Origin of the sequence: Streptomyces sp., assembly GCF_036566765.1 — a bacterium.
Classification (GTDB): Bacteria; Actinomycetota; Actinomycetes; order Streptomycetales; family Streptomycetaceae; genus Streptomyces.
The window spans coordinates 1-42,702 of sequence record NZ_DATCVQ010000371.1 but is presented as its reverse complement, the minus strand read 5'-3'; the positions used below and the strand labels follow the sequence as shown (position 1 = coordinate 42,702).

Genomic DNA, 42,702 nt, shown 5'->3' with positions numbered 1-42,702 from the left:
GCTGGCGTCGGTAAAGGGACACGCGGGCGGCCACCCCCAACCCGTTGATCAACTAGTGGAGGTCGTGAGTGGAGTGGGCGCAAATCCCCGTCGTGCAGCTAGGGGCCCTGGGCGTCCTGCTCGCTGTCCTCTGGCTGGTGTTCCGAGGCAACCTCGCCCCCTCAACGCTGGTGCCGCGCTCCACCCTGGACGACGTCAGAGCCGACCGTGACGCCCGCATCGCCCAGGTCATCGCCGACCGGGATGAACGCGTCATGGAGGCGGCCGAGGACGCCTCGGAGTGGCGGCAACTGTATGTGCGTGAGTGTGAGGCACACGACCTGACGCGCCGCGCGCACGCCGAAGAGATCCGGGCGGCGCTGCTGGCCAGCACAGAAGGAGCCCAGGTGGCGGCTGCGCTGCTGGCGGAGATGCGGTCACGGCAAATCGGGGCGGCGGGCTCATGACCGAACGCGACGACGGAAGGCTGCCCGACATCGACGAGGCTAGACAAGCAGCGGAGGAGTCTCAGCGGCGCGCCGAGGAGGACATGCAGCGGGCCCGTGAACGCGCCCGCAAATCCCTGTCCCTCGCTGACCGGCTGCGCCGGCTGCGGGAGCAGAACGGCTTCGACCGGCTGTTCGACGACGCGTTCGGGGGTGTCGGATGACGTCCGGCCCGCTGTTCCTGATCGGGAACGTGCTCCTGATCGTGACCGCTCTGCTGGCGCTCGCGTGCGTGGCCGCGCAGGCGCTGCTGGCCCGCTGGTGGGAGACGCCGGGCGGCCGGCATGTGATGGCGTTCCAGAGCGTCCTGGCGGCCGTCTTGTGCCTGTGGGCGCTGCGGGTGTGGGTGCCCGACAGCCCGCTCGTGCTGCTGATGCGGTTCGCCGCGTTCGCCTGCCTGCCCCCGGTGCTCGGGTGGCGGCTGGCCATCATCCTGCGGACCTGGCGCGCTAAGCGCCGCGAGCACACGAAGGAGCGTTGATGCCGTACCTGACGCAGCTTGCCGCGGTGGCCCGGCGTACCGGCCACAAGGTGGTCGAGGTGTCCGGCTGGAAGACGCGCGGGCATGGGCCTCAGCCCGAAGTCCGCGGCGTCGTCTGCCACCACACCGCGGGCCCGGCGGGCGGCGGCAACTATCCGTCGCTCGCGGTGGTGCGGGACGGCAGGCCGGGGCTGGACGGGCCACTGTCGCAGTTCGGGCTCGGCCGCGACGGCACCATCTACGTGATCGCGGCCGGGCGATGCTGGCACAACGCCCCCTCGACGTCGGCGAACCACACCAACTCCCGGTCGCTCGGTATCGAGGCGGAGAACAACGGCAAGCAGCCGTGGCCCGACATCCAGCTCGACGCATACCGGAAACTGTGCGCGGAGTTGTGCCGCGAGTTCGGGCTGACCGCCTCCCGCGTGAAGGGCCACAAGGAGGTCAACACGCAGAAGCCGGACCCGCACGGCGTCAACATGAACCACTTCCGGGAAGACGTGGCCGCCCTCCTCAAGGGCAAGCCCGCGCCGGCCGACCCGAGCCCCGCCAAGACCTCATGGACGGAGACCCTGTTGAAGGACCTGCCCCTGCTGCGGCCGGGCGACGACAACTACGACGTGAAGACCGCCCGGAGCCTGCTGTTCGCCCGCGGCTACGTGCCGGAAAGCCTGTACGCCACGGCGGGTCTGAAGGCGTGGCTGGAGCGGACGAAGTACGACGACGAGTTCGCCGGGCTGGTCCGCGGCTTCCAGAAGCTGAAGAAGCTCGACGTGGACGCGCTGGTCGGGCCCCTGACGTGGGGCGCGCTCGTACGCGTGTCCTGACTTCCATTTCCTTATGCGTCCCGCCATCCCTTAGGCGGGCTGTCCCATGGAGGGGCGAATGATCAGAGTAGGTAGCGCCGCGAAGTCCATCGTCGCGGCTGCGTCCGCTGGGGCGGCTGCGCTCGTCACCGCGATGGACGACAGCGTCATCGTGACTGGCGAGTGGGTGACGATCGCCCTTGCCGTTCTCGGCGCGCTGGGCATCGTGTACGCAGTACCGAACGCGGAGCGCTCGGAGCCGCGCCAGCGGTAGGCTGGCGGCAGACTTCAACCAGCCCCGATTGAGTGCGCCTTAGGCGCTGGCTCCGGCCATGGGGCACCACATGAGCCCGCCTCTCCACCTTCGGGTGGGGAGGCGGGCGTCTTTCGTGTTGCAGGAGTCAGGACGGTACGAGGCTGAGCGCGGTCTCGACTCGGTCGCGCCAGTCGGCGCGCTCCAGGTCCAGCAGGGATAGCCTGTGGCCGAATCGGTAGTCGCGCCAGTCGTCAGGTCGCAGTTCGAGTCTCATGGTCTGGGATCGCTCGCGCAGCCAGTCCATGCCGCGCGCCCACTGCTCTTGCTCGGGCAGGTTGCCGAACGTGTCGATCCTGCACTCGTCCCGGTAGTCGTCTCGGGCGTCTTCGTCGAGGTCGGCCCACTCCTGTTCGGTCCAGCCGTCCGGCCTCCAGTCCTCCGGAGGCAGGGGCATCACGACGTGCGCGGCGTACGGGAAGCTGTCGCACACCGAGTACGACAGCACCACAGGCTCGTCGTCGCGGGAGCGCAGCAGAGGGATCACGCCAGGACCTCTCGCATGGCATGCTTCAGGTGGGGACTCCCATCCCATGCCGGGCCGCAACATCTCGTAATCCAGCGCGTCCTGGATGCGATCTGCGAGCCACGCCCGGTTCTTGCCCTCGACGTAGGAGTGGATCTCGCACTGGCCGTCCAGGCGGGCGACGAGGCGCATGCTTTCGCCGCTCCAATCGATGGCGGTGTTCAGCGCCAGCGCGAAGGCGTCGAGCGCATGCCCGCGCCAGGCGAGCAGGCTTCCGTCCCCACGCACCCGGAAGGAGAGGATGAAGTCCTGGAGAAACTGCTGGTCGATCATCCGGCTCTGCGGCTTCAGATGGCTGTCGCGGGTGAGTTCACGCAGGGGCTCCCTGTAGGAGTTCGGGTGCCGGGTGATCCGCTCTGCGCTCGTGTCGTTGACCAGGAGGTGCACATGCGAGCGTTCCGCGCCGAGCACTTCGGCCTCGCCGCTGGGTGAGTGGAAGTAGATGCGGCTCATCGGTGGCTCCTTGAGGGGTTGATTGCTCGCCTTCCCATTGTGAGGTGCGGGCGAGGTTCACGGAGGCCGATCAGGCGGCGTCGGCCCACACGATGACATTCGCCGTGTAGTGCGAGGTTGCCTTGTCGAACGCGCCTCCGCAGGTGATGAGCCGCAGGGCGGGCCCGTCCGTCTCTCCCCAGATCTGCTTGGCGGGCAGCGCCGTCTTGGCGGTCTGCTGCTTCCGCCCGGCCACGAACTCGAACGTCTTGCCCGCCTTGTCGGTGACCTTGATGGCCGCGCCCTTCTTGAGGGCCTTGAGGCGGGCGAACACGTCGGGCCCGGTGCGGCTGTCTACGTGGGCGACGACGACAGCGGGCCCGTCCTCGCCCGGGCGCGGTCCTTTCTCGTACCAGCCGGCGCGGCCGAACGAGGGCGTCTCCATGTCGCCGTTCCTCTTGAGCCCGACGCGGACGATGCGGGCGTCCACTCCGATGGACGGGATACGGATACGCACGGGGACGGCGACGTCCACCCGGGCGGGCGTGGACGGTGTGGCTGGCGGGGGCGGCTGGACCGCGAGACGGGGGCGCTCAGACGGCGCTGGGGGCGATTCCGCGCCACACCCGGACACGAGGACCAGACAGGCGGCTACGGCGGCGAGACGACGCATAGGGGGCTCCAGACGAGAGAAGGGCTGGACTGCCGCGAGTGCAGTCCAGCCCTGGAGGGGTTAGCGACGGGCGAGGCCGCCGAGTCCGGTGTCCACCCTGCTGGGCACCGGGATGTTGTTGACGACGACCACGCGGGTGTTCGTCTGGGTGACGGTCGGGACCGGCTCCGGCTCGGGCTCCTCGGTGGCGTCCGGGTCGGTCGGGTCAGGCGTCGGAGTCGGCGTGGGCGTCGGCTCCACGGTCACCGTGGGGGTGGGCGTCGGGGTCGGGCAGGGCTCGGCCTCGTTCACCGTCTTCTGCCACGTCCGGTCGCCGATCAGCCGGTAGCCGGGCAAGGCGTACGCCCTCACCCGGTAGACGGCCGGGCGGACGTCGTACGAACCGGCCCGGAGGGTGAGGTAGCGGCCGTTGTCGCGGGACGCCCGGTAGGTGACGCCACGGTCGGAAGGGATGACCAGTTTGCCCCGGGTGGTGCCGCACTCGGGCTGGACCACGGTGGGCTCGTCAGCGTGAACCGTACGGTCGCACCGCTTGCCGGTGATGTCGCCGGAGTTGCCCGCCGATCCGTTCACCCATCGCTCGGCGCAGGTGCGGTACTCCCACCGCCACGCGCCCGCACTCACCTGCGCGCCGGCGGGGAAGTACAGGGCGGGCCAGTTGCCGGTCGGCTGCGGCATGCCGGGACAGCGGCCACGGTTGGGGACCGTTCCGTCGCACGCGAAGTTGTAGTAGCTGCGCACGAGCGCGTCCGTCGGCGCCGCCTCCGAGGTGACGGTGAAGTCGAACGTGCCGGAGAACGTGCCGCGGACCGGGCTCCCGAGCGTCACGCCCGCCTGCGGGGACTTGGCGCCGGGGATCGTGGTGAAGGTGCCGGCGTCGCGCAGGGCGACGTTCCACACGTTCGTGGCGGACGACGGGGTGATGGTGACGGTCCGGCTGTAGGTCGGGCGGGCCCAGTAGCCGTGCTCGCCGTTGTCGAAGTTTCCGGCGATGCGGACCGTGTCCGTGAATGGGGCGGCGGCGGTTGCGCTGGTGGCCAGTCCAGTCGCTACCAGCACGCCAGCGGCGAGAGTCGCCGCGAGTCTGCTGATCATTGAGGTGTGCACCCTCTCGGGATTGCCAGCCCTCGGGTAGGGCCGGTCTGTGGCGCGGCATGTCTCACGCCTCTCTGGCGAATCAGGACATGCCAGCCGCAAACCATTGTGCACCTTGTATAGGTTCTTCCGCTTGAGCGCTCCATTTTGTACAAGTCGGCGGCGTACGATGAGCCTGTGGCCTCGCCCCGGAATGCCGGGTGCCGGGGCTGCCCCACCCGGACGACGGCAATGTCCCGAGTCCGGTGTCTAGCAAGGCCGGTGAGAGGTCCAGGGGACCTCAACACCCGGCAAGGTCCGCCTCTGCTGCGGGACGCCGTAGCACCCGCCCTGACGGCGGTAGAGCGGCGGGACTACGGGGCCGGGTTGCTTTCGGGCCGCCCGGCCCCTTTTTAACCTGAAAGAGATGCTTTCCAGTTCGGAGACGCGATGCGGTTCGACCACGACCTCGACGCTGACGCCCTATACGTGACGATCACCAGCGAACCCGTCACGGCTACCCACTCCATCGAAGACCTGACCACGGTGGACGTGGACGCTCAGGGCCAGCTGGTCGGTATCGAGGTGATCGCTCCCGACCGGGCGTGGGCGATAGACCGAGTCATGGCCCGATATCCGCTCTCGGACGAGGACACACGCCTGCTGCTGTCGATGTACATCCGGTCCGGCAAGCAGGGAGCGTGGACGTGAAGCAGATCATCCTGTTCAAGCGGCTGATGTGGTGGTCGCCGACCCAGCTCACCCGCTGGTGGCTGCCTCGCGTGTTCCGTGGCACTGACGAGTACTGCAACCCGTCGATCGCTGCGGTCATCCCGCCCCTGGGCGCGTTCATCGTGTTCTGGAAGCCGGGGCCGCTCCGTATGGAGCCGTGCGACGAGTGCGCCGCGATGGACGAGGTTGAGGTGATCGAACTCTCCGCCGAGGAGTGGGAGGCAGCCAAGAACCGTGCGCTCGCCTCCATCGGTCTCACCTACGAGGAGTTGGAGCAGCAGGCTAGGTCCGGCGACTTCGAGTCGTTCAAGCACCGCAAGGTGTGGCACGTCGTCCGGGAGGCGTGATGCGGGTACGGATCGACCTGAACATCCGGGTGCGCGGCAACCGGACGCTCGCAGACTTCGACGACGTGGACGGCGACGCGGCCGACCTCCACATCGGCCAGGCAGTCACCGTGTACGAGCCGGAGTCCGGGCTACGAGGAGAAGGGTCCGTCGTCGAGGTGGATCCAACCAAGCAGGTAGTGATCCTGGCGGTGGATTGGCCGTCGCTGCGCCCCGAGGAGGCGTGGGCGGAATGGGACGCCGGAGTCGCCGCCATGCTGGCCGGCGCGGAGGAGCGCCGCAAACAGCCAGCCAAGGTGGACGACCTCGACGAGCTACGGGCCCGACTGGAGCGGCTCAAGGCAGAGCGGGAGGCGTGATGACGCGCATGCTCGGCCGTCAGGTGTGGGACCGCGTCCCCTGCTCCTGCTGCAACGGCCCGAGGGCGGCGAAGGTGGAACGAACGCGAGAGAAGCGAGACGTGGAGCGGGAAGCAGGCGAGTGGCGGTTCTCCCGCGCATGGGAAGACTGGAACTCACCGGAGGACTCGCTGTACGACCTGGACGACTGCGTCCACGGCTGTAACGGGCAGTGCGTGTACGGCGGATCCGACGCGTGCAACTTCACCTGCCACGAGCTGACGCCCGAGATTGTGGCTCTGTTCGAGCGGCTCGACAGGCGGGCCATGGAACTGATGGGCGAGGAGCTGATCTCGTGGAAGCAGGCGTGACCCGCAAAGATCAAATAGCCATCAAAATGCTTGACCAGCGGACTTGAGCAGTCAGCGCGTCACCGAAGCGAACTCATCAAAGACGAGCGCCCCCGTCCTGGTCCTCACGGACTGGGGCGGGGGCGTCTTCGTCGTTGCTGACCCTAAGCGGCGGGGTTGCGGCGACCCGCGAGGATCGCGTTGACGATGCTCTTGGGGTGTGCGCCTCTGGAGAGCATGCCGTCTACGGTCGATGACTCCATCGGATCTAAGTCCGGTACGTGGTCGTACACGTAGTCGAAGCAGTCCTCGTCGTCGTTGAAGTCATATTGCCGCGATGCGCCAGCATCGTGCCGATCGTGTCGATCGGAATGATGTGATGAGTTGTTGGAATGTGTAGTTGTTGTCAACTGAGACAACCACCAGAGGTCAACTGAGTTAACCACCCTGGTTGCCTCAGTTGACCACCCAAGGCGCTTCGCTACACCGATTCGGATGGCGATCTGTTGAGCGACGGGGTTCAGCGAGTCGAACGCGGGCTCCTTGCCGGCGTCGAGCATGGGCACGTGGTTCAGCGTCCGCGGCGTACACAACTGGTACTTATCCGCCAGGTGGCTGTCGGCTCCTCGGTTGGACTCAACCCGCCAGATGAATCCGAGGTGGCGCATGGTTGCGAGGGCTTCGACGACGCAGGGCTTGCTGTAGCCCGTGATGGCCATCAGGAGCTTCACGCCGGGGTACACGTTGTGCCCGCGCCTGTTGCTGAAGGTGGCGGCGGAGAAGCCAACCAGTTTCACGGAGGGCGGTGCAACGACGTTCCGCCATGTGCGCAGCCAGACGTACGAGTGCTGGATTGCGAATAACGCCGACGCTGGCGGGTCTTGCGGTCGGGGCTTGGGCAACGAACCTTTCCGATCTCTCTGTAGGGATCCGAGAGGTCAGAAGGTTTCCGCCAAGGGGGGTCGGCGCAGCGCACATGCGGGATGTACGATGTGTGTTGGACAAGACGTTCTGATCTCTCGGAACTTCCGACAGGCCCCGGTTACCGCCGGGGCTTTCGTCGTTTCCAAGCCTACTCCGACCCGAACGTCTGTACGGGCGCGAAGGATCTCGCCGTTAGTCCGTGTCTTGACCGGGCGATCAGTCGACGGTCGATGGTGAAGATTCCGCTTGGGGGGACTTCGGCATCTGAGGGACGACGATGTTGCCGACGGTGGGCTCTCTGACGATCAGACCCCGCCTGCGCAGTTCATGGAGTACGCGACGAGCTGTGTTGAAGTCGACGCGGTAATCGAACGCTATCTGCCTATCGGTGAGAAACGGCTCGCCCGCCGTGAAGTCTCCGGAGGAGATCGCCGCTTCCAGGCGGTCCGCGACCTCCTTCCATGGGTACGAGCTCAGCCGCGTTTCTTCCAGATATCGGCCGAGGACGTCTTCGACGGAAGAGCGCACCTTCGGTGCGTCGCTGGACCTGTCAACTTGCACACTGGGAGGGATGTCAGGAGCGGCCCTACCCAGATGCCAACCGAACTCCGTCGCACGTTCAACCAGTTCGTCTACGTCGCGCTCAGGTTTGGCGAGCTCTTGCTCAACGTCTTCGCGGGCTTGCTCAACCGCTTCTAGTTCGGCGGACACACCCAACGCCTCGACCTTACGGAGCCGAGCGAAAGCGGCGGTGAGGGGTTTGCGCAATATGAACACCGCTGCGACAAGCGCGACGGGCCACGCAAGCGAGGACACGAGAGAAGCGACGAATTGGAAGGTCGACACCTTGCTGCATCGGTGAACAGCAAGGTGTCGTTACCTTCCTACTTGCAGTTTGTCCAGACTCCGCGACTCCACGAGCACACGTCGATGCGCTTCAGGTCGGAGCCCCGGTAGATGCCTGCCGTGTCGCCGGTGTTGTTCCACACGTACCACTTGCGCTGCCAGAACAGCGTGGTCGAGGAGTCCTTGCCCTGCCCGGACCGTACGGTGACCTGCTTGCCCGGCTTCAGCGTGAAGCGCGGGAAGCGGTACTTGAAGCCGTTCTTGTCCCGTAGGACCCACTGCTCCATCTGGATCGCCTTGCGCGTGGTGTTCTTCACCACCACGTACTCGCCGTTCAGGCTGGTGTTACCGCCACGGTCGGAGCCCGGCGAGTCGTAGTACACCTTCGTGAACATGACGGCCGGTGTGGCGGCCTGCGCCGGCGAGGCGACGAGAGCGGTAGCGACAACCCCGGCAGCGGCGGCGGGGACGAGACGTGTGAGCAACGGATCTCCTCGGGGGATGGAACGTGACAAGAGTGAGACGACGCAACGGGTGATCAGGTTGTCACTCAGTGCTGTCCGGATCCGGACAGGCCCGCTCCGGGAACAACTTCCGCACCGCCGCACTCACCTCAGGCGGCACCTCCTCCGTCTCCTCTATGTACTCCTCCAGGGCGGCCCGTAGCCGTACCTGAGCCATGGCCTCGTCCATCTCCTCCGCGTCCATGACGCACATGGTGGACCTGCTGCGTGATCGCTTGCAGGCGAGTCCGTAGGATCCCCTCGAACTACGAACGGGGAGAACAGCCATGGCCGACACAACTCCACCGCCACCAGAAGCGATCGCAGCCCAGCAGGCATTCGACCGAACTGACGCCGAATGCCAGCGCATCGCCGACGCGCTGCCGTCCAGCGTCGCCGTCGCAGCCGGTGAGGCGGAGATCAGCGACGAGCAGAGAGCCGAGCTGCAGGAGGCGAGGCGGGCCCGCATGGAGGCCCTGTGGGTGCTCCTGGCGGCCAAACGGTGGGACGGAGACGGTGGGCCCAGAGCAGCCGAGGCGGCGCTACGGGAAGCCGCCCGGGGCGGCGCCCCTCAGGATGCCGTCTGACGGCCAGGGAACGCGAGCACCTCGACCAGGTCCGCGAGGTCCACATGCTCGGCTACGCCCGCCACATCGTGCTCGTAGGCGAGGTGGTAGCGGCGGCCGTTCACGAACTGGCTGACGCGGTAGAGCGGGGAGCGGTCGAGGACGATCACCTCTATGAGGAGTCCCCGAGGTCCGCGCCACACTGCCACGCGCACAGGATACGAAATACGGACAAAACGTCTCACGGTGGACATGAGGAAGCCCCGGCCCGCAGAGAAGCGGGACCGGGGCTCTCGTGTGTGGTGGCGGTCACGCCGCCAAGCCGACCCGCTTGACTCGCCGCCGCTCCCGCAGTGTCAGCCCGCCCCAGATGCCCGCCTGCATGTCGTTGTCGAGCGCGTACTCCAGGCACTCCTCCCGGACCGGGCAGTCGCCGCAGATCTTCCTGGCGGGACGCAAGGGCTCGCCCACCTTGGGGAACCACAACTCCGGGTCGGCCTCGGCGCACAGGCCCCACGACATCCATGAGGTCTCGGTGGCCATGTCGACGAGGTCGGACAGCAGCGTCTCTAGCATGATCGACATCCCCTCTCGACGGTCACGCTCCGTAGATCATTGCGAGGTGCACGGGAGGTGCACGAGCCCCTCCCGGGAAGGTGTACGGAAGGTGCACGGAGCCTCGCGCACGCACGCCTACACGCGTACAGGGGCCCATAAGTGCACGGAGATGATCTTCGAGCACGTCGATCACCGACAGTGAGTGACGTCATGATCCGACCATCTCCCTGGCCTGAGCCTCCAGCTTGCGGCGGTCGCTTCTGATCTCCTCCAACGCCTCGTGGAGATCCATCCCAGGGACCGCTTCGTACGGCTGACGCGGACCCTCCTGCTTGACCGCCCCGTAGTCGGCGAGGCGCGGCAGGATGTGCCGCACCCACGACACGCTCATGCCGGAGGCGGCGGCCAGCTCTTTGGGGGAGCGGGGTCCGCGAAGCAACTCCTCCACGAAACGATCTTGACTGTTCTGGTGGGCCCTCTCGGCCGAGAGGGGAGGCAGGCCCTCGTCGGCCCGAGCCTCATCCAGCGCCCTCATGTCGGCGACGCTCACGAACGCCGGCAGCTCCGCCTCGATCGCGGCTGCCATCTCTTGCGGGCTGGACACGGTGGGCTCCTTCACGGTAGGGGAGGACGGCCTGGCAGCCGCCTTGCGGTCATGGCGGGTCAAATACGCCTCGCCGGCATGCAGAGCCAGCGCCTCCGGCAGCACCGGGCGGCGGTCTGCGTACATGCGGGCCAGGCGGGCGCGCTGCGGGCGCGAGAGCCAGAAGCCGCGGCCCAGCACGCTGTCCTTCTCGTTGTCCTTGAAATAGAACATGCCGGGCTCGTCGAGGCGGGAGGCGTTCAGCTTGGCCCAGTCCTGCAGCGCGTACTGGGCGTGCTCGTCTTTCTCCGGCCGGAACGCCATCGACTTGCCCATGTTGCCGCGGATGCGTTCGTCGCCCATCGACGACAGGCCGCCGATCTGCGTTGCCGCGACCAGGTGAACGGACATGCCGGCGCCGAGCGAAGCGACGGACACGCCCAGGCTGACGAGCCTGGACGTTCCAGTCCCTTGCCCCCACGCCTCGTTGGCCTCGTCGACCACGATGATGATCGCGGGATCCTCGGGGGACGGCTCGTGGTCGTCGGTGACGGCGTTGCGCGCCTTGATGATGCGGACCGCGGCGGACAGCATCGCCTCGGCCTCGTCCTGCGTGGTGGCCTCCCAGTCGACGATGCGCCGCCACGGCGCGACGGTGCCGCCGCCCTTGAGGTCGATGAACCAGATGATCGTGTCGTCGCACGCGCCGAGTTGCGCCATCAACTGGCCCAGCCACGAGCTCTTGCCCCACTGCGTCATCCCGATGATGAACCAGTGGGCCTTCCGCATCAGTGTCTTGATCAGGGCGCCCTCGGGCGTGAACCCCACCACGAACTCGTCAAGGAAGGAGCGGGGGGCGAGGTCCTCGTCCCACTCGCGGCGCTCTGCCAAAGGGTTGGCGTGCTGGATGCGGAACCAGGCCAGGTTGCGGTTGCCGCCGCCGTGCTTGGACACCCGGAACGTGGTCTCCTCCGGGCACTCCCACGCCGACAGGATGCTATTGCCGGCGGCGCGCAGGTCGCCGATGTCCTGCCGTCCCCGGTCGAGCTGGACGAGTAGCGCGTCCACGTTCTCGTCCGACAGGTCGACGTCGATGACGTGGCTGTTGGTGAGGGGCTTGGGCCGCATCCGGTGGATGATCATTTGCCATTGCAGGTCCCACTCGGCGAGAGCCTTGTCCTGCTTGCGGGGCCGCTTGTGCCACCACCAGATGCCCGTCCACAGCGTCCACAGCCCGCCGAGCGTGTACGTCATGAACGCGTTCCAGGCACCCCACAGCGTCCCGGCGATCAGCCAGGAGGCGATCCCGACCGCGGTCGCCCGGGCGAACCGCACCTCCGAGACGCGGTCCCACCGGTCCGGGGCACCCATCACGATGGCGGAGGAGACGAGCAGCACGGCTGGGATGAACCACCACCACCACGACCCTGTGTGAGCTTTCTGCGCCATCACAGACAGGCCCGGCGGCACCGACAGCGGGATCAGCCACAGGCGGTTGCGGTGCAGCCACCGGCCCGCCCGGACAGGCCACGCCCGCCGCTTCGGCGGCTGCTGCTGTTGCTGGGGCGTGAACGTGACCGTGTAGCCGACAGGCTGCTGCTGCTTGGTTCTCTTCATCGACGCCTACCTGCTCTTGGCGTTCGGGATCCACAGGCCGCGCTCCGTCAACTCGGCCAGCGTCATGTTCAGCAGCGCCGTCATGGCCGCGTCCGCCTCGACCAGCTCCAGCACCATCGCCTGGCCGAGCGCCGCAGCGCGCACGACGTGATCGGACACGAACGGGTCGATGCGCATGTCTCCCGGGTCGCTCATGCGCTGGTGCATGCCGATGAGCCCGTTGTTCCACTGCCGGCCGCCCTCGGCGAGGGCCTTCAACTGGCGAAGCGCATCGTTAGGGCCCTCGTAGGGGGCGCTGATGAGGGTGAGGATTCCCTGGAAGAAGTCGACCGTGACATTGCCGGACGCGGAGCTCACCGTGGCGGAGGGCGCGTCCTCGGGCCTGGCGGGTGGCGGGTCGTAGGCGATCGCAGCACGCCGATCCCGGCGCCGGTCCCGGTCGGGCAGTTCCGGTCGTGACGCCGGCCGCTCGTTCCGCGGAAGGTCCCGGCTGACCGGCCTCCCGTTCCGTGGGCCTCTTCCCCACGCGGCCCGGCCCACGTCGATGGTCCGCCGCCGCCCGCCCTGGTAGATGCGGCTGTCACGCACCCGGGCGAACGGCTTCCTCTCGGATTTCTCGGTTGCGGCGATCAGTACCAGCAGCACGGTGAGAGCGATGATCCAACTCATGCCGGCCGCCCTCAGTTCGCCCACGCGGTGACCGCAGCCCAAAACTCGGCTACCGCTCCGCTGTACCAGGCGACCGTGGACAGAACGCCGAAGCCAGTGAGGAGGATCAGCTCCCACCAGGAGGTGATCCGGTACTTCATCATCGCGCCAACCACACCAGCGAGGCAGGCGACGACCACGAGAAGAGCCATGAGGGATTCCAATCAGGAGAAGGTTGGGGGCCGGTTCAGGACGCGGGTCCCGAACCGTTCCGGGAGGACTGCGCGGACGGGCGGGCGCCGTTGAGGGCGGGCAGTCGGCGGCGCTCGGAGATGGCCGCGGCGATAGCGCGGTCGAAGGGCTTCAAGCTGTCGTCGTGCGACGGTCGCGTGAGCGTTTCGGGACCCGTCACAGACTGCTCGGCGGACGGCTCCCGGAAGAGGGGTGCGAGCGGTGTGAGCGCGATGCGGCGTGCCGGGGCGGCGACCGCCTCGGCGGGCTGCTCGTCGTCCGTCGCGGGCTGCTCGTCGGCGGCGTCCTCACGACTCTCCTGGGCGGGCGTTTCGGGCGGGGTGGTGTGACGGTCGTTGGCGGCCTCCTCGGGGGCGGCGATGAACGTCACAGCCGCAGGTCGCGGCGTGTCCTCGGCGGTCGCGGCGGACTCGGCGGCGGGCATCTCGGCGGAGGTGCTGTGACGGTGGGCGGCGGCCTCTTGGCGGTCGCCCGTGCCCGTCGCGAACAGCCACGCCGTCAACACCTCATCGGGAGTTGGCGGGGAGTCCTCGGCCGAATCGCTGTGACGGTTCTGCGCAGCCTCTTCGGCGGGGTCCGCCTCCGCCACGGCGAGGTCCATCTGCGGGTCCTCGGCCGGCGTCTCGCCGCGGGCTTCCTGCGACGTCTTGATAATCTCTTCGGCGGTGCGGTGTTCGATGCCGAACCGCTTCGCAAGGGCGCGCTGCCCGAGGGGCCGGCCGGGGCCGGTGAGGCTGTGCTCGTATGCGATGCGAGCGGCGTCGAGCGCATCGATGGGCACGACCGGCGTGGGGACCTCGACGAGCTTCTCCACCGTCACCGGCACGGGCACTTCAACGACGCGCTCGACCTCGACGGGCTTCTCTACCACGGTCTCAACGAGGCGCTCGACCTCGACCGTGACCGGCTTCTCCACGATCGTCTCGACGGGCTTCTCCACGACCCGCCGGAGAGTGACGGGCACCTTGACGACCTTGGCGGGGCAGATGTGCGGGTCAGATGCGGCGGCATCGATTTCGGCCGGCTTGTCGGGGGCGTCCGGGTCGGCCCACTGGGCGACCCTGCCCCGGCGCGCCAACTCGCCCGTGCTGTTGAGCGCGTCGATCTGGGCGAGCAGAGCCGCCTGCCGGGTCTCGTCGTCCGCTAGGCCGGTGTGTTCGACGGCCTGATCCATGACCTTGTCGAGCCGGGCGAAGGCTGCGCGCAGTTTGCGTTCGGGGGCGCCGTTCTCCCGTAGCGCCTTGACCCGCTTGGCGGACAGGGCGACCTTGGTGAGCCTGCGGTGGGCATCCACGTCGGCGGCGGTGCGGTCACGAGCTTCGGCCAGGCCGATCCTCACCATCACGCGTTCGGGGGTGAGCCGCCAGTGGATGCCCTTGGTGCCGCGGATGCGGTGGCGTTCGATGGCCATGCCGCGCTCCCACAGCCAGGCCGCCACCAGCGGGGCGGCCAGGCGGAACAGCGCCTCGGGCAGGCTGCGCGCGTCCATGCTGGACAGCACGGCCGTCAAGGCGGTGAGGGCCCACACGGCGATGCCGTCGATGCCGGCGCTGAAGTTCTCCCGCATGTTGCGGCGGGCGCGCACAGCGGAGGTGATGATCGCGACCTCGATGAACGCGAACAGCAGCACCCGCAGCGCGAACGGCAGGTGGAGCACGTCTTCGGTGAAGCGCCACATGCCGGTCGCGGAGACGCCGGTCGCGATGGAGGCGGCCACGATCGTCAGCACGTCCTCTGTGGGGCGGCTGCTCAGGTACGCCTTCAGGGTCGCCCATCCGCTTCGGCAGGCGCGGAGGGTGGCGCGCCCGAACACGATGGTGAGGGCGACGGCGCACAGCACGCCGACGATCCACCGCATGTCGGGCGGCGGGATGAACGGTTCGATATGGGTCCAGATCCACGCCCACCAGTCGGGGCCCTCGCCATGCATGCCGTCTCCTCCGTTGCGTGGTGTATCCACACCGGGTACGTTGACACGGTAGCCCCGGTGTATCCACACCGCAACCCCGAGGAGGCACCACATTGCTGACCGTGAGCGCACGCCGTTATGGTGATCCCGTGCCAGACCATCCGAGGACCAAGGGCCGCAACATGCGGATCGTCCGCTGGAACGCCCTCGGCAAGGCGGCACAGAAGCGCGACACCAACCGGACCGAAGTCGTGAACCGCCTCATCGAATGGTGGCTCGGCAACCCGGACGCATCGCTCCCCGAGCGGCTCAACCCCGAGGAATGGCGAGAGCTTCTTTCGATCAAGGAAGATCTCGCCGAACCCAAGAAGCGCCGGAAGCCCCCCGGCCACTGAACAACAAAGCCCCCGCCCGGAGGTTCGTCGGGCGGGGGCTTCGGCTCTGGGGGGCTCGTCAGCCGCCCATCGTGGTCATGCCACAGGCCCGGCACGTCCGGTTCCCCGTGCCCGGGTCGGTAGTGAACGGCCCGCGGTGGCCGCCGGCGCACGGGTTGGGTGTCGGCTGGGGCTTCTTCGGCATCCGTGCTCCTCGCGTCTCGTGGGGGACCGTCCCCGGAGGGCGAACCGGCCAGGCTCTACTCCGGCGTCATCCCGGGCGGTGTGGGACTGCGACGCGGGAGCGCCCTTCGGGGACGGTGTATTGCGGGGTGGCCCCCGACGTTCGTTTCCCCTCGAAACGGCTTCCAGAAGGGGACCACCCGGCCCGACCCCCGTACTCGGGAGCCGGGCTGCTTGTGGGACTGGGGGCCTCCACCCCCGGTTCGATCAGGCGGAGGCCCCCGCGCCGGGCCCTACGGAGGTAGGTCCGGCGGAACCCGGGAGCCGCGGAAGGGTGGTGGGGCCGACGCGGCTGCCGGGGTGTGGCCTAGGAGGGTTCGTCGCGCTTCCAGATCAGCGAAGTCCAGCGACTCTTCTCCCGCTTGAACTGGTCGGCTGGGCTGGGCGGGGCCGCCGCCACGATGGACGTGCACTCGGGGCAGGCCATATCGTCGCCGATCGGGCCGGGGTAGGGGATGGCGGCGCCCGCCGCCACGTGCACCCAAACACGCTGCTGCAATGAACAGGACGACCGGCCCCACTCTCCCGGGATGGCGTCGGCCACAGCATGCCGCGTCGCGGGCTCGTCGGGTTTCTGCACTTCGCCGAGCGCGTAGGCCACGGTCGTCATGCCAGGTCTCCCGTCCGGAACCCGCACGGGCACTCCATCACGGCCTGCACGGGGACACGCTCCGTGAGGCAGGCCGGCTCGTGACGTCCGGTCGGACTGTCCGGGCAGGGGACACGGTCTTTGGTCAGGTCGCGTGAAGCGGACCGCCAGCCGACCTGTTCTTTGACGATGTCTGTGCAGCAGTGGACGCAGCGGGCGTGGGCCGTAGACTCTGGCATATCGCACCTCCATCGTGCGGCAGGCCCTGGGGATCACCGGTGTTCGAGCACCGGCCCGGGGCCGTCTTCTTTAGGGACCCGTTCGCAGTGTGCCACGTCAAGGTGTTGTAAACCATACCTCGCCGTATTACAGGGCGTCATGGTGTACCTATGTTTGCCCAGGTACAGCACACAATGCTGATCACGTGGTGCATCCGAGTCGATCGAAGTGGCGGCAGGCGTTCCGTGCCATCTGCGAGCAGATACGGACCGGCGAGCTGCAGCCCGGCGACCGGGTGCCGACCGTGCACGAGCTGATGACCGAGTACGAGATGTCGAACACGGTCGCCCAGAAGGTTCATCGCGCGTTGCGCGAGGCGGGCCTGGTGGAGACCGAGCGGGGCACCGGCTCTTACGTGCTCGAAGGCGCGGCCGAGAAGCTCCAGACCGAGCAGGAGAGCGACGGCGACCGGTAGTCGGGGCCGTCTAGCTAGAAGCGGCGGGAGGCCGTCTCGATCTGCCACGTCAGAGCCGTCATGAGCTCGATCGGGTCGCCGCGCTGCACTCTGCGCTCGACGCCGGCCGTCGCCAGTTCGAGCGACGGCGCATCGCGTAGTTCGGCGATCCAGGTCAGGCCGCCGAAGAGGTCGGTGCCGTAGGTGATCGTCCAGGCGGGGAACGTGGCGGTGAGTACGGCGCGCTGGCGTTCCCGGATGTCGGCGACGGCGTCGAGTGGCGGCGCAGTGCTGATCGCGCGGGGTCCGCGGGTGGCGTTGAAGCGGGCTGCTGTTTCGGCTCGCGCCGCGGCGGCGGTGTCCAGGGTGGGCGGTGCGTCGGGCCGGATGGGCATGGCGAATCCTCACGGCGGTCGGTGGTGGGTCCGCTGCAGGCTGGGGCGGGTGGCGCGGTCCCCGATGCCCTGGCCTGCGAGAAGGTGGTTCGCCGATGACGCTAGAGAGTTACGTCGTCACAGCTCAACGAAGTTTCGCGAAGTTTCTTAAAGATCTGCTGCGGCCTGGATGAGAGCCCGCGCAGCCTCCCCGTACACGCACACCTCGGCCAGGGCCGTGAACGCCTTCTCGTAGACGCCGATGTCGTCCGGCTTCTTGATCCGGAACTGGGCCGCGACCCCGTCCACTCGCACTTCGCTGGTGTCGTACAGCCAGAAGTTCTCGGGCGGCATCACCGGAGGGCGGACCGTGGACGGCAGGATGCCGAGGCTGACGTTGGCGTGGTCGTGCGTGAAGCCGGCCAGCTTGTCGAGCTGCTCGCGCATGCCGGCGCCGTCCACCATCGGCGTACGCAGCGCTGCTTCCCCGAGCAGGAACATGAACCGCCGCACCCCGCCGAGCGTCTCCTGCTGCGCCATGCGGGCCGCCACCGCCCGGTCGACATCATCCGGGATGCCGCGGAACGCGATGATCGCCGACATGTGGGCGCGGGCGTACTCCTCCGTCTGGAGCAGGCCGGGAACCGCCGAGTGCTGCCACACGCGGAGCTGGGTAGTGCGCTCGTAGAGGGAGACGAACGCCTGCTGGATGTCGCCGAGCCCAGTCTTTTCCAGGCGGCGCCACTCCGTGTACATGCTGTCGATGTTGCGTACCTGCGCTATCAGGTCGGGGATCTCGTCTTGGGCGCCGCATGCCACAGCCCACGCTTCAATGTCCTCGACGCTGGGGAGCTGGACGCCGTTCTCGATCTTGCTGATGCGTGCCTTTCGACCCGGCCAGCCGATTCTTTCGGCGAGCTGGTCGCCGGTGAGGGGCTTGCCGTGGGCGGGATGCTGGCGGAGCTCGCGGAGCCGGTCAGCGAGTACCTTCCGCGCCTCGTTGATTTTCTCGGTGCTGGCCACGGGCGTGTTCCTCCTGTCGGGCGGAGTTGCCGTACGTGTCCGACGCTACGCCGGGAGTAGGCGATAGTCAGGAGGTTTCGCCAAGATCTTCAAGAAACTCAGTGCTGATCCCTGAAAAGATCAGGTTGTGATGCTGAAGTGCATAAATGGCGGCCCGTACTCCCATCTGCCGAATAACGTGCGGCGCATCAGAGATTCGTCCGCTAGTCTGACGGTGGCTCAGGTGCGAACGGGGACCGGCTACTTCTTTGGGTGAAACTACGCCGGACCCCTCTCCCGACCTCTGAGCCTCACAACTTGATATGCACCTTCCCGGTGCGCAGGTGACGGGTTCTTCTCCTGCAAAGAGTGGGACGCGGGTTCGAATCCCGCCGCTGGCTCCGGTCAGTGTGGACGAGCGGCCTAAGTCACATACGGTCTCCGTCGCCGCCTTGATCTCGGGAGGGATACAACTTCAGAGCGCGTGCCCGGTGCGACAGATGAGGGCTACTTCCACTGTTAATGGGGTTGTTACTGGTTCGAGTCCAGTAGGAGCTTCGGCTCCTTAGCTCAATCGGCAGAGCACCTACGTACCTTCGTCGACTCTTGACCTCGGGCGCGATCTCTTGAACGAACCCCTCTCGATCCACTTCGAGAGGGGTTCGTTGCGTTATGGCCAAGTTCAACAGCATCACCACCCGGACCGCGGTGTTCAGCCCGGTCCAGACCGAGGCCACGCCGTCCGGCGCCACGCATGAGGGCGCTCCTGGCTACGCACGCGACGCCAAGGGCGAACTGTTCCTTCTCGCGGTCTCGAACATGGTCGGAGAGGACACCTTCTACGAAAAGGCCGGCAACCGCGACGACCGGTTCCGCCAGCTCGTCCACCAGGTGGCCGTCGAGGACGGCGAGTGGATAGCCAGGTTCCTGCCGTGGCTGCGCTCCGAGGCGAACATGCGCTCCGCCTCACTCGTCGCCGCGCTCGAAGCGGTCAAGGCGCGCCTCGCCGCGGGCGAGCAGGGGCTGAACCGGCGGCTCGTCAACACGGTCCTGCAGCGCGCCGACGAGCCCGGCGAGGCGCTCGCCTACTGGACGTCCACGTACGGGCGGGCGGTCCCGAAGCCGGTCAAGCGCGGCGTGGCCGATGCTGTGCAGCGGCTGTACAACGAGCGGAACCTGCTCAAGTACGACACCGACTCGAAGGGCTACCGGTTCGGCGACGTCATCGACCTCGTCCACCCGGCGCCGCACCCGGACAAGCCGTGGCAGGGAGCGCTGTTCCAGCATGCCCTCGACCGGCGGCACAACCGGGACAACGACATCCCGGAGTCGCTGGAGACGCTGCGCCGGCGCGCTCACCTGATGTCCATCCCGGTCACCGAACGGCGCGCGATCATGGGCGGGGTCCCCGACGCGGTGGCGGCGACGCTCGCGGACGCGGGTATGACGTGGGAGGCGCTCGCCGGCTGGCTGCAGGGCCCGATGGACAAGCAGGCGTGGGAGGCCGTCATCCCGTCCATGGGGCTGATGGCGCTCACCCGGAACCTGCGCAACTTCGACCAGGCAGGCGTCTCCGACCAGGTCGCTCAGATTGCGGCCGCGAAGCTGGCCGACCCCGAGCAGGTGCGACGGTCGAAGCAGTTCCCGTTCCGGTTCCTCGCCGCGTATAAGGCGGCGCCGTCGCTGCGGTGGGCGTACCCGCTGGAGCAGGCGCTCGGCCACTCCCTGGCGAACGTGCCCGTGCTGTCCGGACGGACGCTGATCCTGGTGGACCGGTCGGGGTCGATGTTCGACGGCATCTCCCAGAAGTCCGGCCTCAACCGGGCGGGCACCGCGGCCGTGTTCGGTGCGGCGCTCGCGCTGCGCGCCAACTCGGCGGACCTGGTCCAGTTCGGTACCGGCTCCGCGCCGATCGCCGTCAACTCGGGCGAGTCGGTGCTGAAGGCGGTGGAGCGGTTCGGCAGCATGGGCGGCACCAACACTGCCCAGGCTGTCCGCCAGCACTACCAGGGCCACGACCGGGTGGTGATCGTCACCGACGAGCAGGCGTGGGGCGGCTGGCACGGCGAAGAGCCGACCCGGCAGGTCCCCGCCCACGTCCCGGTCTACACGTGGAACCTTGCCGGCTACCAGCGCGGCCACGGGTCGTCCGGGACAGGCAACCGCCACACCTTCGGCGGGCTCTCGGACGCGGCCTTCCGGCTCATCCCGCTCCTTGAGGCGGGGAGGTCGGCTGACTGGCCGTTCTGATCTCCGCACGCGCACGGCCCCCCGGATTAGGCAGTCCGGGGGGCCGCTGCCATTTCAGGGCTGCCGGTAAACCAGCGCGTCGCATGGAGCGTCCAACCCAAGCCCTCACGGCCAACTCCACAGGAGTGGGACTCGCGTATGCCCCGACGTGCCCGCATTTGGGTCAGAGCCCTACTGCGGCTGCGCGCCACGTGGGATCCTGGGGCAACCATGAAGCGGCCATACATCGGGTACATCCAGATCAGCCAGGCGATGGCCGAGAAGATCGTCGCCAAGCATGGTGTCTCCCCGGAGGAGGTGCGGGATGCATGTCAGTCGCCCAACCGTTACCGGCAAGCCGTCTGGGATGACCATCCGGAACACGGCCTGCGCCTATACGTGTTGGGAGAGACGCGCACTGGGCGACCGATCAAGGTGATCCTTCAGCCTGTGGACGAGCTCGACGGGACCTGGCGGCTGAGAACCGCTCTTGCTGCCACATGAAAGGACAGCGCATGATGGCTCATATGGGGCGAGACGACGAGTTTGCCGAGTTCGACACCACCGAAGAGGAGTTCGACCGCGTTATGGCGCGCGGTGAACCAGTCGAGGTCGACGTGCCATCGCGAGGGTTCAACGAACGGCTCGAACTGCCAGGAACGCCAAGTCCTACGTCGACCCGATCCAGTGGCATTTTGGTGAGTAACCTGCACTGATGGCCTCACCAATCGACATTACCCTCATCTTGTGCGATGCGGCTGTGGCCGACCCGGCAGGCAAGGTCCACATGCTCGGGGCGGGCTGGTCCATGACTGGCAGTCCTACGAACAACTCCGCGATCGTCGTGCTGTTGGGCGTGCCGTGGGATCGAGCGAACCTGAAGATCCCGCTCGTCCTGGAACTGTGTGACGACGACGGTCGGCCCGTGAACGTCCGCATCGGCGAGGAATTGTCAGCAATCCGGCACGCTGGCGAGTTCGAAGTAGGGCGCCCTCCAGGAGTGGCTCCTGGTAGCACACTGGACGGGGCCTTCACGCTGTCGATCCCGTCGCTTCCGTTGGCGCCTGGTCGCTACCAATGGCGGCTCACGATCAGCGATCAGATAGAGACTCGGTCCTTCACCGTTCGGTAGACAGGCAAGCAGACCACCCTGGTCCCGTTCTCCCTCTGGGAGGACGGGACCTTTCCGTGTGGGTGCGGCGGCGCGGGCCCGACAGCTCCCTGGCGAGGGATACTGTTTCCCGCGCCGCCGCTTTTGCTTGCCATCCCCGCAAATGTCTTCAGACAAACGTCAGACGTCGGAGGATCGGGCGGTACCGCAGAGGACGTCCTGGGACTGCCGGGGTGGTCCTGGGTAATTCCCGGCGGCATGGGGTCTGCCCTGCACCACTACCGTTCGGTCATGATCAAGTGGGAGCCGAAGTACCGCTACGAAGAGGTCGCTGACGACCTCAGAGAGCGGATCGCAAGCGGAGAGTTCCCGCCGCGGACGGCCATCCCGGCAATCCCGCGCATCATGCAGCAGTACGAGATCGGAAGGAACACCGCCCTGCGCGCCGTCTATCAGCTCGCAGAGGAGGGGACCGTGGTCATCAAACGGTCGCAGGGGACCTTTGTCGTGCCACCCGAGGACAGGGAGTAGGCGCAATCAAGCCGCCCTCGCAGTCTGATCGATGAGGAGTTGCCGGCACAGCACGGCGGCGAGGGCTTGGAGATTCGGCTGAATGATGTACTGGTGAGCGCCGGCTTCCATCTGGGCAGGCGTGGGCGGCGTGACGCGGCGTGCCAGCCACATGCCTCCGGGCCGCGGACGGATGTCCCAGCGGGGGTAGGTGTGCTCGATGACGGCCAGTTGGGCTGCTGTGCTGTTGTGGGTCGGTTGCGGGCTTGGTGACGTCTTTGTCATTTGAGCCGTGCTCCCCCTGCCTCGCTAATGGGCCTGATGTCCCGACTGTCCCCGAGCGTCGGGCCGTCACAGCATCCGTCACTACCGCCGCGTTGTGAAGATGTAAGCGTTTGTTTATATGACGGTCGAACGGCCGTCATCCGGCGGTCGTCACGATCGGCGGTGCACAGAGCGACGGAAGACGAGCGGTTCGCGTTCGCGATGGATTCGCGACGGTTCGCTGATAATGATCTCGCTTGGCTGTGACTGGCTGATAATGACGCGGCATCTGACCTGCAAGGTTGTCTCCCCTAGCAGGTGGCGCGATCGGTCGAATCTGCATGGTAAGGAGAAGGTCAACGGTTCGATTCCGTTTGGGGGCTCGCACACTGAACAGGCAGAACGCCCGGTCCGATGAAAATCGGAGCCGGGCGTTTCCGGTTTCCGGGACCTTTTCGCGATGGATTCGCGAAACGATCTTATTAACCTGTAAGTCTGGTAGGGAATTGGAGGAGCTGCGCGCGCCGCTCGAACGGAGCCACCGGCTCCGCCCTTCCGTCGCGGAACGGAGCCAGCAACTCATCCACCACCCCTACCGGCGAACGCTCCCCGAACCACGCCCGCTCCGCGAGAGCCTCCTCCCACACCCCCTGCAGAAACCCTCGAAGATCGGCGCGCCACTGCGGAAGAATGTCCGTGTACCGGCCGCGCATGCCGCGCATGTCCGGCGACACATGCCCCATCCGGTCGTCGCGCAACTTCGGCGGCGTCTGGCCGTGAATGAGCGTGCTGTGCCAGTGCCGCAAATCATGCGGCGACATGCCCTCGTTGATCGGCAGCCACGAAGCGACCGTCGTATCCTCACCGACCCGGTGAGGCCGCACGAGCCGGTCGATCAGCTGCTGCCGCGTCATCGCGCGCGCCTCCGCCTCCGACATGCCCGCGTCGATCGCGTACTCCACCAGATCCCGCCGCACCGACCCGCTGTTGACGCCGATCCCCAGCGGGCGCCCGCGGTAGGCGTTCGCCGCGGGACGCTGCCATGGCCGGCCCGGGGTGGCGCGGGGCCACGCCGGCACCGGACGGCCCGGCCAACTGCTGTCGAGTTCGACCAGCACGGGCACCCGGACGGCGTCCTTCTTCGCCGCCGTGTACTGGCCATCGGCGGCGGGATCGAAGACGCGGCGGGCATAGTTGGAGTTGCGAGGATGCCCACCGTTCGGCGTGAGGAAGACGAAAGCGCCGCCGCCCTGGCACGGCTGCTCCTTCTGATCCGGGATGGCCACCGGCTCACACGTGCACCGCTGCTCCGGATGGGCGGCGATCTGCCGGGCGAGCAGGTCCTGAAGGAACGGCGGGATGTCGATGTCGCGGTTGCTGTCGTCCTTCGGCGGCAGCAGGTAAAGCTTCCCGCGGTGTTCGAGCAACTGCCAGTCCACGCGAAGCTTTCCTAGCTTCACGTACCGGCGTTGCAGCCCGACCGCCTCCGCCCAGCGCATGCCGGTGAAGCCGAGCAGCATGCCGAACACGAAGTCCTGGTCGCGGCCGGACGCAATCGCCATGCGTTCGGCGAGCGCCACCATCTCGAACGGCGAGATGACATACGTCTCCTGACCGCGCCCGCCCGTACCCACACCCGAACGGCGGCCCCGATGGCGTTGCCGGAGTGCCGGGTTGGAGCCGATGAGCCCTTCGGTCACAGCGTCCCCGAGGAGAGTCGACAGGCGGGTGCGCGCGCTGCTCGGCACTCCGTCACGCGCATACCCGGCGTCGATCATCCGCTGTTCCCAGGCGTTGACCTTGCTGGCGGTGATGTCCTTCAACGGCCAATGCCCCCACTCGGGCAAGACGTGCGCCCGGAAGATGTAGGCGTAGTTGTCGTTCGACTTCAGGCCGACGTCGATGCTCGTCCACCACTGGGCGAACCACTCGTTGACCGTGATGCCGTCGTCGCCGCCTTCGGGCTCCGGTTCCGGCTCTGGCTTCTTCTTCCGCTTGCGGGAGTAGTCGGGGGCGATCCCTCGCGCTTCGAGGTCTTCCATCCATTCGCCCCAGGCGTCGGCCTCGTCGCCGTCTTTCCAGTACTCGTTCGTGTCGGGGTGGCGGGACTTGGTCCCGATCGTGCCGTCCGCCCGCTTCCACCGGGCGACGATGACGCCGTCCGGGCGTAACTGATGGAACGCCATACGGCGACTCCTTGAGGGTTTGTGAGGGTTCAGCCGCAGGTTAGCCGAGGAGGCAGAGATCGAGCAGCGGATCCAGGTCAACCTCGACGAGGCCGTCACAGGTTCGCGTCGCATCGGCGGGCGGATCAGGGAAGGACGTCGTCGGCTCCGGTTCTGGATCCGGGGTCGGCTGCTGCGTCGGCGGCGGGGAGGCCGTGGGGGTGACGCTGGCCGGCGGGCCGACGTCACTGCCGGATGGGTCGGGCCCGGCTTCCTCCGTCCGTACGGGGGGCCGTGTGCGCCGCACGGACGGGGTGGCAGATGGCGTTGCCCGCGGCTTGGACCGTGTGGGCTCGGGCCGCGGCGGGGCGACGGTCGCGGCCGGGAGGGGCCGCGCGACGGTGCGAGTCGGACGCGTTTTCGGGCGTGTCGGCTCTTGGGTGGCGCGGGTCTTTGTGGGGCGGGGCTTGGGTGTGGCGGTGACCGTGATGGGCGGCGCCGGCGGCAAGGTGACGACTCGGTGCGCAATCACGGGCGAGGCAGGGCGCCCCCTGTCGGGCAGGACCGTCTCGGTGGCGACGATGGTCGCCGAGGTGGCAACGGCGGCGGTCCCTGCTATCGCGAAGGCGAGTTGGCGACGCGTTGAGCGCTGCACCCATTCGATGATCGACCCGATGCCGAGGATGGCGCCGAGCCATACGATCACTTTCTTGATTGCGTTCTTGGCTGTGGGGTCGTCGATATTGACGATCACGATGGGGTTGTCGTCGTCGCCGGTTTCGACGGACATCGCGGCGATCTCTGGTTCTAGCCGCTCGCGCCGGTATTGCTGAACGTTGTCGTGCTCCTGCCCCGGATCGTTCACGTCAAGTCCCGCGCCCGCATGGCGGTTTCGCGGATGCACCGCCATACAGCGGCTTCCCGTTCCGGGTTGCGTTTCCCTAGGGGGTGCAGGCTGACTTTGATCGTCATGCCGTCGTAATAGACGATCGCGAGCCGGTCGGCTCCCTTAGGGGCCCGCATTATCCGGGCGATCTGCTCCGGGACGTGGCTACCGTCGTCACCGATGCTGGCCTGGCGTCTGGCCTCGTCGAGGGCGAGTTCCGTGTAGACCACCATCTCTGCGAGGGCGCGTTCGCGGGCGGATGCCCGCTCTTGGCGTCGGACGAGCCGGAGTGCCTTTCTGACCAGGTTGTTGTAGGACGGATCGGACAATGGAGCGTCGTTGCTCGGGGACGTCATCAACGCCCGCACCTCCCCTGGATGCGTACTTTGTGCTGTCCCTCGCCGTTCTGAGCTGTCGGGACCTTTATGTGACGCCTGAGTCCCGTGAGCGGTCTATACCTTCGAGTGGATTGTGGTCGTTCTGTAACAAGATGTTTCGGGCTTGTCCCGATTTCGGCGAAAAGTTCCAGCCGCGTCAGGCACCCCGCTGTTGCCGACCGTCATTTCCAGAATCCTGATCACGATCCATAGTGATCGCGTCGACCTTCTTGTTTAGTTGCCGGATCTCTTCCTGCAGGGAGGCGAGGTACTGCAGCATCGCGGCCTCTGCGGGGGAAGGGTCTTCGATGCCAGCGAGATCGGGTGGGACGGCGCGGGCATCCTTAGCTGCCTGAATGTCTCGCAGTACATCGGCAGCATCGCTTCGTCCGGCCTCTTCCAAGAGGGCTGGCGAAAGCCCGACGACGTTGGCCATGCGAGCGACCGTTTCCTTCGGCCCGCGGACGGGCGCATAGACCCCCGCGCTGATGGTTTGGTAGCCGCTGACGATTTGCCGCCAACGACCTTCGCTGATGCCGGCTGCGGCGGCGGCGGAGCGGGCGGATAGGCCGGACTTCGTGAGCGCAGCCTTGAGGAGGGTGCCCTCGGGGGGAGGGTCCGGTCGCTGACTCATGTTGACTACCTTCGCATTCCTTCGCACCCGTGTCCAGTCAGGACTACATGTCGAACAGTGATTGAAGCCTTGACCATGCGCCCTGTGGTGCGAAAGCGACTGAAGTTACTCCGTGCGAAGGGTTGACCCTTCGCATTACTTCGCACTACCTTCGCATCATGTCGAACGCACCGATCCGGCATCGCAAGCCGCCCAAGGACCCGCTTGACCACGAACCCGAAGCCGTTCGGTACGCCCGAGAGATGTCCGGCCTGAGCAAGACCGCGCTCGCCCAGCGGATCGGCAAGTCCGTCAGCCTGGTCAGCGAGATCGAGTCCGGCACCCGCAATGCCACGCCAGAGGTTCTTCGGCTCCTCGCCGACGCCCTGAACTGCCCCATCGTGGTGCTCCAGCGGAGCCGGGAGTCCGCGTGACTCCGCCGACCCGCTACAACGTGCGCCAGGCCGCGAAGCTCGTCGGCAAGAGCCCGTCCTGGATGTACCAGAAGGGCGCCGCTGGCCAGATCCCGCGCTCCAAGCTGGGCCACCACGTCTGGTGGACCGAGGCGCAGATCGCCGAGATCCTCCGGTCCGCCGAACAGCCTGCCAAGCCGAGCGAGAAGCCAAAGCCCGAGCAGAAGCGCCAGCAGCAGCCGCCGCGACGGCAGGCGCAGCCCAAGCGCCAGCCCGCACAGGCCGGCCGGAACTCCAAGATTCCGCAGGCCGACTTCGGTGTGAGCCGCCTGCACCGCGCGGACGCCTGACATGACTGTGCCCCGGTCATGCGACGACCGGGGCGGCGGGAGGACATCCCGCACACAACCTACCCCCATCACGGAGGACGCCCGAAATGACCGTCACTCAACGCTTCAACCGGAGCATCGAGGCCGCGTTCCTGCTCGCCCGGATCCTGCGGGCCATCGACGACGCGATCGAGTACGCCGCCGAGATCGTCGCCCCCTGAACGTCTGTGGCCCCGCCGGAGCACCCCGGCGAGGCCGTGACCACCCGCTCAAGACCGAACTGACTGATCGACAAGAGAGCAGGTAGCAATGACCACGGTATACGACCCCTTCAGCTACGCCGAGTTCGCCGTAGAGATCCGCGACGGCGAGACCCTGATCGGCCGCACCGTACCCAGCCAGAACGCCGACGACGCCAAGCGGGCACTGGGCAAGCTGACCTACGCCTACCAGGACTCCCGCACCGTGTGGCGGCCGGACCCGGTCGCCGAGTGGATCGAGATCGACCAGGACGGCCTGGACCGGCTCGCCTACCAGCGGACCGCCGCGATCGTGTCCTTCCTCATCGGCGAGGGCCCCGTCCGGGTCAACTGGTCGCTGAGCAGCAGCAGGCCGAACCGCGTCGAGGGGCATTGCGTCACCGATGGGGATCCGCGTGAGGCGCTGCAGGCGTACGCGGACCTGCTCGGCGGCAAGGTGACCGAGTCGCCGCACCTGGAGGGCAGGGTCAAGCTGACGGCCGAGGGCACCTATCACGGTCTGGCCGTCGAGGTGTGGGACCTGGTCACGCGCGAGGCCGAGCAGGACGCCGAGGTGTCCGCGTGAGAGGCGTCCCGATGTCCGGCCCGTCCCTGGTGGTGGGCGACACGCTCGTCATGGGAGACGGGCGCGAACTGCTGATCTCCAAGCTGATCCCGGCGACCAGCGGCGACGCCATCGCGCTGGGCCGGCGTGAGATCGTCTCCGGCTCCTGGTCGATGACGGTGGAGGGCGCCGAGCAGGTCTGCGTGTTCCCGCGCCACGGCGTGCTGTACCGGCCGGCCGAGCAGGACGGGCGGGTGGCGTCGTGAGAGACGTGCTGCCCGAGGTTTCCGCCCTGCCCGCCGAGTACCAGGTGAGGTTCACCGGCCTGGACACGGCCGGTCGGAACCGGCCGGTCACCCTGTCCGGGATGGACCTCGGTGAGGCCGTCGAGACGTGCGACCACACCCAGGCCAACCAGGAGGCGTACCAGCTTCCGGTGGACGCCTGCATCTGGTGCCGGATCGACGGCGGTCCGTGGCACCCGTGGGCGGGTGAGGGCCGGTGACGACCGCGCGTCTGATCGTGGGCGCCCGCCCTTCCGTGGTGGAGGTCGCCGTCCTGCGCGTCCCGGCCGGCGCGGTCGCGGCCGTGGAGCACCCGTACGGGGTGCGCGAGTACGAGCCGGAGTTGCGCGACGTCGAGGCGTGGGCCGTCGTGCCTGGCAGCCCGGACACTCTGGGATGGCACGCCGTCCCGTGCTGGTACTACACGCTGGCTGGCATCCGGAACGGGCGTCTCAAGCTGGACCGGCAGGCGTGGCACGCCGCCGCGAAGCTGCTGCGGTCGGAGCCGGTCATCTACGTGCGGCACGAGAAGCAGCTCTACTTCGGCTCCTGGCGGTGGACCGCCGTGTCCGCCTCGACCGTGAGCACCATCGATCAGGTGGAGGCCAGCGCATGAAGGGGATCGACCTTCAGCCGCTCGTCTTTGAGCGGGCCGTTCGGGAGATCGAGGAGTACTGGGCGCGAGGCGGCGACAGCTTCCACCCGTACGAGAAGACCTTCGCCATCGCGGGCACCGAGCACGACCAGCTTGTCCCTGAGGGGATCGAGAACCCGTACTGGGAGCTGATCCGCCGCATCCCATCCCTCCGTGACGTCACATGGCGCGGTGTCACCCCGTACGGGCACACAATCGGGTTGGACGTCGGACGCACGATGCTGGTTGGCACCTACGCCTGGTCCATCCCGAGTCCCGGCGACATCGCCTGGGTCGCAGGGCTTCTCGACGGGCGCAAGCTGGTCGAGGTAGGTGCCGGTTCCGGCTATTGGGCCTGGCAACTCAGCCAGGCTGGCGTGGACGTGGTCGCCTACGAGCCGAACCCCGCCACCGAGAACAGCTTCGTCGCCGTGCTGGAGCCGTACGCTCCGCTACTCAGGGGCGACGCCTCCGCCGCTGCGAGGCATCCGGATCGGGCGCTGTTCCTGTCGTGGCCGAACTACTCCGAGCCGTGGGGCGCCCACGCTCTCGCCTCCTACGCAGGGGATCTCCTCTTCTACGTGGGCGAGGGGGAGGGCGGATGCTGCGCCGATGATTCCTTCTTCGAGTTGCTCAACGCCGAGTGGAGCGAGATCGGAGACAGTCCGCACCACCGCACGTGGTGGGGGATAAACGACCGACTGACGGCCTATAGGCGGGCCCGATGAGCCGACAGTGGACGCTGGAAGAGCGCTTCTGGTCCAAGGTCGATCGGCGCGGGCCGATCGCGGATGGCGGCGCCCACCTTGGGCACTGCTGGCTGTGGACGGCGAGCAAGGCTGACGGATACGGGAAGTTCTTCCTCAACGGTCGGCTGATCTACGCCCATCGCGTCTCGTATGAGATGGCCAACGGCCCGATTCCCGACGGCCTACAGATCGACCATCGGTGCCACGACCCGGAGGTCTGCGAGGGCGGGCGCTGCGTTCATCGATCCTGCGTTAATCCGGCGCACCTCACGGTTGCCACGCCGCGCCAAAACTCGCTTCGGAGTAACTCGATCAGCGCTGTGCATGTCACGGCGACGCACTGCCCACAAGGCCACCCGTACGACGAAGAAAACACCTATATCAATCCTCCGACCTGCAGACCAGGGCGCGGTTGTCGGAAGTGCCGCGAGGCTGCCAACCGCCGAACGGCAGAGCGCCGTCGCCTGGAGCGGCAGAACAAGAAGGCGAGCCAATGAAGGCATCGAACATCAACTGCCGTCTGACTGCCTACCGCCGCAAGTCGGGCGGCGCGTCATGACAGGCCGCTGGTGGACGCGCACCGCCGCAGCCCAGCGGCTCGGCAAAACGCTGGACGAGATCGAAGCGCTCATCGGCACGGGGGGCCTGATCCTGCATTCCATCGTCGGCGACCACGAGGTCATCTCCGAGGCGTCGATCGAGGACTACGAGCGCACGCACCCGAAGCCGGCCTTCACGCCGTGGACCCGCGCCGAAGACCCCGAAGCGTTCGCGGACCGAGCGCATGACGACACCCCCAGCGACGAGGGAGACAACGAGCAGTGACCACGACCGAGACCGAGCGCAACCCGCTGCTCGACCTGCTGAAGCCCTTTTCCGAGGAGATGGTCGGCAAGCTGCCGCGCATCATCTGCCCGGCGTGCTCGCGTAACCGCGGCTCCTGTGACGAGCACAAGAAGGCCCAGTGCGGAGAGTGCGGCGCCTACACCACGCCCCGTCACATCCACCTCGACTACGTGGGCCACGCGGACGTGACGCGCCGCCTGATCGAGACGGATCCGGAGTGGTCGTGGGAGCCGGTGGAGCGGGATGTGGACCCGCAGATCCTCGCCGCCGCCATCGCGACTGGCAACCCGGACATGGTCAAGACCGTTCTGGACGCCGCCCCGCCGAAGTTCGACGTGGACGAGCGCGGCAACCCCATCGGCTTGTGGATCTACCTGACCGTGCTCCGCGTGAGAAGGCACGGATACGGCTCGTGCCCCGGCAACCAGTCCGACCCCGCCAAGGTGCTCATCGGCGACGCGCTCCGCAACGCGGCCATGCGGTTCGGTATCGCGCTGGATCTGTGGGCGAAGGGCGACCGTGCGGACCCGTCCGCCGAGAACGCCGTTGCCGCCCCCGGCCGTCGTGCGCACCAGGCCCGCCAGCAGGGGCGCCCTCAGCAGCAGCGGCAGCAGGCGCCGCCGGCGCAGCCCGCCCAAGTCGATGAGAAGTGGGTCATCGACTTCCAGAAGCGTCTGCACGAGGCCAGCGCTGACCAGATCGGCCCGCTCAAGCAGGAGGTGCTCGACAAGTTCAAGGCGCGGGCCATCGACCCGAAGACCGGCAACGAACTGATGGACGCGATCAAGACCCGTCAGTCCGCGCTCGATGAACAGGAGGCGGCGTGATCGCCTTCGAGGTCGAGCCGGAGAAGCCGCCCGAGGGTGGCGACTTCCTGAACTGGCTGGAGGAGCGGGATCGCGCCATCACTGAGTGCGCGTCCCGCCCTTCGGGGCACCGCTGGCAGATCGAAGGCGAGCCCGGCGAGGAGCCTTTCCTGTCGTGTCAGGACTGCCCGGCGGGCGGGGACGACCTGTTCCCCGACATTCACGTCTACCTGACCTGCGACGAGCCCGAAGTGATCGGCGATCGGGAGGTCCCGTGGGGCCGCCCGCTACCGGACGACATGGAGCCGTACGTGATCCCGGTCAACCTCCGCATCGAGGCGCGCCCGTACACCTCCCTCAACTTCATCGGCACCGAGTACGACATCGAGATCCGGATCACCGAGCGGGACGGAGAGAGTGCGTGAGTGACCTGACCCCGAAGGACGCGCGCCTCGTCTTCGCACTGCTGAAGATGCGCCAGGCGCAGATCTCCGCCGCGGTGAAGTACGTGCAGCCGTTCACCGAGCAGGAGCCCGGCGACAAGAACGCCGCCAAGCTCGGAGCGGCCCGTCTCGGCAAGGTCGCCATGACCGAGCCTGAGGTGAAGGCGATCGTCGTCGATCGGGAGAAGTTCGCCGCCTGGGTGCAGGAGACGGCCCCGACCGAGGTCGAGCACATCCCGACGGTGCGGGCCGCGTACGAGATGAGACTCCTGGCGGAGGCGCTCGCCGCAGGCGCCCCGGTGGACGCTAACGGGCAGGAGATCCCCGGCGTGGAGCTCGGGCCGGGCGCGTCCCCGTCGCAGCGGTTCTACCCCGACGAGGGGGCGGAGCGGTTCCTGGACGTCGTCGAGGCGGCGGACCTGCCCGACATTGACGGCATCGACTTGGCGGCGCTGCTCGGCATCCGCCGCGCAGCCGACTCCGAGGGCGGCCAGTCATGACCGTCTTCGAGAAGCGCGAGGGCGGCTTCCAGTTCATCGAAGAGGGCGAGGTGCTCACCCCTCCCGAGACGGACCGGTTCCTGCGCCTGCTCAACAACGAGCTGGTGAGCGCCGGGCTGGCGGTCCGTAGAGCGAGGCGGGTCGAGCTGGACCGCTTCATGGAGTACTCGGCCGCCCGTAAGTCTCACGAGCTCGACCCGGACTGCCCCGAGGTGGGGACCGGCGCCGGCAAGGTGACGGCGAAGGCGGAGGAGGCGTGGTTCGAACGGCGTATCCCTGAGCCGTACTGGGCGTGGAAGAACGCCGTCCTGGATCGGCAGAACGCCGCCGCCTACATGAGCCAGGTGAGCAAGCAGGTCGAGATCATGCGCTCTTTGAACAAGAACGCGAACGACCACTTCGGCACCTACCGCGGGGGTGGCAAGTGAAGCGCTCGCCGATGCCCTCTCGCCGCACCCCGCTGGCTCAGGGCAAGCCCCTGGAGAGGAAGACGCCGCTGCCGCGCGGTGGCGGGTTCAAGCCAGCCGCCAACCCGCCCAAGCCGAAGGCGTCCAAGCAGGCCAAGACGAACCGTGGCCTGGATGCGCTGAAGGCTCAGGCTCGCCGGCGCGACGGCAATACGTGCGTGGTGTGCGGGGTGTTCGTCGGCGACGGCGGCAACGTCCACCACCGGCGCAACCGGGGGATGGGCGGGTCGAGAGCGGCGAACGTCATCTCGAATCTTGTGACCGTGTGCGGCACTCCCGCGAGCGGATGTCACGGCACCCTGACCGTCCGGCCGTGGGAGATCGACGCCGAGTGGAACGGGTGGGTGCTGCCGACGAACGGCAACCAGGACCCGGCCACGGTGCCCGTCCTGGTGGCGTGGCTCGGATGGTGTCTGCCTCTCGCTGACGGCTCGTGGCGGGTTCTCGAAGCGCGGGAGGTGGCGTCTTGAGCGTCATCGACGTGTGGTGCCCGTCCTGCGGCGCGGTCCGCCCTCACGCCGCGAACGACGAGCTGGTGGCGTGCACCGGGTGCGGCGCGGTCCGCACCGACCTGGGGGAGGGGCTGGCGGTCGCGGCGCTGACGGTGGCTGAACTGCCGCCCGTGGCCGACATGCGGCCCTGCCCGTGGTGCCGCGAAACCAAGGCTGTGGGTCACGACTGCCCGGCCGGCGCGGTCGGCTGCTCCGAGCGGGAGCCGGACAACAGCCCGTGCGGCGCCTGCCAGGCGTGCATCTCCGCGATGACCGCAGATCTTGGCCGCCGTGCCGAGTTCGAGTACGGCTCACCCTCTGACCTCTACACCCCCTGAGGAGGCGTCCCGTGATCATGCCTACCCCGAAGGGCTGCGGCGGCTGTGTCGCCCGCGTCCTGGCTGCCGTCCTGATCGGTGTAGCGGCTGCCGTAGCAGTCGCGTGCGCCGTCGTTGCCATCTACGCCTAGGAGCCCCTCGTGACCGACGTGAACGGCCTGTACGAGGTCAACGACCGAGAGCCCGACGAGCCCGAGCAGGAGCCCGTCTACCGTCTCGACCAGATCGCGGGCGCGCTTGCCGCCTACCAGCGCGGCCGGGACCCCCGCGAAAACCTCGACGACTTCGAGAGGTCCGACGCCGACCAGGCCGAAAGCTTCCTGCTCGACGTAGCGGTGCCGCAGATGCTCGCGCAGCTTCGCGAGTGGGAGGCGCTGCCTACCCGCGAGGAGTGGGCGGTCACGGGAGGGCCGAACTTCCCGGACGTGCCTGGCGGGCCGTCGATCTGGCCGGACGCGGGCGTGATCGCGTACGTCAAGCGGCATGCGGCGGCGCGGTTGTGGCGGCGGATGCTCTCGGTGCACGCGTACGAGCCGATCTCGCCTGACGGCCCGTTCTGACCTTCCCCCCTCCTCCCGCCTGTACCCGACCGCTCGGGGGCCGGGTACAGGCGGGAGCCCCCCAGACGAGATGCGAGACGAGAAGGAAGGAGGAGGCGGGTGTCAGTTCGGGATGCGGCGGCGGATCTCCGCCAACAGCACGTCGGTGTCCACGTCGGACAGGTCCACGGTCGTGCCTTCCACTGCCGCTTTCGTGTCAGCGAGGACACCGGCCAGGCGGAGCGCTTCGCCGCGATCGATGCCCAGCGCGTCGGCGACGGCGAGCACCGTTCCCGGCTGGGGTGCCCGGGGCTGGGTCTTCCAGGTGTCGAGGGTGGAGCGGGCGACGCCGCTCTTTTGGTGCAACTGCGACTTGGTCATTCCGCGCGTCTTGAGCGCTGCCATGACGGCGGCGTGGAAGGGCGCGGCGGGGGCTCGGTCGCTCACATTTCTTTTGTAGCGCGATGTAGCGAGTCGTCTTGCTACTTGCGCATGCATATCGTGTAGTGAGTATGATGAAGTTGTAGGTAGACGCTACAAACCCAAGGGGGTGAAGCCACGTGTTTCTATCCATGAGGCAGGTATGTGACCTGCTCAACCGGTCCCGCTGGAAGGTGACCGAACTCATCCAGGCCGGCGAACTCGACGCCCACAAAGGCCCCGAGCGCAACGCCCACTACCGGATCACCCGGAGATCCGTGGACCGCTACATCGAGCGCCACATGATCAGCGTCGGCGGTGGCCAGTGAGCGAGATCGAGAAGTTCCGCTTCCCGGTCACCGGCCAGGAGGTCCGCTCGATCGTCATCGACGACAACCCGTGGTTCGTCGGCAAGGACGTCGCAACGATCCTCGCCTACACCAACACCCGCAAGGCGATCAAGGACCACGTTCCTGCACGTCACAAGGGGGGTAACGAAACGTTCCCCCTCGCTGATCTGGGGCTGGACCCGCAGACGGTCCTCATCTCCGAGGCGGGCCTGTACCGGCTCATCATGCGGAGCAAGACGCCGGTCGCCGAGCAGTTTCAGGAGTGGGTCACTAACGAGGTTCTGCCGTCGATTCGCAAGACGGGCGCTTACGCCGTCGCGGGCGCTGTACCTGTTGCGATCCCCGAGGACTACTCAGCCGCGCTTCGCCGCCTCGCCGACGAGCATGACGCCCGCGTGCTGGCGGAGAACCAACGGGACGCTCTGAAGCCTCTCGCTGAGGCGTACGCCGACCTGATGGAAGCGGACGGCACGTTCGACTGGGCCGCCGTCGCGCAGATCTTCGCCCGCATCACGGGCGGGCTCGGCCGGAACAACTTCCTCGACCTGCTGCGCGGCGACGACGTGAAGATCCTCAAGTCGAACAACACGCCCTACCAGGTGAAAGACCTGGACCGCTACTTCAAGGTCGTCCCGCACAAGGGCGGACGCAAGGCCGACCCCACCACGCGAGTCACCCCGGAAGGACTCGACTGGCTGCGCAAGCGGCTCGTCAAGCACTTCAACCACCAGCCCGGACTGTTCGCCATCGGGGAGATCGCATGACCGACAAGCCCACCTTCAACGACCTGTGCCCGTACCCGGACCGGGTGTCCGAGGTCACCGCCGAGAAGCTGGCCCGCTACAACGCCATGGTTGGCCTGCACGAGCACTACCTGCGCATGAAGCTGGACGGTCTCGTGGACGGGCACGCCTGGAAGGCGGCGCTGCACAAAGCCCGCACCGGGTGGGCTGTCTCGTTCCTGCTTCGCCAGCTCATCAAGCACGCCGGCCCCGAGGTCGCCGACCTGGCTGCGCAGCGACTATGGCTCGACTGGGACGACACGCAGGACGTGGAGCAGGAACTCGCCACTTGGGTGTCCGCCGCCGACATCGACCCGAAGGTCCTCGACGAGATGGCGAAGGGCTCGTACGAGAACTATCAGGCGCTGAAGGCGCACGTGGCCGGGCTGTCTTCGCCGTGGGTCCACGCCAACCAGCCTGAGCTTCCCCTTGAGGGCGGCGTCTGATGGCCGCCTACGACACCACCTTCACCGGTGAGATCACGATCACCCCGCCGCTGCCGTGGAGCGCCATCCACGACAGCCCGTTCGTTCCCGACTCGCGAGGGTTCGCCGACCGGGACTGCAAGTTCCGCCTCGACACGGCGACGGTCGAGACCGACGAGGGGACGCTGACCCGCAAGCAGGCGGTAGCCGTCACCTGCACCTACGACAACCCGTGCGGTGCCTACGACATCGTCGAGCACCTGCAAGAGCTGATCGACACGCACGGCGAAGGCCGGACGTTCGCCGGCTTCATCGAGGCAGACGGCGCGAACGCGGGCGACCTGTGGCGTCTGACCGTGATCGACGGGCGGGCCATCCGGGTTCAGCCGCGCATCGTCTGGCCCGACATCCCCGCCTGACCTTCTCTCTGCTCGCCCTCTGGGGCGAGCCGTACTCCCAACCCGAACATCAGCACCAACAGGAGATCGTTTTGAGCACCACGGACCAGATTCTCGGGTCACCTCTCGATCACTTCACGCCCGACCCGCTTCCCCTCACCCCGACCTACGTCAAGTACATGCAGGACCGGGCCTCCCACTACGACGAGGACATCGCCAAGCTCGACAGCCACGAGGCGTGGCTGCTCAAGGAGCTGACCGCCTGCCGCGCGGTGCGGGCCCGGCTGGCGGACACCAGGGAGCGCTACCTGCACGACCTGGGCCCGCAGAACGCCGCCGTCTCCGAGCAGCCGGTGTGGCCCGTCGCCGCCGGAGAGCGCGGCCAGACGGCGGAGAAGTGCCCCAGGTGCGGCGACCCGATGTTCATCACCAAGCACGGCTTCGTCCACGAGATCGACGGGGATCAGGGGCTGCTGTGGGTCGGCGCTGCCGACTGGTGCCAGCAGCCGGCGACTTCCGGGACCGGCGAGTCGTGACCCGCCTGCTGTCGCCGCACAGCGGCTTCCGCTACCGCCGCAAGGGCAGCGTGACGGGCTGGTCGGGCATGGCCGCCATAGCGGCTCTGGAGCCTGTCATCCCTGTCTTGGACTTCACCCGCCCCCGGACTTCTGCGGCGTCGCTGGAGCTGTGCCCGCCGCCCGCCGAGGTGGCCCTGTACGCCATCCCTTCCCCGCGTTACACGCGCCCCTACTCCCCGAACGGAACCGCAGCATGAGCTACGAGACCCGCGCCTACGACAACGAGCACGGCGACCCCGTCGTGGTCCTGGTCACGACCGGGACCCATGACGTGTCCCGCTTGGTGAATCTGCTGGCCGGTAGCCGAATGGCGCTGTGCGAGCACATCGGCGTGTCGGAGGAGATCCTCCGGCGAGTGAAGCGCCACGACGGCGGGCGGGCGGCGCTCAAGCTGCTGGCCGCGCACGGCGGTCCCGACCTCGGCAAGATCCCGGCGAAGTACACCGCGACCGGGATCGGCACCACGACCACGGACGCTACCGGTGAGGTGATTCTCAACATCGAGACCGCTGATGGCCGCGTGGACATCGAGTTGGGGACTGAGTTCGCCGAACCGCTGGGACTCCTGCTTCTCGACGACCCGGCCCACAGCGACGGCGCGTTCTGCCCTGACGGCGACGAGGTTGGTGCCGCATGAGCGAGATCACCCCCGAGAAGGTCGCGAGGTACCTCGCTATCGGCCATCGAGGAGCGGTCGGCCATGGAGGCCGCTACGTGGTGTCCGGCTACGAAGGGCGCGTCGTCCACGCCGAGGTGGTTGAGGGGTCCGAGCGGCGGCAGTTCCGGGCAGTCGTTGTCGAGGGCGAGACGGTCCCGGACCTGGCCGAGGCTTCCCGCCTCAAGGCCCGCCTGGACGCTGCCGAGTGGTGCATGAGGCAGGCGCTCGCCGCCCTTGAGCACGAGGAGGCCCTCTACCTCCTCAACCGCTACTTCGCCGCCGCTGAGGCCGCTCAGGCTCAGACGGGTGGTGCCCAGTGAGTCGCTTCGACTCGGACTCCTTCCGGTTCGGCCTGTACTTCGCCCTGTTCGCCTGGTCCGTCAACGAGGTTCTGACGGGCTCCGACACCCGCGACTGGGTGTTCTACGCCAACGTGGTTCTGACCGCCGTGTTCGGCGTGATGGCCGTGCACACCGGGCGGGAGATCGCCAAGCCGCGTGGGGCCGGCAAGCCCGCCCACATCGACACCAACGGCCCGTACGCGCACCTGAAGTGCTCCGGCTGCGGCCAGCATCTGGTCTGGGTCGAGGGCGACCACGACCTCGACCGACTGTCCGCTGTCCGGGACTCCCACGAGTGCTCGGCCGAGGCCGCTCAGGCGGAGACGGAGCGTGCCCTGTGACCTCCCGTCTCTGGTACGCCTACGCCGCCGCTATCGGCGCTGCTGCCGCCATCCTCGTGGCGGGCACCGTGTGGTTCGTGGCCACCCTGCCGTCGCCCCGAGCCGGAGGCGCCGAAGTGGTGACCATCCTGGCCGGCGCCCTTGCCACGCTCGTGCTGGCCCGCGTCTCGATCGCCTTCCACCAGAGGGGCAAGGCAGCCGACGAGCGCCCTGGGGGTGCCGAGTGACCGCCCGCACCTCGTGGAAGGACCGCAAGCTCGGCGGTTCGGGGCTGCTGGCGATCGGCTGCCTGGTCGCCATGTTCGCTTCGGCTGCTTCGTGTGCGGCCATCGCGTTCAGCGACCCGGACCCGACCGGCCCAGTCGTCCCTAGCCCTGCTTCTCGCGGACTGCGGGACGCGGCCGAGGTCGTACACCTGACCGTGGACGGCCGGTCTGTCACCTGCATCTACGTGGAGGGGCAGCGCGAAGGTGCTCTCTCCTGCGACTGGGGGTCCAAGCCGTGACCGACCTCGACCAGAACGCCGCGCTTTCCTCCTCACGGCTCGAAGAGATCCGCGACCTGAACGTGGACTCCTGCTCCGCTGGCGCGCCCTACAACCCGGACGTGTGGACGCTGGAGAAGGCCCGGACGGACCTGCTGGCTCACGTGGACAGCCTCACCGAGACGGCCTACAACCAGGCCCGCATGCTCTCGGAGATCACCGACGCGTGCGTGGCAGTCGAGGGTGACGCACTCCGACATCGGACGCAGGTGGCCGAACTGAGCGCCGAAGTGCAGCGCCTCAAGGCCGCCCTCGCGAAGGAAGAGGAGACGTCGGGCGGGCTTATTGACGAGCGCGACCACATGGAGAAGCTGCTCGACACGTTCGCCTACACGCTCGCCCCCGAAGAGGTGATCGGGGAGCACTCCTCCGGCAACGACCCGTGGCAGAACGCTCTCGACCTGGTCACGTCAGTGGCCGAGGTGGACCGCCTCCGCGACCTCGCCGCCGAGAGGGACCAGGCGGTGGCTTCCGCTCGGCACTTGGCCGGCGCGATGGCGAAGGTCGGCCCCGCCCTCCTGGAGGCACTGCGTCTTGCTGCTGCCGGTGACGCCGCCAGTGCCGCCGCTGTCCTCGGAGACGTCGCCCCAGAAGGGGTGGAGGAGGGCGGTGAGGTCCGTGGCTGACGCGATCCTGCTCATCTCCGCATTCGTCGCCCAAGCCGCCCTGAACGCGCTCGTGTGGTGGAAGTGGGGCCGCGACCTGAAGGCCCACAACGTGCATCTCGCCTGGCAGGTGGCCCGCCTCCTACGCGAGCAAGCCCGGGTCGCGGGCGAGCGAGACGCCGCCCACCGCGCCTGGGTGGCGGCCGAGACGGAGAACGAGAGCCTGCGCGCCCGCAACGACATGCTGACCGGCCTGGTCGGAGGTGGCGGGTCGTGATGTTCACCGCAGACCAGGCGTTCTGGATGGCCGTCTTCGTGGGAGTGGTCGGGATCGGCCTCGGCTTCCTGATCGCCGCGAGCTTCCGGTCCTCCCGCCGGTCCCGCCCCTCCGTGGAGGAGATGGCAGACCCCGCCTACAACCCAGCCCTGGACGACACGGAGCGGACCTTGAGAGATGCCCTCGGTGCCGAGGCCGACGCGCTCGCCGACTTCTGGGAGAGCCGGGAGGACAGCCGGTGACCGCACTCCGCTTCTGGCTCGGCTTCGTCGGCTGGTCTGCCGACACCCTGCTGGAGATCCCTCTCCACGCCGTACGCCGGCTACTGGCCGCACAGGACCGTGTCGAGGACGCCCGAGACGTGTTCGAGGAGGTGGCCTGAGATGGCCAGTCAGGAGAAGTGCCGCAGGCCCGGCTGTACCAGCCTGGCCCACGCCCACACCCGCGGCTATTGCGAGTCGGACTATCGCCGGAAGATCCGGATGGGAATCTATGGCTGGGTGGACCCGAGTGACGCGAAGGCCCACGTGGCGAAGCTGCGTGACCTGGGTTGGACGTGGGGGCAGATTGCCGCCGCGGCCGGGCTGTCCACCTGTGTGGCTTACCAGCTAGGGACTGGCAAGTCGTTGCACCTGCGGTCGGAGTCGGCCGCCGCCCTCCTCGCGGTACCGCTGGCCCCGGTTGACTCTCACCGGGGTATCGACTCGACGGGCACCCGCCGCCGCGTGCAAGCGCTCGCCTGGATGGGCTGGCCGGCGTCCGAGGTGGCTCGCCGGGCGGGCACCACGGTGGGGACCTTGCAGACGTTGATCCTTCCATTCCGGCGAATCTCGGTGGCGATGGCGCGCCGCGTAGCCGCGGTCTATGACGCGCTCTGGCAGACGCCTGGCCCGTCGAAGATCGCCGCGGGTAAGGCGCGTTCGCTCGGCTTCGTCCCTCCGATGGCGTGGGACGACGACACCATCGACGATCCTGCCGCCACGCCGGACCTCGGGCAGAAGGTGCGCCGGACGGACGCGCTTGTGGAGGACGCGCACGAACTGATCAGCGAGCAGGGCCTTTCGCTGGACGGCGCAGCTCGGCGCCTTGGCGTCACACCGGGCTACCTGCGCGGGATCCGCAAGAGCGTCCGCCCCGCGGAGGTGGTGTAGATGGACGACCTCCGCTCCTGCTGCCAGCAGGTCCTGCTGGACCACTACTCGGACTGCTCCGCGCGCCGCGGCTTCGGCGCCGGCCCGGCGCCTGAGGTTCGCGTCACCCGCTACGAGGTGTCCTGCCTGCCCGCCGATCACCCGGACGCCATCCTGTTCACGCTCGTCATCGAGTACCGCGGCAAAAGCCGGTGGGCGGTCACCCTGCGCGGCGCCTCCTACGACGCTGACGGCAACCACTCGTGGGGTCCGCCCGGCGACAAAGAGCCCGAGACGCCGGAGGAGATCGCTGCGGACAACGCCGCTCGTGACGAGTGGCTGAACCGGCACCGCTTCGACGAGAAGACCGCGCTCGACCTTGCTGCCCGTCTCGCGCCGGCGCTCCACTACCGCGGCTACACGGTCGCTGACGCTCTCACCCAGGAGGAGTCAGATGCCTGACTGCCTGATCTTCCGCGAGGTGTGCCAGGACGCTCCTGCCCGCTGCTGGGCCCCGTCCTGCCACCTCTCCCGGACGAGTCCGAACGGATCCGGAACGGAGACCAACGATGGCGCTTGAGCCGTACTGGAGCGACGACACCTGCTCGCTGTACGTCGGCGACGTGCGCGACGTGCTGCCGCAACTCGACATAGCCCCGGCGGCCTGCGTCACAGATCTCGTCTTGGCGGTGAACGCCCGATGAGCCTGGTCCCTCTCTTCGCTGATGGCGCCGCCGAAAATTCCGCTAAGCCGCGCACATGCTCGAACTGTGGGGCGACAAGTGGCCACTTCCGAAGGGGGTGGTGCCAGGGCTGCTATCTGCGTTGGTACAAGGCCGGCCGACCTGAAAGCGGACCGCCCGCGATCAAGAATGATGCCCTTGAGAGATGGCGCCAGGTGCCAGAGGTCGCTGCGGGGCGGGAGCCGAGCGACTTAGACGTGGGCACAGCCGGAGAGCACCTCGTCTGCGCTGATCTCCTGCTCAGCGGCTTCAACGCGTTTCGCACCGACCAGAACTGCGCGTACGACGTTGCCGTTGACCTCGGTGGCCGGCTTATTCGCCTGCAGGTGAAGTCCACACGGGGCCCGAAGGCCATCCCGCAAAGAGAGACGAACATCCCCGCTTACCAGTGGCACGTCCGCCGAGCCGGCAAGGGGGGCCGCCGAAATTATGGAGAAAACGAATTCGATCTCCTTGGCCTCGTCGGCTTGGACATTCGCCAGGTCGCTTATGTCCCGCCATCGCTCAAGCGCACCGTGATTCAGATCCGGCCACCTGGATCAACGGTCGGAAAGCAGTTCCGTGACTACCCGTTCGCGCGAGCCCTTCACGAGATTGGGGTGACCCCGTGAAGCCGTATTTCGAAGCCAATGGCGTAACCCTCTACCTGGGAGACTGTCGCGATGTCTTGCCGACGCTGACTGAGCGGCCCGTGGCATGCGTGGCTGACGTTCCGTACGGCGAAACCGCGAACGACTGGGATGTGTGGCCGGACGGCTGGGTCGACGCCGTGTCGACCGTCCTGCCGAAGTCGGCGTCGCTGTGGTGCTTCGGGTCGGCCCGCATGTTCATGGACCGCCGCGACGACTTCAAGGCATGGAAGTTCGCCCAGGAGGCGCTGTGGGTGAAGCGCAACGGCTCCGGCCCGACCTCGCGTGACCGGCTGGTGAAGCTCCACGAGTGGGCCTACCACTGGTATCGCGGGCGCTGGAGCGACTTGCACCACGAGTGGGAGCGGGAACGCGTCGACGCCAACAAGGGCACCGTCCGCAAGCAGTCTCGTGCCGCCGAGCACCAGCGCAGCGGCCGAGAGAACGCCTGGCAGGACGACGGCA

74 protein-coding genes are annotated in these 42,702 nt (G+C 67.7%); 53 read left to right on the top strand and 21 right to left on the bottom strand.

Annotated features, from left to right (window positions below):
* Positions 1–68: 68 nt before the first annotated feature.
* From VIU94_RS21790 to VIU94_RS21770, 5 genes are read left to right on the top strand one after another with little or no spacing between them, the layout of a single operon-like run.
* Positions 69–446, top strand: a complete 378-nt coding sequence (locus VIU94_RS21790) for a hypothetical protein (protein ID WP_331913531.1) — start codon at positions 69–71, stop codon at positions 444–446.
* Complete coding sequence (locus tag VIU94_RS21785; RefSeq protein WP_331913530.1) at positions 443–649, top strand: DUF7620 family protein; 207 nt, start codon at positions 443–445, stop codon at positions 647–649. The genes VIU94_RS21790 and VIU94_RS21785 overlap by 4 nt, the downstream gene beginning before the upstream one ends.
* Positions 646–966: a putative phage holin gene (locus VIU94_RS21780; protein WP_331913529.1), complete on the top strand. Its 321-nt coding sequence runs from the start codon at positions 646–648 to the stop codon at positions 964–966. Before VIU94_RS21785 ends, VIU94_RS21780 begins: the two co-directional genes overlap by 4 nt.
* Positions 966–1,793, top strand: a complete 828-nt coding sequence (locus VIU94_RS21775; protein WP_331913528.1) for a peptidoglycan recognition protein family protein — start codon at positions 966–968, stop codon at positions 1,791–1,793. The genes VIU94_RS21780 and VIU94_RS21775 overlap by 1 nt, the downstream gene beginning before the upstream one ends.
* 58 nt (positions 1,794–1,851) lie before the next feature.
* Positions 1,852–2,046 carry a hypothetical protein gene (locus VIU94_RS21770; protein WP_331913527.1) on the top strand — a complete coding sequence of 65 codons (195 nt, stop codon included), beginning with the start codon at positions 1,852–1,854 and terminating at the stop codon, positions 2,044–2,046.
* 127 nt (positions 2,047–2,173) lie between these two features.
* Here VIU94_RS21770 and VIU94_RS21765 read toward each other — a convergent pair whose 3' ends face one another.
* From VIU94_RS21765 to VIU94_RS21755, 3 genes are all read right to left on the bottom strand, one after another.
* The gene (locus VIU94_RS21765; protein WP_331913526.1) at positions 2,174–3,064 is read right to left on the bottom strand and encodes a hypothetical protein; all 891 of its coding nucleotides are present in this window, start codon (positions 3,062–3,064) and stop codon (positions 2,174–2,176) included.
* A gap of 70 nt (positions 3,065–3,134) precedes the next feature.
* Positions 3,135–3,716, bottom strand: coding sequence for a class F sortase (locus VIU94_RS21760; protein ID WP_331913525.1), 582 nt, complete (start codon positions 3,714–3,716; stop codon positions 3,135–3,137).
* A 60-nt stretch (positions 3,717–3,776) separates the two neighbouring features.
* Positions 3,777–4,811: a hypothetical protein gene (locus VIU94_RS21755; protein WP_331913524.1), complete on the bottom strand. Its 1,035-nt coding sequence runs from the start codon at positions 4,809–4,811 to the stop codon at positions 3,777–3,779.
* 429 nt (positions 4,812–5,240) lie between these two features.
* Between VIU94_RS21755 and VIU94_RS21750 the strand changes: the two genes are divergently transcribed.
* The 4 genes from VIU94_RS21750 (at position 5,241) to VIU94_RS21735 (ending at position 6,578) form a co-directional block, all read left to right on the top strand.
* The gene (locus VIU94_RS21750; protein WP_331913523.1) at positions 5,241–5,501 is read left to right on the top strand and encodes a DUF2283 domain-containing protein; all 261 of its coding nucleotides are present in this window, start codon (positions 5,241–5,243) and stop codon (positions 5,499–5,501) included.
* Complete coding sequence (locus VIU94_RS21745) at positions 5,498–5,869, top strand: hypothetical protein (RefSeq protein ID WP_331913522.1); 372 nt, start codon at positions 5,498–5,500, stop codon at positions 5,867–5,869. Before VIU94_RS21750 ends, VIU94_RS21745 begins: the two co-directional genes overlap by 4 nt.
* The gene (locus tag VIU94_RS21740; protein ID WP_331913521.1) at positions 5,869–6,228 is read left to right on the top strand and encodes a hypothetical protein; all 360 of its coding nucleotides are present in this window, start codon (positions 5,869–5,871) and stop codon (positions 6,226–6,228) included. The genes VIU94_RS21745 and VIU94_RS21740 overlap by 1 nt, the downstream gene beginning before the upstream one ends.
* A gap of 101 nt (positions 6,229–6,329) precedes the next feature.
* On the top strand, positions 6,330–6,578 hold the full coding sequence (locus VIU94_RS21735; protein WP_331913520.1) for a hypothetical protein: 249 nt from the start codon (positions 6,330–6,332) through the stop codon (positions 6,576–6,578).
* A gap of 143 nt (positions 6,579–6,721) precedes the next feature.
* Here the strand turns inward: VIU94_RS21735 and VIU94_RS21730 are convergent, their stop codons facing one another.
* From VIU94_RS21730 to VIU94_RS21715, 4 genes are all read right to left on the bottom strand, one after another.
* Complete coding sequence (locus VIU94_RS21730) at positions 6,722–7,354, bottom strand: hypothetical protein (RefSeq protein ID WP_331913519.1); 633 nt, start codon at positions 7,352–7,354, stop codon at positions 6,722–6,724.
* Positions 7,355–7,697: 343 nt separating this feature from the next.
* On the bottom strand, positions 7,698–8,297 hold the full coding sequence (locus VIU94_RS21725; protein WP_331913518.1) for a GntR family transcriptional regulator: 600 nt from the start codon (positions 8,295–8,297) through the stop codon (positions 7,698–7,700).
* A 68-nt stretch (positions 8,298–8,365) separates the two neighbouring features.
* Positions 8,366–8,812: a lamin tail domain-containing protein gene (locus VIU94_RS21720; RefSeq protein ID WP_331913517.1), complete on the bottom strand. Its 447-nt coding sequence runs from the start codon at positions 8,810–8,812 to the stop codon at positions 8,366–8,368.
* 61 nt (positions 8,813–8,873) lie between these two features.
* Positions 8,874–9,035, bottom strand: coding sequence for a hypothetical protein (locus VIU94_RS21715; protein ID WP_331913516.1), 162 nt, complete (start codon positions 9,033–9,035; stop codon positions 8,874–8,876).
* Between the two features lie 82 nt (positions 9,036–9,117).
* Between VIU94_RS21715 and VIU94_RS21710 the strand changes: the two genes are divergently transcribed.
* Positions 9,118–9,417 carry a DUF8825 domain-containing protein gene (locus tag VIU94_RS21710; RefSeq protein WP_331913515.1) on the top strand — a complete coding sequence of 100 codons (300 nt, stop codon included), beginning with the start codon at positions 9,118–9,120 and terminating at the stop codon, positions 9,415–9,417.
* Here the strand turns inward: VIU94_RS21710 and VIU94_RS21705 are convergent.
* From VIU94_RS21705 to VIU94_RS21680, 6 genes are all read right to left on the bottom strand, one after another.
* A complete protein-coding gene (locus VIU94_RS21705) occupies positions 9,402–9,605 on the bottom strand; it encodes a hypothetical protein (RefSeq protein ID WP_331913514.1) in 204 nt (67 codons plus the stop codon). The two genes, VIU94_RS21710 and VIU94_RS21705, sit on opposite strands and share 16 nt — an antisense overlap.
* A gap of 100 nt (positions 9,606–9,705) precedes the next feature.
* A complete protein-coding gene (locus VIU94_RS21700) occupies positions 9,706–9,972 on the bottom strand; it encodes a WhiB family transcriptional regulator (protein WP_331913513.1) in 267 nt (88 codons plus the stop codon).
* Positions 9,973–10,162: 190 nt separating this feature from the next.
* Positions 10,163–12,154 (bottom strand): hypothetical protein, encoded by a 1,992-nt coding sequence (locus tag VIU94_RS21695; protein ID WP_331913512.1) that lies wholly within the window; start codon positions 12,152–12,154, stop codon positions 10,163–10,165.
* 6 nt (positions 12,155–12,160) lie between these two features.
* Entirely contained in the window at positions 12,161–12,823 is a 663-nt protein-coding gene (locus VIU94_RS21690) for a hypothetical protein (protein WP_331913511.1), read from the bottom strand.
* A gap of 11 nt (positions 12,824–12,834) precedes the next feature.
* Positions 12,835–13,014 carry a hypothetical protein gene (locus VIU94_RS21685; protein WP_331913510.1) on the bottom strand — a complete coding sequence of 60 codons (180 nt, stop codon included), beginning with the start codon at positions 13,012–13,014 and terminating at the stop codon, positions 12,835–12,837.
* Between the two features lie 35 nt (positions 13,015–13,049).
* On the bottom strand, positions 13,050–14,984 hold the full coding sequence (locus VIU94_RS21680; protein ID WP_331913509.1) for a hypothetical protein: 1,935 nt from the start codon (positions 14,982–14,984) through the stop codon (positions 13,050–13,052).
* Positions 14,985–15,085: 101 nt separating this feature from the next.
* Between VIU94_RS21680 and VIU94_RS21675 the strand changes: the two genes are divergently transcribed.
* Positions 15,086–15,358, top strand: a complete 273-nt coding sequence (locus VIU94_RS21675; RefSeq protein WP_331913508.1) for a hypothetical protein — start codon at positions 15,086–15,088, stop codon at positions 15,356–15,358.
* 529 nt (positions 15,359–15,887) lie between these two features.
* On the opposite strand, the gene VIU94_RS21670 is transcribed toward VIU94_RS21675, so the two are convergent.
* Positions 15,888–16,190: a hypothetical protein gene (locus VIU94_RS21670; protein ID WP_331913507.1), complete on the bottom strand. Its 303-nt coding sequence runs from the start codon at positions 16,188–16,190 to the stop codon at positions 15,888–15,890.
* A 403-nt stretch (positions 16,191–16,593) separates the two neighbouring features.
* Between VIU94_RS21670 and VIU94_RS21665 the strand changes: the two genes are divergently transcribed.
* Positions 16,594–16,863, top strand: coding sequence for a GntR family transcriptional regulator (locus tag VIU94_RS21665; RefSeq protein ID WP_331913506.1), 270 nt, complete (start codon positions 16,594–16,596; stop codon positions 16,861–16,863).
* A gap of 14 nt (positions 16,864–16,877) precedes the next feature.
* On the opposite strand, the gene VIU94_RS21660 is transcribed toward VIU94_RS21665, so the two are convergent.
* Positions 16,878–17,237 carry a hypothetical protein gene (locus VIU94_RS21660; RefSeq protein WP_331913505.1) on the bottom strand — a complete coding sequence of 120 codons (360 nt, stop codon included), beginning with the start codon at positions 17,235–17,237 and terminating at the stop codon, positions 16,878–16,880.
* Between the two features lie 147 nt (positions 17,238–17,384).
* The gene (locus VIU94_RS21655) at positions 17,385–18,239 is read right to left on the bottom strand and encodes a helix-turn-helix domain-containing protein (protein ID WP_331913504.1); all 855 of its coding nucleotides are present in this window, start codon (positions 18,237–18,239) and stop codon (positions 17,385–17,387) included.
* A gap of 651 nt (positions 18,240–18,890) precedes the next feature.
* Here VIU94_RS21655 and VIU94_RS21650 point away from each other — a divergent pair.
* From VIU94_RS21650 to VIU94_RS21630, 5 genes are all read left to right on the top strand, one after another.
* Positions 18,891–20,468: a TROVE domain-containing protein gene (locus VIU94_RS21650; protein ID WP_331913503.1), complete on the top strand. Its 1,578-nt coding sequence runs from the start codon at positions 18,891–18,893 to the stop codon at positions 20,466–20,468.
* Positions 20,469–20,720: 252 nt separating this feature from the next.
* On the top strand, positions 20,721–20,951 hold the full coding sequence (locus VIU94_RS21645) for a BrnT family toxin (RefSeq protein WP_331913502.1): 231 nt from the start codon (positions 20,721–20,723) through the stop codon (positions 20,949–20,951).
* Positions 20,952–20,974: 23 nt separating this feature from the next.
* A complete protein-coding gene (locus tag VIU94_RS21640) occupies positions 20,975–21,163 on the top strand; it encodes a hypothetical protein (RefSeq protein ID WP_331913501.1) in 189 nt (62 codons plus the stop codon).
* A complete protein-coding gene (locus VIU94_RS21635) occupies positions 21,163–21,579 on the top strand; it encodes a DUF6941 family protein (protein WP_331913500.1) in 417 nt (138 codons plus the stop codon). The genes VIU94_RS21640 and VIU94_RS21635 overlap by 1 nt, the downstream gene beginning before the upstream one ends.
* Positions 21,580–21,849: 270 nt before the next feature.
* Entirely contained in the window at positions 21,850–22,089 is a 240-nt protein-coding gene (locus VIU94_RS21630; protein WP_331913499.1) for a winged helix-turn-helix domain-containing protein, read from the top strand.
* A gap of 725 nt (positions 22,090–22,814) precedes the next feature.
* Here VIU94_RS21630 and VIU94_RS21625 read toward each other — a convergent pair.
* The 4 genes from VIU94_RS21625 to VIU94_RS21610 form a co-directional block, all read right to left on the bottom strand.
* Entirely contained in the window at positions 22,815–24,518 is a 1,704-nt protein-coding gene (locus tag VIU94_RS21625) for a site-specific integrase (protein WP_331913498.1), read from the bottom strand.
* A gap of 40 nt (positions 24,519–24,558) precedes the next feature.
* The gene (locus VIU94_RS21620) at positions 24,559–25,362 is read right to left on the bottom strand and encodes a hypothetical protein (protein ID WP_331913497.1); all 804 of its coding nucleotides are present in this window, start codon (positions 25,360–25,362) and stop codon (positions 24,559–24,561) included.
* Positions 25,359–25,739 carry a hypothetical protein gene (locus VIU94_RS21615; protein ID WP_331913496.1) on the bottom strand — a complete coding sequence of 127 codons (381 nt, stop codon included), beginning with the start codon at positions 25,737–25,739 and terminating at the stop codon, positions 25,359–25,361. The genes VIU94_RS21620 and VIU94_RS21615 overlap by 4 nt, the downstream gene beginning before the upstream one ends.
* 178 nt (positions 25,740–25,917) lie before the next feature.
* Positions 25,918–26,394 carry a hypothetical protein gene (locus tag VIU94_RS21610; RefSeq protein WP_331913495.1) on the bottom strand — a complete coding sequence of 159 codons (477 nt, stop codon included), beginning with the start codon at positions 26,392–26,394 and terminating at the stop codon, positions 25,918–25,920.
* Between the two features lie 158 nt (positions 26,395–26,552).
* Here VIU94_RS21610 and VIU94_RS21605 point away from each other — a divergent pair, with 158 nt between their 5' ends.
* The 16 genes from VIU94_RS21605 to VIU94_RS21530 all read left to right on the top strand — a co-directional run bounded on the left by VIU94_RS21605 (position 26,553) and on the right by VIU94_RS21530 (position 34,037).
* Positions 26,553–26,807 carry a helix-turn-helix domain-containing protein gene (locus VIU94_RS21605; RefSeq protein ID WP_331913494.1) on the top strand — a complete coding sequence of 85 codons (255 nt, stop codon included), beginning with the start codon at positions 26,553–26,555 and terminating at the stop codon, positions 26,805–26,807.
* Entirely contained in the window at positions 26,804–27,136 is a 333-nt protein-coding gene (locus VIU94_RS21600; protein WP_331913493.1) for a helix-turn-helix transcriptional regulator, read from the top strand. The genes VIU94_RS21605 and VIU94_RS21600 overlap by 4 nt, the downstream gene beginning before the upstream one ends.
* A gap of 288 nt (positions 27,137–27,424) precedes the next feature.
* Positions 27,425–27,940, top strand: a complete 516-nt coding sequence (locus VIU94_RS21595) for a hypothetical protein (protein ID WP_331913492.1) — start codon at positions 27,425–27,427, stop codon at positions 27,938–27,940.
* Positions 27,937–28,185, top strand: coding sequence for a hypothetical protein (locus VIU94_RS21590; protein ID WP_331913491.1), 249 nt, complete (start codon positions 27,937–27,939; stop codon positions 28,183–28,185). The genes VIU94_RS21595 and VIU94_RS21590 overlap by 4 nt, the downstream gene beginning before the upstream one ends.
* The gene (locus tag VIU94_RS21585; protein WP_331913490.1) at positions 28,182–28,424 is read left to right on the top strand and encodes a hypothetical protein; all 243 of its coding nucleotides are present in this window, start codon (positions 28,182–28,184) and stop codon (positions 28,422–28,424) included. The genes VIU94_RS21590 and VIU94_RS21585 overlap by 4 nt, the downstream gene beginning before the upstream one ends.
* A complete protein-coding gene (locus VIU94_RS21580; protein ID WP_331913489.1) occupies positions 28,421–28,819 on the top strand; it encodes a hypothetical protein in 399 nt (132 codons plus the stop codon). Before VIU94_RS21585 ends, VIU94_RS21580 begins: the two co-directional genes overlap by 4 nt.
* Positions 28,816–29,565, top strand: a complete 750-nt coding sequence (locus VIU94_RS21575; RefSeq protein WP_331913488.1) for a class I SAM-dependent methyltransferase — start codon at positions 28,816–28,818, stop codon at positions 29,563–29,565. The genes VIU94_RS21580 and VIU94_RS21575 overlap by 4 nt, the downstream gene beginning before the upstream one ends.
* Complete coding sequence (locus VIU94_RS21570) at positions 29,562–30,083, top strand: HNH endonuclease signature motif containing protein (protein WP_331913487.1); 522 nt, start codon at positions 29,562–29,564, stop codon at positions 30,081–30,083. Before VIU94_RS21575 ends, VIU94_RS21570 begins: the two co-directional genes overlap by 4 nt.
* A gap of 58 nt (positions 30,084–30,141) precedes the next feature.
* Positions 30,142–30,411 carry a hypothetical protein gene (locus VIU94_RS21565; protein ID WP_331913486.1) on the top strand — a complete coding sequence of 90 codons (270 nt, stop codon included), beginning with the start codon at positions 30,142–30,144 and terminating at the stop codon, positions 30,409–30,411.
* Positions 30,408–31,259, top strand: a complete 852-nt coding sequence (locus tag VIU94_RS21560; protein ID WP_331913485.1) for a hypothetical protein — start codon at positions 30,408–30,410, stop codon at positions 31,257–31,259. Before VIU94_RS21565 ends, VIU94_RS21560 begins: the two co-directional genes overlap by 4 nt.
* Entirely contained in the window at positions 31,256–31,663 is a 408-nt protein-coding gene (locus VIU94_RS21555; RefSeq protein WP_331913484.1) for a hypothetical protein, read from the top strand. Before VIU94_RS21560 ends, VIU94_RS21555 begins: the two co-directional genes overlap by 4 nt.
* A complete protein-coding gene (locus VIU94_RS21550) occupies positions 31,660–32,181 on the top strand; it encodes a hypothetical protein (RefSeq protein WP_331913483.1) in 522 nt (173 codons plus the stop codon). Before VIU94_RS21555 ends, VIU94_RS21550 begins: the two co-directional genes overlap by 4 nt.
* The gene (locus VIU94_RS21545) at positions 32,178–32,609 is read left to right on the top strand and encodes a hypothetical protein (protein ID WP_331913482.1); all 432 of its coding nucleotides are present in this window, start codon (positions 32,178–32,180) and stop codon (positions 32,607–32,609) included. Before VIU94_RS21550 ends, VIU94_RS21545 begins: the two co-directional genes overlap by 4 nt.
* Before the next feature lie 11 nt (positions 32,610–32,620).
* Positions 32,621–33,118, top strand: coding sequence for an HNH endonuclease (locus VIU94_RS21540; RefSeq protein WP_331913481.1), 498 nt, complete (start codon positions 32,621–32,623; stop codon positions 33,116–33,118).
* Positions 33,115–33,477: a hypothetical protein gene (locus VIU94_RS21535; protein ID WP_331913480.1), complete on the top strand. Its 363-nt coding sequence runs from the start codon at positions 33,115–33,117 to the stop codon at positions 33,475–33,477. The genes VIU94_RS21540 and VIU94_RS21535 overlap by 4 nt, the downstream gene beginning before the upstream one ends.
* Before the next feature lie 140 nt (positions 33,478–33,617).
* On the top strand, positions 33,618–34,037 hold the full coding sequence (locus VIU94_RS21530) for a hypothetical protein (protein WP_331913479.1): 420 nt from the start codon (positions 33,618–33,620) through the stop codon (positions 34,035–34,037).
* Between the two features lie 102 nt (positions 34,038–34,139).
* Here VIU94_RS21530 and VIU94_RS21525 read toward each other — a convergent pair whose 3' ends face one another.
* Positions 34,140–34,421, bottom strand: coding sequence for a helix-turn-helix domain-containing protein (locus tag VIU94_RS21525; RefSeq protein ID WP_331913478.1), 282 nt, complete (start codon positions 34,419–34,421; stop codon positions 34,140–34,142).
* 167 nt (positions 34,422–34,588) lie between these two features.
* Here VIU94_RS21525 and VIU94_RS21520 point away from each other — a divergent pair, with 167 nt between their 5' ends.
* The 20 genes from VIU94_RS21520 to VIU94_RS21425 all read left to right on the top strand — a co-directional run.
* On the top strand, positions 34,589–34,765 hold the full coding sequence (locus VIU94_RS21520; RefSeq protein WP_331913477.1) for a helix-turn-helix domain-containing protein: 177 nt from the start codon (positions 34,589–34,591) through the stop codon (positions 34,763–34,765).
* Entirely contained in the window at positions 34,762–35,550 is a 789-nt protein-coding gene (locus VIU94_RS21515) for a phage antirepressor (RefSeq protein WP_331913476.1), read from the top strand. The genes VIU94_RS21520 and VIU94_RS21515 overlap by 4 nt, the downstream gene beginning before the upstream one ends.
* The gene (locus VIU94_RS21510; protein ID WP_331913475.1) at positions 35,547–36,014 is read left to right on the top strand and encodes a hypothetical protein; all 468 of its coding nucleotides are present in this window, start codon (positions 35,547–35,549) and stop codon (positions 36,012–36,014) included. Before VIU94_RS21515 ends, VIU94_RS21510 begins: the two co-directional genes overlap by 4 nt.
* A complete protein-coding gene (locus tag VIU94_RS21505) occupies positions 36,014–36,412 on the top strand; it encodes a DUF6205 family protein (RefSeq protein ID WP_331913474.1) in 399 nt (132 codons plus the stop codon). Before VIU94_RS21510 ends, VIU94_RS21505 begins: the two co-directional genes overlap by 1 nt.
* Positions 36,413–36,483: 71 nt before the next feature.
* Complete coding sequence (locus tag VIU94_RS21500; RefSeq protein WP_331913473.1) at positions 36,484–36,927, top strand: hypothetical protein; 444 nt, start codon at positions 36,484–36,486, stop codon at positions 36,925–36,927.
* Complete coding sequence (locus VIU94_RS21495; RefSeq protein WP_331913472.1) at positions 36,924–37,166, top strand: hypothetical protein; 243 nt, start codon at positions 36,924–36,926, stop codon at positions 37,164–37,166. Before VIU94_RS21500 ends, VIU94_RS21495 begins: the two co-directional genes overlap by 4 nt.
* Positions 37,163–37,606, top strand: a complete 444-nt coding sequence (locus VIU94_RS21490; RefSeq protein ID WP_331913471.1) for a hypothetical protein — start codon at positions 37,163–37,165, stop codon at positions 37,604–37,606. The genes VIU94_RS21495 and VIU94_RS21490 overlap by 4 nt, the downstream gene beginning before the upstream one ends.
* Positions 37,603–37,947, top strand: a complete 345-nt coding sequence (locus tag VIU94_RS21485; RefSeq protein WP_331913470.1) for a hypothetical protein — start codon at positions 37,603–37,605, stop codon at positions 37,945–37,947. Before VIU94_RS21490 ends, VIU94_RS21485 begins: the two co-directional genes overlap by 4 nt.
* A complete protein-coding gene (locus VIU94_RS21480; RefSeq protein WP_331913469.1) occupies positions 37,944–38,309 on the top strand; it encodes a hypothetical protein in 366 nt (121 codons plus the stop codon). Before VIU94_RS21485 ends, VIU94_RS21480 begins: the two co-directional genes overlap by 4 nt.
* Positions 38,306–38,536 carry a hypothetical protein gene (locus tag VIU94_RS21475; RefSeq protein WP_331913468.1) on the top strand — a complete coding sequence of 77 codons (231 nt, stop codon included), beginning with the start codon at positions 38,306–38,308 and terminating at the stop codon, positions 38,534–38,536. The genes VIU94_RS21480 and VIU94_RS21475 overlap by 4 nt, the downstream gene beginning before the upstream one ends.
* Positions 38,533–38,814: a hypothetical protein gene (locus tag VIU94_RS21470; protein WP_331913467.1), complete on the top strand. Its 282-nt coding sequence runs from the start codon at positions 38,533–38,535 to the stop codon at positions 38,812–38,814. The genes VIU94_RS21475 and VIU94_RS21470 overlap by 4 nt, the downstream gene beginning before the upstream one ends.
* On the top strand, positions 38,811–39,479 hold the full coding sequence (locus VIU94_RS21465) for a hypothetical protein (RefSeq protein ID WP_331913466.1): 669 nt from the start codon (positions 38,811–38,813) through the stop codon (positions 39,477–39,479). The genes VIU94_RS21470 and VIU94_RS21465 overlap by 4 nt, the downstream gene beginning before the upstream one ends.
* Positions 39,472–39,735: a hypothetical protein gene (locus tag VIU94_RS21460; RefSeq protein WP_331913465.1), complete on the top strand. Its 264-nt coding sequence runs from the start codon at positions 39,472–39,474 to the stop codon at positions 39,733–39,735. Before VIU94_RS21465 ends, VIU94_RS21460 begins: the two co-directional genes overlap by 8 nt.
* Complete coding sequence (locus VIU94_RS21455; protein ID WP_331913464.1) at positions 39,735–39,977, top strand: hypothetical protein; 243 nt, start codon at positions 39,735–39,737, stop codon at positions 39,975–39,977. Before VIU94_RS21460 ends, VIU94_RS21455 begins: the two co-directional genes overlap by 1 nt.
* Entirely contained in the window at positions 39,974–40,117 is a 144-nt protein-coding gene (locus tag VIU94_RS21450) for a hypothetical protein (protein ID WP_331913463.1), read from the top strand. Before VIU94_RS21455 ends, VIU94_RS21450 begins: the two co-directional genes overlap by 4 nt.
* 1 nt (position 40,118) lies before the next feature.
* Positions 40,119–40,886 (top strand): hypothetical protein, encoded by a 768-nt coding sequence (locus VIU94_RS21445; protein ID WP_331913462.1) that lies wholly within the window; start codon positions 40,119–40,121, stop codon positions 40,884–40,886.
* Entirely contained in the window at positions 40,887–41,327 is a 441-nt protein-coding gene (locus VIU94_RS21440) for a hypothetical protein (protein ID WP_331913461.1), read from the top strand. It begins immediately after the preceding gene.
* 107 nt (positions 41,328–41,434) lie between these two features.
* On the top strand, positions 41,435–41,569 hold the full coding sequence (locus VIU94_RS21435) for a hypothetical protein (protein WP_331913460.1): 135 nt from the start codon (positions 41,435–41,437) through the stop codon (positions 41,567–41,569).
* A gap of 236 nt (positions 41,570–41,805) precedes the next feature.
* Entirely contained in the window at positions 41,806–42,219 is a 414-nt protein-coding gene (locus VIU94_RS21430; RefSeq protein WP_331913459.1) for a group I intron-associated PD-(D/E)XK endonuclease, read from the top strand.
* An 89-nt stretch (positions 42,220–42,308) separates the two neighbouring features.
* The coding region (locus VIU94_RS21425) for a DNA methyltransferase (RefSeq protein ID WP_331913458.1) at positions 42,309–42,702 on the top strand (394 nt) is incomplete at its 3' end.

Excerpts from the sequence above, each read along its gene's own strand:
- VIU94_RS21785 (WP_331913530.1), top strand. The coding sequence starts at position 443 with ATGACCGAACGCGACGACGGAAGGCTGCCCGACATCGACGAGGCTAGA.
- VIU94_RS21780 (WP_331913529.1), top strand. The coding sequence starts at position 646 with ATGACGTCCGGCCCGCTGTTCCTGATCGGGAACGTGCTCCTGATCGTG.
- VIU94_RS21775 (WP_331913528.1), top strand. The coding sequence starts at position 966 with ATGCCGTACCTGACGCAGCTTGCCGCGGTGGCCCGGCGTACCGGCCAC.
- VIU94_RS21770 (WP_331913527.1), top strand. The coding sequence starts at position 1,852 with ATGATCAGAGTAGGTAGCGCCGCGAAGTCCATCGTCGCGGCTGCGTCC.
- VIU94_RS21765 (WP_331913526.1), bottom strand. The coding sequence starts at position 3,064 with ATGAGCCGCATCTACTTCCACTCACCCAGCGGCGAGGCCGAAGTGCTC.
- VIU94_RS21760 (WP_331913525.1), bottom strand. The coding sequence starts at position 3,716 with ATGCGTCGTCTCGCCGCCGTAGCCGCCTGTCTGGTCCTCGTGTCCGGG.
- VIU94_RS21755 (WP_331913524.1), bottom strand. The coding sequence starts at position 4,811 with ATGATCAGCAGACTCGCGGCGACTCTCGCCGCTGGCGTGCTGGTAGCG.
- VIU94_RS21750 (WP_331913523.1), top strand. The coding sequence starts at position 5,241 with ATGCGGTTCGACCACGACCTCGACGCTGACGCCCTATACGTGACGATC.
- VIU94_RS21740 (WP_331913521.1), top strand. The coding sequence starts at position 5,869 with ATGCGGGTACGGATCGACCTGAACATCCGGGTGCGCGGCAACCGGACG.
- VIU94_RS21715 (WP_331913516.1), bottom strand. The coding sequence starts at position 9,035 with ATGGACGCGGAGGAGATGGACGAGGCCATGGCTCAGGTACGGCTACGG.
- VIU94_RS21710 (WP_331913515.1), top strand. The coding sequence starts at position 9,118 with ATGGCCGACACAACTCCACCGCCACCAGAAGCGATCGCAGCCCAGCAG.
- VIU94_RS21700 (WP_331913513.1), bottom strand. The coding sequence starts at position 9,972 with ATGCTAGAGACGCTGCTGTCCGACCTCGTCGACATGGCCACCGAGACC.
- VIU94_RS21695 (WP_331913512.1), bottom strand. The coding sequence starts at position 12,154 with ATGAAGAGAACCAAGCAGCAGCAGCCTGTCGGCTACACGGTCACGTTC.
- VIU94_RS21690 (WP_331913511.1), bottom strand. The coding sequence starts at position 12,823 with ATGAGTTGGATCATCGCTCTCACCGTGCTGCTGGTACTGATCGCCGCA.
- VIU94_RS21685 (WP_331913510.1), bottom strand. The coding sequence starts at position 13,014 with ATGGCTCTTCTCGTGGTCGTCGCCTGCCTCGCTGGTGTGGTTGGCGCG.
- VIU94_RS21680 (WP_331913509.1), bottom strand. The coding sequence starts at position 14,984 with ATGCATGGCGAGGGCCCCGACTGGTGGGCGTGGATCTGGACCCATATC.
- VIU94_RS21670 (WP_331913507.1), bottom strand. The coding sequence starts at position 16,190 with ATGACGACCGTGGCCTACGCGCTCGGCGAAGTGCAGAAACCCGACGAG.
- VIU94_RS21660 (WP_331913505.1), bottom strand. The coding sequence starts at position 17,237 with ATGCCCATCCGGCCCGACGCACCGCCCACCCTGGACACCGCCGCCGCG.
- VIU94_RS21650 (WP_331913503.1), top strand. The coding sequence starts at position 18,891 with ATGGCCAAGTTCAACAGCATCACCACCCGGACCGCGGTGTTCAGCCCG.
- VIU94_RS21645 (WP_331913502.1), top strand. The coding sequence starts at position 20,721 with ATGGCCGAGAAGATCGTCGCCAAGCATGGTGTCTCCCCGGAGGAGGTG.
- VIU94_RS21640 (WP_331913501.1), top strand. The coding sequence starts at position 20,975 with ATGGGGCGAGACGACGAGTTTGCCGAGTTCGACACCACCGAAGAGGAG.
- VIU94_RS21635 (WP_331913500.1), top strand. The coding sequence starts at position 21,163 with ATGGCCTCACCAATCGACATTACCCTCATCTTGTGCGATGCGGCTGTG.
- VIU94_RS21630 (WP_331913499.1), top strand. The coding sequence starts at position 21,850 with ATGATCAAGTGGGAGCCGAAGTACCGCTACGAAGAGGTCGCTGACGAC.
- VIU94_RS21625 (WP_331913498.1), bottom strand. The coding sequence starts at position 24,518 with ATGGCGTTCCATCAGTTACGCCCGGACGGCGTCATCGTCGCCCGGTGG.
- VIU94_RS21615 (WP_331913496.1), bottom strand. The coding sequence starts at position 25,739 with ATGACGTCCCCGAGCAACGACGCTCCATTGTCCGATCCGTCCTACAAC.
- VIU94_RS21610 (WP_331913495.1), bottom strand. The coding sequence starts at position 26,394 with ATGAGTCAGCGACCGGACCCTCCCCCCGAGGGCACCCTCCTCAAGGCT.
- VIU94_RS21605 (WP_331913494.1), top strand. The coding sequence starts at position 26,553 with ATGTCGAACGCACCGATCCGGCATCGCAAGCCGCCCAAGGACCCGCTT.
- VIU94_RS21595 (WP_331913492.1), top strand. The coding sequence starts at position 27,425 with ATGACCACGGTATACGACCCCTTCAGCTACGCCGAGTTCGCCGTAGAG.
- VIU94_RS21575 (WP_331913488.1), top strand. The coding sequence starts at position 28,816 with ATGAAGGGGATCGACCTTCAGCCGCTCGTCTTTGAGCGGGCCGTTCGG.
- VIU94_RS21570 (WP_331913487.1), top strand. The coding sequence starts at position 29,562 with ATGAGCCGACAGTGGACGCTGGAAGAGCGCTTCTGGTCCAAGGTCGAT.
- VIU94_RS21565 (WP_331913486.1), top strand. The coding sequence starts at position 30,142 with ATGACAGGCCGCTGGTGGACGCGCACCGCCGCAGCCCAGCGGCTCGGC.
- VIU94_RS21545 (WP_331913482.1), top strand. The coding sequence starts at position 32,178 with ATGACCGTCTTCGAGAAGCGCGAGGGCGGCTTCCAGTTCATCGAAGAG.
- VIU94_RS21540 (WP_331913481.1), top strand. The coding sequence starts at position 32,621 with ATGCCCTCTCGCCGCACCCCGCTGGCTCAGGGCAAGCCCCTGGAGAGG.
- VIU94_RS21525 (WP_331913478.1), bottom strand. The coding sequence starts at position 34,421 with ATGGCAGCGCTCAAGACGCGCGGAATGACCAAGTCGCAGTTGCACCAA.
- VIU94_RS21520 (WP_331913477.1), top strand. The coding sequence starts at position 34,589 with ATGAGGCAGGTATGTGACCTGCTCAACCGGTCCCGCTGGAAGGTGACC.
- VIU94_RS21510 (WP_331913475.1), top strand. The coding sequence starts at position 35,547 with ATGACCGACAAGCCCACCTTCAACGACCTGTGCCCGTACCCGGACCGG.
- VIU94_RS21505 (WP_331913474.1), top strand. The coding sequence starts at position 36,014 with ATGGCCGCCTACGACACCACCTTCACCGGTGAGATCACGATCACCCCG.
- VIU94_RS21490 (WP_331913471.1), top strand. The coding sequence starts at position 37,163 with ATGAGCTACGAGACCCGCGCCTACGACAACGAGCACGGCGACCCCGTC.
- VIU94_RS21485 (WP_331913470.1), top strand. The coding sequence starts at position 37,603 with ATGAGCGAGATCACCCCCGAGAAGGTCGCGAGGTACCTCGCTATCGGC.
- VIU94_RS21455 (WP_331913464.1), top strand. The coding sequence starts at position 39,735 with ATGTTCACCGCAGACCAGGCGTTCTGGATGGCCGTCTTCGTGGGAGTG.
- VIU94_RS21445 (WP_331913462.1), top strand. The coding sequence starts at position 40,119 with ATGGCCAGTCAGGAGAAGTGCCGCAGGCCCGGCTGTACCAGCCTGGCC.
- VIU94_RS21440 (WP_331913461.1), top strand. The coding sequence starts at position 40,887 with ATGGACGACCTCCGCTCCTGCTGCCAGCAGGTCCTGCTGGACCACTAC.
- VIU94_RS21435 (WP_331913460.1), top strand. The coding sequence starts at position 41,435 with ATGGCGCTTGAGCCGTACTGGAGCGACGACACCTGCTCGCTGTACGTC.